The sequence below is a fragment of the Marivita cryptomonadis genome (genome assembly GCF_002115725.1).
GTDB classification, from domain to species: domain Bacteria; phylum Pseudomonadota; class Alphaproteobacteria; order Rhodobacterales; family Rhodobacteraceae; genus Marivita; species Marivita cryptomonadis.
Genome location: NZ_JFKD01000007.1, coordinates 1 through 55774, shown reverse-complemented (window position 1 = coordinate 55774; position 55774 = coordinate 1). Strand labels below are relative to the sequence as shown.

The following is a 55774-nucleotide window of genomic DNA, read 5'->3' as shown; positions in this document are numbered from 1 at the left end:
TTCAGTTGAGGCAAGGCAATCTGTCCCGCGTCGATGTCTCCGGCGGGCGCATCGGTGCGCCGCGCAACACGCAGCTTGGCCGATCGCGATCTTGGATTGACCGCCAATTCGTCATCATCGGGACCAACCGCCTTACGGGTCACGATCTTGAACGCGGGGGTTTCGGCTTCGATTTCAGGCGCATAGCGATTGGCCCGTCCCGATTGACCGCCGCGCGCCTGCAAGAACCGTTTGACCATCCGATCCTCGACCGAATGAAAGCTGACCACGGCCAGCAATCCGCCGGGCTTCAGCGCCCGTTCGGCAGCCATCAAGCCCTGCATCAACGCGCCATATTCATCGTTCACCGCAATCCGCAGCGCCTGAAAACTGCGCGTTGCCGGGTGGGACTGCCCTGGCTTGGGGCGCGGCAGGCAGGATTCGACGATCCGGGTCAGTTCCAACGTCCGCGTGATCGGCGCAACTTTCCGCGCCGCGACAATCGCCTTGGCGATCCGGCGCGAGGCGCGTTCTTCACCGTATGTATAAAGAATATCCGCAATATCGAACTCGTCCGCCGTATTCACGATATCCGCCGCCGAAGGTCCGTCCTGCCCCATCCGCATGTCCAACGGTCCGTCCTTCATGAAGGAAAACCCGCGCTCCGCCAAATCCAACTGCATCGACGACACACCAAGGTCCAACACAACCCCGTCCACACCATACGCGATCTCGTCCATCTCGGCAAAATTCGCGCGGTGCAATTCGATCCGGCCCTCAAATTCCGGCAACCAAGACGCGGCCATCTCATGCGCCAGCGGATCGCGATCAATGCCGATGACTTTGTCGGCCCCGGCCTCGATCAAACCGCGCGCATAGCCACCAGCGCCAAAGGTGCCATCAACCCAAACACCTGTGACCGGCGCCACCGCCCGCAAGAGCGGAGCAAGAAGGACGGGAATGTGTGGGTCAGTCGAAGGGGAAGCAGCGGCAGCAGACATATCCGATCAGCCCCCCGGCTGCTGGTCCAGGAAGATGAGCGGATCGACATCGTCGGGCAGCTCGTCCAGCCACTCGTCGGTTGCAGCCTGCTCCTCTGCCTCGAAGGTCTCGGGATCCCAGATCTGGAACGTGTCGCCTGCACCGATGAAGAACGCCTCGGAACTCAACCCGATCTTCTCGCGCAGCTTGGCCGGCAGCACCAGCCGCCCGGTCTCATCAACACTGGTCGCGTGGGATTGGCCGTTGAACAACCGTTGCAGCATCTTGCGCTCGACCGATCCCCGTGGGAGCGCTTCGATCTTTTCGTCCACCTCTTCGATGGCCTCGACCGTATAACATTCAAGATATTTGCGGCGCTTGTCGCCGTAGACAATAACCAGCTCGGGATTCAAACCATCCGTATACGCGGGATCGCCCGCCTCGAGGACACGACGAAACGAGGCCGGGATAGACACCCTGCCCTTGCCATCAACCTTGTGATGACTTTCGCCTCTGAACCTCAGTCTACGGGTCACTGCCCTACTGGTCCTTTCATGCCTCTTGTCCCTGGAAACGGAAACGGCGGGTTGATCTGCTGCCACTGATCAACCCGCCGTCCGTGTCCCGTCTCCGGGAAGTCCGACTGCGCGCGCCACCTGGGGGGATGTCTGCTCGCCCGCGCGCCGGATCTCTGTGTTCGATGAAAGCGGGTGCCTGTATGAAACCTGCTTTTTTTATTTATTTGGATACCGCGTCGAGGTCTGTGTTGCCTCGTTTGCTGTTCCTGCTCTCATCTCGTGCATTAGGGATGCCATGGGAAAGTATGGGTCGCAACAGTTTTTTATGGGAATTTGCATCCATATGCTGTTTGCGCGCCCTTCCAGAAACTGCATCTGGTGGATAAGTGATCGATTTTTGGCAAAATACGCCACAAGGCGCAGAAACAAATACTATATATAGACAAGTACGGCACGCAGGATTGTTGCCCATAATTTCCCACATCCGCAACAAACAAACCAAGAACATCACCAAATCGCAATGGCTGGAAACTCCAAATCCAACGATTTTTCCCGAATTTCCACCCGAATCAACCCAATGATTCGACTTGTCGCACAAGGCCCTGGCAATCCGTCCCATCTTTTCCCATGCCCAATCCCACCTATTCCCATGCCCGCCCCACACGCGACCCATACGCACCCGAAGTTCACCAAAGCTTGCAATGCAAACAGCCCGGTTGTACGCCAAAGAGGTCATGGTCCGGGCAACCCCCGGTGAAAAGGGAACGTGGTGAAATCCCACGACTGCCCCCGCAACTGTAAACGGCGAGCGTGTTCGGCATATGCCACTGGGAAACCGGGAAGGCCCGATACACGCCCCGACCCGCAAGTCAGGAGACCTGCCGTGACAGATCACCCTACACTCGCGCGGGGTGCGCGGGCTGTGACGGTACTCCGGTGTGGTGACAGTCACCGCCTTTGGGCATGTCCCGAAGGCTTGATATGTTCGATGCGCGGGAGGCAGAGCGGTGAAGCTCTTTAGTGCGCTGATGGTTTTGACAGTGGCGATGTTCCTCGCATCGCTCTTTGTCGGCTATGCGGCGATCTCTGTTCCCGAAGGCCTGTCAGCGCTGTTTGGCAGGGGCAACCCGCTTTACGTGACGATCATGCAGGACATCCGCCTGCCGCGCGCGCTGCTGGCGGCAATGGTTGGCGTGTCGCTCGGCCTTGCTGGTGCCGCGATGCAGGGGTTCTTGCGTAACCCTTTGGCCGAACCCGGTTTGATCGGCGTGTCCGGCTCGGCCGCCCTGGGGGCGGTGATCGCTCTGCAAACCGGGCTGGCCGCCACCTTTGCGCTGGCGCTGCCGATCACGGCACTCAGCTTTGCCGCGTTGGCCGTTGGCCTGATCCTGCTGCTGGCGGGTCCGCGCGGGTCGTCGTTAACCCTGATCCTTGCAGGCATCGCCGTGTCGGCCTTTGCCGCCGCCCTGACATCCCTGACGCTGAACCTCTCCCCCAACCCCTATGCCGCGTCCGAGATCATGTTCTGGATGATGGGCTCGGTCGCCAACCGTGCCATGAGCCATGTCTGGCTGGCGCTGCCGATCATGACGCTGGGCTGGATCGCACTGGCCGGACTGGGCCGCGGCCTTGACGCACTGACATTGGGCGAAGACGCTGCCGAAGCCTTGGGCATCTCGCTCTCTCGCCTGCGCCTGCAACTGCTGTTCGGCACCGCTGCCGCCGTGGGTGCAGCAACTGCAATGGCCGGAGCGGTGGGGTTTGTCGGTCTGGTCGTGCCGCACATCCTGCGCCGCTTTGCCCATGGTCGTCCCTCGACCCTGCTCTGGGCCTCAGCGCTTGGTGGGGCCGCGATGGTGCTGGCCTCCGACCTGACAACACGGCTTGTTCTGCCGGACCGCGACCTGAAACTCGGCGTCGTCATGGCCCTGATCGGCGCACCGCTGTTTCTGCACCTTATATATAAGACACGGAGGGAAATCGCATGACCCTCCTGTCCGTGCAGAACCTCACCGTCCGGCGCGGCGAATGCCCGGTGGTCGATGCCGCATCTCTGGTCATAGGTCCCGGAGAATGTGTCGGCCTGATCGGCCCCAATGGCGCGGGCAAAACCTCGCTTCTGCGCGGTGCGCTGGGTCTCTTGACGTATGAGGGCACCAGCAGCCTGGCCGCTCTCTCGCCAAAGCAGCGCGCCGCCCAAGCCGCATGGCTGCCCCAGACACGCGAAATCGCGTGGCCAATGAGCGTGGAGCGGATCGTGGCCCTTGGTCGCCTGCCCTATCTCGCGCGTGGCGCACGGCTCAGCCCAACCGACCAAACCGCCGTCGATGCCGCCCTGACCCGCATGGGCCTGCAAAACTACCGCACCCGTCTGGCCACCGCTCTGTCCGGCGGCGAACAGGCCCGCGTGTTGATCGCGCGGACACTGGCACAGGACACGCCACTGCTGATGGCCGATGAACCCATCGCCGGGCTGGACCCAGCCGCACAGATTGCCACGCTTCAGGTGTTCAAGACATTGGCCCAAGAGGGGCGCGCCGTGCTCACGTCTTTACACGACCTGTCGCTTGCGGGACGTTATTGCACCCGTCTCATTCTGCTCGGCGCGGGCCGCATTATTGCCGACGGCGCGCCGCGCGATGTGCTGACGCCTGCCCTTCTGGCAGAGGTGTTTCGCCTTGAGGCAGAGGTGATCGACACACCACAAGGCCCAATCGTCCAGCCACTGGGGGTGCTGACATGACAGACATCATCGCGTTTCTGAACGTCGGCGGACCCGCGCTTTGGGTAATCACGGGCCTCAGCGTCATCACCCTTGGCCTGATCCTGTGGAAGTTGTGGCGGTTGTCGCTCATGGGCGCATGGCGGCGTGACGCAACCGAAGCCGCTGTTGACCAATGGCAACGCGGCCAGCACGACAGCGCCCTGTCCAGCCTGCGCCAGCGCACCGGCCTGCGCGCCCGCGTCGTCAAAGCAGCCATGCAAGCCAGCCAGACACTGCCCCCCGAAGACGCCCGCGACGAGACCACCCGCGTCGCCCGTGGCGCGCTGATGGATGCAGGCAGCGGCCTGCGCGCGCTGGACCTCATTGCAACCATTGCGCCGCTGGTGGGCCTACTGGGCACCGTTCTGGGCATGATCGACGCGTTCCAAGCCTTGCAAGACAGCGGCGCCCGCGCCGACCCCTCGGCCCTAGCCGGCGGTATCTGGGAGGCGCTTTTGACCACCGCTGCCGGCATGGCCGTGGCGATCCCCGCGTCAATGGCGCTCAGCTGGTTCGACAGTATCAATGACCGCCTCGCCCATGATTTCGATGATCTGGCGACCCGCATTCTGACCAAAGGCAAACAGGGCTGACATGTTGAACCTTGCGCATCAGACACGCCGCCGCCGCATCGGGTTGACCCCGATGATCGACGTCGTGTTTCTGCTGCTGGTGTTCTTCATGCTGGCTGCCCGGTTCGGCGTGACCGATGCCATCCCGGTCACGCTATCGGGTGGTGCAGCACAGCCCTATGACGGCCCGCCGCGCCTGATCACCGTACTGCCCGATGCGCTGCGCGTAAATGGTATCGACACCACCGATCCGGTCGCCAGCCTGACGCCCCTCATGGGCACGCAGACCGACATCATCCTGCTCCGCGCCCGCGACGGCGCCTCGGTCCAGCATCTGCTGGATGTCATGGGCACCCTGCGCCGCGCAGGCTGGACAAACCTTGTGGTGTTGGAATGAGACGCGCACCGCTCATTGCCCCGCGCCCAAGGCGCGCCTCGCGCGAACCGGTCGTGCCGATGATCAACGTGGTCTTTCTGCTGCTCATCTTTTTTCTGATGACCGCGCAGATCGTGCCACCCGCACCCTTTGACCTGACCCTGCCGAACGCCAGCGGCGACGAAGACACGGGCCAGACCGCACTCTATATCAACGCGACGGGCGAAATCGCGTTTGCCACTGCGCGTGGCGATGCTGCTTTGGCGCGGGCGGTTGCTGCGACACAGGACACGCCGCTGCGCCTTTACGCCGACGCACGCCTTCCTGCCGCCACTCTGGCACAGGTGCTGACGCAGCTTGCACAACTTGGTGCCGAGCGGGTCGAGATCGTGACGGAGGGCGGCTGATGCGGATCATGGAGCTCACCGCCTTCATCGCCCTTTCAGGCGCATTGCACGCCGCAACTCTGGTCGTCGCCCCCTTCCCCGGTGGCGGCAGCAGCGGCGGCCAAGGCGGCACGGCCGATGTCACCCTACAAGCCGCAACCCCGACGCTGGCCGCGATGGTACAAGACTGGGACCGGGTGCCCGAGGTGAGCGACGCGCCAGCTTTGGCCGTACCGGACGCGACAACACCGCCGGTCCGCCCAGCGCAGGACATGGCCCCGGCTCCGCGCCCTCAGATCGCCGCCCTTGCGGCCCCAAACACAGCACGTGATGTGCCACGGATCGACACCCGCTTGCCCGCACCACCAGTGCCGTTCGCGGCCCCCGCCCCCGATGCACTGCCTTTGCCCAAGGCAAACGCAACAGCCATGCCGAACACTCCTCGCGCCGAAAGCGATGTGCGCCCATCAGCGCCGGTGCAGCCGCGCGTCACCGACAGCGCGCCCACCATGCCAAAGGTGGACAGCACCCCCGCCGCCCCGCGCATTGCGCCGCTGGCCTCACTGCGTCCAGAAAGCCGCCCCGAACGCCGGGTCGCTGCACCAAGCGCCGCGCGTCCGGCCCAAACGGCCAAAGGCAACGGCGCAAAACCCGTCACCGCCGCGGCACCAGCACGCGCGGCACCGGTGGCAAAAGGCCCGTCGGCTGCGCAACTCGCGCGTTTGGAACAGCAATGGGGTGCACAGATCACATCGGCGCTCCGGCGCGCGCACAGGCCACCGCGCGGGGTCGCGGGAACGGTGAAACTGGTGATTGCCATAACGCCTGCAGGGCACGTAGCTGGCGTGTCTCTTGCTGGGTCTTCAGGCAACACTCGTCTGGATCAGGCCGCTTTGGCTGCGGTCAAACGCGCACGGTTTCCGCGGGCTCCCGAGGGTTTGAATAAATCCAGCTACCGGTTCAGCCAACGTCTGACCGTCTCGCGGTGACGCTGCGTCGACGCAGCGCGCCCCGGCTCAGGCCATGCCGCCCTTGATCAACCCGTCGGCCAGCTTGGCATAGGCCTCGGCCATCGGCCCTTCTCCTGCCGCAACCGGCACACCGCCATCTCCGGCCAGCCGTGTGTCCAGATCCAGAGGCAATTGCGCCAGCAAAGGCACACCCCGCGCCGAGGCCTCGGCAACCGTGCCGCCCGATCCAAAGATGTGGCTTTGCCCACCGCAATGCGGGCACGTGAAAACGGCCATGTTCTCGATCAGGCCCAGCACCGGGGTTTTCAACGTATCGAACATGTCGAGCGCCTTACGGGCATCCAGCAGCGCCACATCCTGTGGGGTCGAGACCACGATGGCCCCGGACACCTGCGCCTTTTGGCACAGGGTCATTGCCACGTCGCCCGTGCCGGGCGGCAAATCGACCAGCAAAACATCGAGTTCGCCCCAAGCCACTTGGCTCAGCATCTGCTGTAGCGCGCCCATCAACATCGGCCCGCGCCAGACCACCGCCTTTTCCTCGGGCAGCATCAAACCAATAGACATGACGGTGACACCATGGGCGGTCAGCGGAATGATCGTCTGCCCATCCGGGCTGTGCGGCTTTTGCGACACGCCCATCATGCGCGGCTGGCTCGGGCCGTAGATATCGGCGTCAAGCAGCCCAACCCGGCGCCCCGCCCGCGCCAATGCCACGGCAAGGTTCGAGGACACGGTGGATTTGCCAACTCCCCCCTTCCCCGAGCCGATCGCCAAAATCCGCGCGACGCCCGACGGCTTCAAAGACCCCGCCTGCGGTTTCATGTGACCGCCGATCTTGAGCCCCGAGGGTGGTTTCGCAGCTGGACCATGCGCGGTCAGCGCCACTGTCACCTGTGAGACACCCGGCAATTCCGCGACAACGGCCTCGGCCGCCTTGCGCACGGGCTCCATCAGGCGGGCGATTTCGGGTGATGGGGCTTCGATGACAAAGCGGACGGCGGTCCCGTCGATCTGAATCGCCCGGACCAGATCAGCGGAAATCAGGTCTTTGCCATCTGGAATCGCGACACGGGCCAGCGCTGCGCGAATCTCTTCGGTCGTTACGGACATGCCCAACCTTTCATCTTTGTGTCACAGAGATGACAGTCTCATTGCGCAGCTTCAACCACCTGCATGGGAATTAGGCCTGTTAGCGCAAAACGCACAAATTTGAACCATTTGCCCTATGCAATTGCTGCATAGCAGCATTGAAGCAAATTCGTATTGTGCAACCGCAGCATTCGCCTATCTTTGTCTCAAGCGAACGGAAACACAGAAATTCGAACAGAGCAGACACATGGCATACGAAACAAACAGTCTCGGCGCGGTCGGCAATGGCATCATGGATCGGGTCAACACCCTGATCGCAGATTATCGCGCCAAAGCGGCACGCCGCAAGATCTACCGTGACACCCTGCGCGAACTGAGCGCGTTGTCGCATCGCGAATTGTGCGATCTTGGATTGAACCATTCCGAGATCAAGCGCGTTGCATATCAGGCAGCTTACGAAAGCTGAACGACATTCGGTGAGCATGGCCTTCGGGCCCCTTACCACACTGGCTCGGCATCCTCTCCTCCTCCCTGGATGTCGTGATCCCGACGGTGGCACCTCTCCTCCTCCCTGGTGCCACCGTCACAAGTTTCGGGCTAACGCCCACACTGGCTCGGCATCCTCTCCTCCTCCCTGGATGCCGTGAACTCGACGGTGGCACCTCTCCTCCTCCCTGGTGTCACCGTCACAAATTTCGGGCTGATGCCCACACAAGATCGGCGTCCTCTCCTCCTCCCTGGATGCCGTGAACTGGAAACGGTGGTGCCTCTCCTCCCTTGGCACCACCGTTTTTTTCGTTCTGGGGGACCGCCTTGCGAAACGTGGCGCCACGGGATTTCGAAATCCCATGCCCAAGGTCCTTCGAAGGACCTTTCCCGATCCCGCCATTTTCCCGCCTGCCTTGGGTTTTCCTTTCCCCGCCCATTCGCTAGATGAGGCGCAACGGAATTCATGCGGCCCCATCAGGGCTGCACAAAAGCGGGAACTGACCCCATGGCGATGGAAAAGACATTCGACGCGAGCGAGGCCGAGGCGCGGCTTTACAAGGCGTGGGAAGACAGCGGTGCCTTCCAGGCGGGCGCCAATGCCTCGCGCGAGGACACGTTCTGCGTGATGATCCCGCCGCCCAACGTGACCGGGTCGCTGCATATGGGCCACGCCTTCAACAACACGTTGCAGGATATCCTCGTCCGCTGGCACCGGATGCGCGGCTTCGACACGCTGTGGCAGCCGGGCACCGACCATGCGGGCATCGCCACGCAGATGGTCACCGAACGCGAGATGGCCGCCAATGGCGAACCAAGCCGTCGCGAGATGGGGCGCGAGGCGTTTCTGGACCGCGTCTGGCAGCAGAAGGTCAAATCACGCGGCACGATCATCGGGCAGCTCAAGCGCCTTGGCGCATCCGCCGACTGGTCGCGCGAGGCGTTCACCATGGGCGGTGCTGCCGGGGACCCGGATCGCGGCAATGGGCCGAACTTCCACGATGCCGTGATCAAAGTCTTTGTCGACATGTACAACAAGGGGCTGATCTATCGCGGCAAGCGGTTGGTCAACTGGGACCCGCATTTCGAGACCGCGATTTCGGATCTCGAGGTCGAGAATATCGAGAACCCCGGCCATATGTGGCACTTCAAATACCCGCTCGCGGGGGGCGCCACCTATACCTATATCGAAAAGGACGAGGACGGGACTATCGTGCTGGAGGAAGAGCGCGACTATATCTCCATCGCCACGACGCGCCCCGAAACCATGCTGGGCGACGGCGCTGTTGCGGTTCATCCGTCGGATGAGCGGTATGCGCCAATCGTCGGAAAGCTTTGCGAGATTCCGGTTGGACCCAAGGAACACCGCCGCCTGATCCCGATCATCACTGATGAATACCCCGACCCCACCTTTGGTTCGGGCGCGGTGAAGATCACCGGCGCGCATGACTTCAACGACTACGGTGTCGCCAAGCGCGGGAACATCCCCTGCTACCGCCTCATGGACACCAAAGCGCACATGCGTGACGACGGTGCGCCCTATGAAGAGGCGGCATTGGTCGCGGGTGCCGTGGCGCGCGGCGAACGCACGCTGACCGAGGCGGAAACCGACGCGCTGAACCTTGTGCCAGATCACCTGCGCGGATTGGACCGGTTCGAGGCGCGCAAGGCCGTGATCGACGAAATCACCGCCGAAGGTTTGGCGGTGATGGTCCCTGTCACCGATCCGCGTCTTGGCTCGCCCAAAGCGCCAGTCGCCCCCGAAGAGGGTGGCGAAGCCCGCGAAGATACGCTGGTGCCGCTGGTCGAAGCCAAGCCGATCATGCAGCCTTTCGGCGACCGCTCCAAGGTGGTGATCGAACCGATGCTCACCGACCAATGGTTCGTGGACGCCGATAAGATCGTCGGCCCCGCATTGGAGGCCGTGCGCTCGGGTGAGGTCAAGATCGTGCCGGAGTCGGGCGAAAAGACCTATTTCCATTGGCTTGAGAATATCGAACCGTGGTGCATCTCGCGCCAGCTTTGGTGGGGGCATCAGATCCCGGTTTGGTTCGACGCCGACGGTAACCAATACTGCGCGCCGACCGAGGCCGAAGCGCAGGCGATGGCGGGCGACGGTGTTGAATTGACCCGCGACCCCGACGTTCTGGACACGTGGTTCTCCTCCGGTCTCTGGCCGATCGGCACATTGGGTTGGCCCGAGCAAACACCGGAACTGACCAAGTATTTCCCGACCAGCGTTCTGGTGACCGGGCAGGACATCCTGTTCTTCTGGGTCGCGCGGATGATGATGATGCAGTTGGCCGTGGTCGACCAGATTCCGTTCAAGGATGTCTACCTGCACGGCCTCGTCCGCGACGCCAAGGGCAAGAAGATGTCCAAGTCACTGGGCAATGTGGTTGATCCGCTTGAGATCATTGACGAATACGGCGCGGACGCGCTGCGCTTTACCAATGCGGCGATGGCCTCGCTTGGGGGTGTGCTGAAACTCGATATGCAGCGGATCGCGGGCTACCGGAACTTCGGCACGAAGCTTTGGAATGCGACGCGCTTTGCCGAAATGAACGGTGTGTTCGAGAACCGGACCCCCAGCGCCGACATCCCCAAGGCCACCGCAACGGTGAACCAGTGGATCATTGGTGAAACCGCCCGCGTGCGTGCCGAGGTGGATGCAGCCCTTGATGCCTACCGCTTCGATGACGCTGCAGCAGCGCTCTACCGCTTCGTCTGGGGCAAGGTCTGCGACTGGTATGTGGAATTCTCCAAGCCGCTGCTGCTGGACGAAGGCCCGCAAACGGCGGAAACAAAGGCCACCATGGCGTGGGTCATCGACCAGTGTCTGATCCTGTTGCACCCGATCATGCCCTTCATGACCGAAGAGCTGTGGGCGGTCACTGGCGACCGGTCGAAGATGCTCGTCCATGCCGACTGGCCGACCTATGGCGCCGACCTGATCGACGCAGAAGCCGACCGCGAGATGAACTGGGTGATCGGTCTGATCGAGGGCATCCGGTCCGCACGGCAGCAGATGCACGTGCCAGTGGGCCTCTATCTGCCGCTGGTGGTCAAGGATATGGGCGATGCCGCAAAAGCCGCATGGGACCGCAACGAGGTGCTGATCAAGCGTCTGGCGCGGATCGACGAATTGACCGTAGTCGATGCCTTCCCCAAGGGCTGCGCCACCGTGCCAATGGACGGCGCGACGTTTGGTCTGCCGCTGGCGGATATCATCGACGTGGCCGAGGAAAAGGCCCGTTTGGAGAAGTCGCTGCAAAAGCTCGCCAAAGAGATCGGCGGCATGAAAGGGCGTTTGGGCAACCCGAAATTCGTTGAATCGGCCCCGGATGAGGTGGTCGAGGAAACCCGCGCCAACCTTGCAGCGCGTGAGGACGAAGCGGCCAAGTTGCAAGAGGCGATGGACCGGCTGGCCGAGTTGGGGTGATCCCACACACCACCCGATTCCAAACTTAAAAGGGTCGGACAGGACGCCATGCCCTGCCCGACCCACGCCGGACGCCCGGTCGGGCAAAACCCACCGGGAGCGTTCGGTCATGTGGGATACAACTGATCCCTGTTCAAGTGGAAGAAGCGGCGCCGCCCCGAAGGTCTGACATGCTTTTCTCTGTCGGACATCCGCCCGAACCCTGTGGCCCTGCCAAAAGCCCTATAGACCGGTCTTTCACGGGTGTCCTCTTTCGAGGCGTGAAAGCAATCGTCAGATTGGTGTCGCGGTGTGGGAGTGACCCTCTCCGCTCGATGCGCATCGTGCGGGGGGTTTTGGCGGTTGGACGTTAAAACTTCGGTAAGGGACCGCGCGGTGGAAGGGCTTTGCAAAGCCCTTAAAGCCCGTTCGAACGGGCTTGCCCATTCCTTCGAAGGAATGGATCAGCCTGCGATATCGGGCGTGATGCGAATAAGTGTGGGAGTGTCTGCCTTGAACGCGTCCAATACCGCCTGTTGCAGGTCTTGCAACGATCCCGGCTCAATCGCCCCCGCCCCATAGGCTTTTGCCAAAGCAAGGAAATCGGGGTTCCGTGCCACCACCGCATTGGGCGCGATCTGGGAGGCGATCATGCTGTCTTCGATCTCGCCCAGCTTGCCATTGTCCCAGACCAAAATGGGCAGCGGCAGGCCCAGCTCGACCGCCGTGCCCAGTTCCTGAATGGTGTATTGCAGCCCGTAATCGCCTGCCATGGCGAGTGTCGGTTGACCTTTACGGGCCACAGCGCCGCCAATTGCGGCAGGCAAAGCGTAGCCCAAAGTGCCAAAGCCGTAGGGGTGGTGCCAATGGCCGGGGCGCGGCATGTCCCAGATCTCTTTTGCGCCATAGGCGAATTGGGTCATGTCGGAATAGATCATCGTGTCATCGGGCAGCACGGCGCGCAGCGCATCACAGACCGCACCGATGCCCGGACGTTCGGCATCGACCTCGGCCCGCCACGCGGCGCGTTTGCGCGCGACTGTGGCAGCGTCCCATTTGGGCGGCTGATCTGCGGTGCGGGCGGGAATGGCGATCGTCATCGCTTTGAGGAACGCGCCCGCGTCGGCAAGGATGGCACGATCCTGCGGCCCCATTCCGGTGAACACCTCTGGGTCGATATCCACCCGGATCATCGGCGCGGTGTGGCCCAGCGTTGGGCGCCAGAGATCGACCTCGGACAGCGTGGTGCCGACGGCGATCACCAGATCGGCTTGGGCGGCGATTTCGGCGCTGTCGGGGCGCGCAAGGGTGCTGCCGAAATAAAGCGGTGTGTCTCCGGGCACGACGCCACGTGCAGCATAGGTCACGATAGAGGCCGCGCCGGTCTGGCGCAGCAGGTCGGGGATCGCCGCTGCGCCCGCAACAGACCCGCCGCCGAACACGAAAAGCGGCCTTTCGGCGGCAAGTACAGCGGCGACCACATCGTACACATCGTCATGTGATGCCGCTGGCAGGCCGGGACGTTTGGCGGGCGGTTGCGGTGCGGGGTCTGCCACCGCGCCCAGCGTGTCGATGGAAACCTGCATGTGGCACGGGCGCGCGCGGGCGCTGGCGAACTGGTCAAACGCGCGGTCGATCAAGGCATAGGCGGCGGAGGCTGTGCGGGCCTCTTCGGACCAGGCGCAGACAGTCTCGGCTGCCGCACGCTGGTCGCGCATCTGGTGAAGCTGACCCCGGCGGGCAGAAGTTTCGTCAAGGCAGGAGGAAATCGCGAGGATCGGCACCGAATCCGAATAGGCCTGCCCCAGTGGCGTCAGAATGTTGGTCAGTCCCGGCCCGGTGATCACATAGGCCACCCCCGGCTTGCCAGTCGCGCGGGCATAGCCGTCGGCCATGAACCCCGCGCCTTGTTCGTGACGTGCCAGCACATGCGTGATCCCGGCTTGTTCGATGCCGCGATAAAGCTCCACATTGTGCACACCGGGGATGCCGAAGATCGTATCAACGCCCCGGTCTTTGAGCATTTGCGAGATTTGCGCACCAAGCGGCTGGCGGGACATCAGGCTCTCCAGAAATTGACAGTGAAGATGGCGTAGACCGCCAACAGTTCGAGCCGACCCAGCAACATGCCGATGGCGAGCATCCATTTGGCAGTGTCATTGAGGCCCGCGTAATTGCCCGCTGGGCCGATCTCTGGCCCAAGACCGGGACCGATATTGGCCAGAGCAGCGGCCGCCCCCGACACCGACGTGATGAGGTCGAGCCCTGTCATCCCCAAGGCCACCGACAACACACCCATCGAAATCACGAAAAACACGAAGAACGAGATCACCGAGTTGAGCACGTCGTCGCCCACCGGGCGGCCGGCATAGCGCGGCATGAAGACCCCGTGCGGTGAGCGGATCTTGCGCAATTGCACCTTGATCGACGCAAAGAGCAGTTGATACCGGAAGATCTTGATCGAACAGGACGTCGATCCGGCGCACCCCCCAATCAGGCCGATAAAGAAGAAGACCGAGATCAGGAACGGCCCCCAGCCCATGTAATCGACGCTGGCATAACCCGTGCCGGTCATGATCGACACGATATTGAACAGCGCCTCGCGGAACGCCTGTTCAGGATGGTGCGGAAAGATCTGCGTCAGGGTGAAGGCCGCGATGAGCACCAGAACGGCAATCGTGGCCATGAACGCACGGATCTGGCTGTCTTTCCAGAACACTGTGTAATTGCCCTTGGTCATCTGGACAAAGCGCACGAAAGGCAGCGCAGCGCAGATCATGAAGATCGACGCCACGTATTCCGCTGGTCCCTGGAACGTGCCGAAGGACGCGTCGTAGTTGGAGAACCCTCCGGTGGACACGGTGGTCAGCGCGTGCACCGTGGCGTCAAAGAAGTTCATGCCGACGATGTAGTAACTGGTCGCGCAGGCGATGGTGATGGCGATGTAGATGGTCGAGATCGACGCCGAGATCTCGGTCGCACGGGGCAGGATTTTGCCCATTGTGTCAAAGGCTTCAGAGCGGAAAATCTGCATGCCGCCGACCCGCAGCTCAGGCAGGAAGACCATCGCCACAACAATGATGCCGATGCCGCCCAGCCATTGCAACAACCCGCGCCAGAGCAGAATGCCCTTGGGCAGGTCGTCCAACCCGGTGAGCACTGTCGATCCGGTGGTTGTCAGACCTGACATCGCCTCGAAAAACGCGTCCACAAACCGCGCGTCGGTTTCGCCCAAAACAAACGGGATCGCGCCAAAAATCGGCAGCGCCACCCAAACCCCCGTAGTGAGCAGGAAGGTCTGCTGGATCGACAGCCCTTCTTTCACGCCGTTGGACGAGGCCAGCGCGATCAGGCCGCCGGAAAACATGGTAAGCACCGAGCTTTGCAGGAAAACATGCCATTCGCCGCGTCCTTCGGCCAAATCGACCAGCATCGGCAGAAGCATTGTCGCCCCGAGAACAGCGACCAAAAGGCCGATCACATAGGCTACGGGACGGATGTCGAACATGGCGCAAAGCGTTGGACGCAGAGCAGCGGGGTGTCAAGCCATAGGCCGCTGCTTTGACCCCTCGGGATCAGCAAAACAATCCTCGAACACGAAGGGCAGAATGTCGTCCCGAGTAAGCCCGCACGCCGCCAAGTCTGCATCGCTCATGGCGTCGAGCCTGAGAATGCTGGGCAGCCGCGCCCGCACATAGCTGGCGGCGTTAAACCCTTGCCCCTTCTCGGCAAAGAAAAGGTCGATCCGGGCACGCAATCCGGGGCGCAGGAACTGAAGGTGAAGTGGTTCTATCGACATTGGAAACCTCGTTACGACAAAGGGTTTCCTCCCGGTGCTCAGTATAGCGCGCGCTTGATGGCGGTTTGTGAACAAGACCGTGTCCCAAGCGCTTCGCCGCTGACCTGTGGGTTTGCAACGACACCCCGTCGTGTGGCGTGCCTGATCGGCAGGCGAAACGGCGAGGAATTCATCATCCGGCGGATGCCTGAACGGCGGGTGTCACACTGGAAAACGGCGACCGAGGGGCCGCCGTTCTTTGACTTGATGTGCGATCAGCCTGCTTCAGCCCACGTGGAAGAGGGTCGAAAAGAGCTTGGGATCAAGGCTTTGCGCCGCGAAAAGATCGCCCTCGGTCAGGACGGACACAGCGTCATGGCTGTGCAGGCTTTCCTGGTGGCTGGCCAGCACGCGGTAATCACCGATGCGCGCGTCCGCCTGCAACTGCTCGGCAAACAAGCGCGCTGCGTCTTCGACAAAGATCGGGTTGGCCGCGTTGAGTTCCGCAAATGCCTGTTCATCCTCGCGCTTGACCATCACCTGCGTTTCCGTCGGCACGGCGCGGCGACACATGTCGATCAGATCTTCGAACCAAAGGCACTTGCCATCCTTCACCTCGACCGAAATCCGCGCGACCGAGCGCTGTGAGTGCGGCGTCGCCAATTGGCCGCGCTCGCGTCGGGCGTGTTCGCTAAGCTCAAGCGAACATGGGCAGGTCGAACTGTAGACGTAGTCGAGATGCATGATCTTGCGACGCACCCCGTCAATTTCCACCAGTTCAAGCGCGATGTCGTAATACTGGTAGCCCGACAGGCCCGACCGCAGGCTGTTTACCTTCATCGGGAAGGACAAGCGCATGTTGATGCGCGCATCAAAAGATTCGAGATCCGATTTGTAATCATCCAACGCCGCTTCGATCACGTTGAAGCTAAACGTCTTTTCCGCATGCACATAAAAAGACCGCATGATGCGGCTCATGTTGATGCCTTTTTTGTCGGCATCAAGGCTGACGGTGCCTGTCACGCTGGTCTCAAGCGTCAGATCGCCATTGTCGCGGGTGTGATAGCTGATCGGCAGACGGAAATTGGAAATGCCGACATGCTGGATGCCCCGGTTTGCCCCACGGATGAGCGCAGAGGGGCCGTTCTGCAAGTCAGGCAGCGTGTCCTTGTAAGCCGCATCCACGGAAAACCCCTTGGGGTACTCGCGCGACAAGACCGGGTACGTGTCTGTCTTGCCCTCAACCAAACGCCGCAGAACCGGATCGACCAAGTCGATTTCGGCATCATGGGATTTGCCAGCCCATTGCTTGAGCAAAGCCAAGGCGGCCTCTGCCTCTTCACGGCTGGGTTTGCGGTCAATCTCAGGTGTATGGATATTCATACGCAGGCCCCCTCGCCTGTTGGACATGCCCTAGAGATAGGCACCTGTCCGTTCATTTCCACTCACCTTATATACGGTGCGTCCCCGCAAACGGTTCAATCTTGCGGGGAATTTTCTGTGTCATTTCGCTGTCATACAGCATCAAGTGCCGTCAGAATATCGTCGATAAGATCGTCCGTATCCTCGATTCCGACCGAAAGTCGCACCAAACCGTCGGTTATGCCCAGGGTTTTTCGCTGTTCTACGCTCAAACGCTGATGTGTTGTGGTTGCGGGATGGGTGACGATACTTTTCGCATCACCAAGATTGTTGGAGATCACGATCACGTCAAGCGCGTTCAGAAAGGCAAAGGCCGCGGCTTTGCCACCTGCCAGTTCGATGGCGAGCATGGTGCCGCCCGACCCCATCTGCCTTTGAGCCAAGGCGGCCTGTTTGTGCGATGGCAGGCCGGGATAAATCACGTGCTTCAGCTTGGCATGACCCTCCAGCGCCTCGGCAATGGCCTGCCCCGATTGCGCCTGTGCACGGACGCGCAGATCAAGCGTTTCAAGACCCTTGAGCTGCACCCAAGCCGTGAATGGCGACATCGAACCGCCGGTATGCTTCATGTAGGGCTCGACCACCTTGCGGATATGATCGTGCGTGCCAAGGATCACACCACCCAACGTGCGGCCTTGCCCGTCGATATGCTTGGTCGAGGAGTAGATGATCACATCCGCACCTTGCCCCAGCGCGTCCGAGAACACGGGTGTGGAGAATACGTTGTCCACCACCACCAACGCGCCCTGTGCATGGGCGATTTCGGACACCGCCTGAATATCAACCAGTTCCAGCGTCGGGTTCGACATCGACTCAAAGAACACCGCCTTGGTGTCCGGGCGTACCGCCGCACGCCACTGGTCCAGATCGGCACCATCCACCAGCGTCACCTCAACGCCAAAACGCGGCAGGATATCCTCGACAATATAGAGACACGATCCGAACAACGCCCGCGCCGACACAAGATGGTCGCCCGCCTTGAGCATAGACATCAGCGCGCCATTGACCGCTGCCATCCCGCTGGCCGTAGCAAAGGCGTCCTCTGCCCCTTCGAGCATCGCGATGCGTTCTTCGAACATCGCCACTGTCGGGTTGCCATACCGCGCGTAGATGTATTCGTCGGGACCCGATTTGATGAACCGCTGTTCGGCCTGTTCGGCACTGTCATAGACAAAGCCCTGAGTAAGGAAGATCGCTTCGCTGACCTCGCCCCACTGGCTGCGTTTGGTGCCACCATGCACCAGTTTCGTACGTGGTTTCTTGTCTTTCATGTCTTCACCTGCGTGGGCCGCAGCCCATCAAAAAAGCCCCGTTCCGGCCAAGCGAAAGGGGCTTTCGGCTGACCTTTTAGCGGCATGTTTAACGTGGCCCGCAATCCGGTAACAAATCGCCACAAAGCCGCAGTAGACCCAACCACCCTAAAAATCAAGGCGCATGCAGGGACGAAACCCCACCCCTGCTTCTTCTTTTCAAAAATATGCAAATTGCAACCGCGCCACGGGTGAGGCCGCCAGCCTCCCTTATAAGCGTCGGCCAACAGCACCAGACTCCAGCCTCCGCAACAGCGCAGACTGTCAGGTTTAGAACGGCACGTCGTCCGCCGCACAGATGAACCGTGCAACCACTTTCTTCATCCCGGCTTTTTCGAACTCGATCTCAAGCTTGTCACCCTCGATGCCCACAACGGCGCCATAGCCGAACTTTTGGTGAAACACGCGCTCGCCCAGCGCGTAGGAACTGAGTGCAGTGGCGTCGATCACCGTATTGCGCGCCTCGGTGGGCTGACTGACAGGGCGCTGCTGGGACCGCGCCTGCAGGCGTCGCCATCCCGGCGAGTTATAGACGTTTGCATCCGCCGCCTTCTGGTGCAGGTCCGATCCGGCCATCATCTGCGTCGCGGGGGATGCCATGCCCGCCGCGCCATAGCCGCCGCCGTACAGCCCCGGCGGGGTCAGCACCTCGACATGCTCCTCGGGTAGCTCATCTATGAACCGTGAGGGCAGCGCCGATTGCCACTGACCGAAGACGCGGCGATTGGCGGCAAAGGAAATCGTGCAAATCTCTTCGGCGCGGGTGATGCCGACATAAGCCAGACGGCGTTCCTCTTCCAAACCCTTGAGGCCGCTTTCGTCCATCGACCGCTGCGACGGGAACAAACCATCTTCCCAGCCCGGCAGGAACACGGCCGGAAACTCAAGACCTTTGGCCGCGTGCAGCGTCATGATAGACACTTTCTCGCCATCGCCACCTTTGTCATTGTCCATGATCAGGCTGACATGCTCCAGGAACCCTTGCAGGTTCTCGAATTCTTCCAGTGCCTTGACCAGTTCCTTGAGGTTTTCGAGCCGCCCCGGCGCTTCTGGCGTTTTGTCGTTCTGCCACATGGTTGTGTAGCCGCTTTCGTCCAGCACGATGCCCGCAAGTTCCGAATGATCGGTGTCTTCAGCCATGCGGCCCCAGCGGTCCAGATCGCGGACAAGCTGGCCCAGTTCGGACCCGCCCTTGCCCTTGATCAGCCCCTGTTCCACCGCCAGCCGCGCGCCTTCGACAAGGCTCACACCATTGGCGCGGGCGACGGTCTGGATCGTCTGCTGGGCCTTGTCGCCCAAACCGCGTTTGGGGGTGTTCACGATCCGCTCGAACGCCAGATCGTCATCGGGGCTGGTCACGACGCGGAAATAGGCCATGGCATCGCGGATCTCCATCCGCTCGTAAAAGCGCGGGCCGCCGATCACGCGGTAGGGCAGACCGATGGTCAGAAAACGGTCCTCGAACGCGCGCATCTGGTGCGAGGCACGCACGAGGATCGCCATATGATCGAGTGAGACCGGCGCCATGCCACGGGTGCCGCGCTGCATCGCCTCGACCTCTTCACCGATCCAGCGGGCTTCTTCTTCGCCATCCCAGTGGCCGATCAGGCGCACCTTTTCGCCGTCCTGCGCGTCGGTCCAAAGGGTCTTGCCCAGACGCCCTTGGTTTCCGGCGATCACGCCCGAGGCGGCGGCAAGGATATGCGGCGTGGAGCGGTAGTTCTGTTCAAGCCGCACCACATGCGCGCCTTCGAAATCTTTCTCGAACCGCAGGATGTTGCCCACCTCGGCACCACGCCAGCCATAGATCGACTGGTCATCGTCGCCGACGCAGCAGATGTTCTTATGGCCAGACGCCAGGAGGCGCAGCCAGAGATACTGCGCGACGTTGGTATCCTGATACTCGTCGACAAGGATGTATTTGAACCAGCGCTGATACTGGTTCAGCACATCCGGGTGCGCCTGAAAGATCGTAACCACATGCAGGAGCAGATCACCAAAATCGACCGCGTTCAGCTCCTTGAGCCGCGCCTGATAGAGCGCGTAGAGTTTTGGCCCCTGATGGTTATACGCGCCTGCATCGGCGGCGGGCACCTTGTCGGGTGTAATTGCGCGGTTCTTCCAGCCGTCGATGATCCCGGCCAATTGCCGCGCGGGCCAGCGTTTGTCGTCGATCCCGGCGGCGGACACGAGTTGCTTCAAGAGCCGCAACTGGTCGTCGGTGTCCAGAATCGTGAAGTTCGACTTCAACCCCACCAGTTCGGCATGACGGCGCAGCAGTTTCACGCAGATGGAATGGAAGGTGCCAAGCCACGGCATGCCTTCGACAGTCTGGCCCAGAAGTCGCCCCACCCGTTCTTTCATCTCGCGCGCGGCCTTGTTCGTGAAAGTCACGGCGAGGATCTCGTTCGGACGGGCGCGGCCCGTGTTCAGCAGATGCACAATCCGGGTGGTCAGCGCCTTGGTCTTGCCGGTGCCTGCACCTGCAAGCATGAGCACAGGACCATCCATCGTCTCAACTGCCTGGCGCTGCGCCGGGTTGAGATCATCCAGATAGGGCTGCGGGCGCGCGGCCATCGCGCGGGCGGACAGCGAGGCGTTTTCGAACGCCTCCATTTCATCGAAACTGCTCATGCCGGCCAAGATAGCGCCAGAGACACCAGAGATAAAGATGTTCTGATAATGTTCACATCGCCACGGGCGGATTTCCTTCGAAGGAAATCATCGGATTTTTCGAAAAATCCGCTTCTGGACAAATCCCGGGATCTGTCCACAAATGCGCATCTATGGATCATCACGCAAAATACCCCGCCATTTCAGACCTCAAGGCGCGTGCGCGTCGGCGCATCCCCAAATTCGTCTGGGAATACCTTGATTCCGCCACCGGAAAAGAGGCGACGTTGCACCGCAATCGCGCGGCCCTTGACCGGGTGTTGTTCACACCGTCGATTCTGCATGGCGAGCTGCCGGTTGACCTGAGCACATCGCTCCGCGGTCGCGACTATCCCCTGCCCTTTGGCATCAGCCCCGTGGGCATGTCCGGTCTGATCTGGCCCGATGCCGAACGCAAGCTGGCCCGCGCCGCGACCAAGGCGGGCATTCCCTACAGCATCTCCACCGTCGCGACCCGCACGCCGGAAGAGGTGGCCCCCCGCCTGGACGGCAATGGTTGGTTCCAGATGTACCCACCCCGCGACGAGGGTATTCGCACGGATATGTTGAAACGGGCCAAGGATGCCGGGTTCACCACGCTGATCCTGACCGTTGATGTGCCCGTGCCCTCGCGCCGCGAACGGCAGGTGCGGTCGGGTCTGACCACACCACCGAAGCTGACGCCGCGCCTGCTGGCGCAGGTTGCAATGTGTCCGACATGGGCGATGGCGACAGCGCAACTGGGGATGCCGCGCATGCGGTTGATTGATGATTACGCGGGCAAGGTGACGGGTCTCAGCTCGACTCAGCACGCAGGCTACCTTCTGCGCACGTCGCCCGATTGGGCCTATGTCGACTGGTTGCGCAATGCATGGGACGGGGCATTCTTTGTCAAAGGCGTGCTTAACCCAGACGACGCGCCACGATTGGAACAGGCCGGAGTTGATGCGATTTGGCTGTCGAACCATGCGGGCCGTCAATTCGACGCCTCCCCTGCACCGATCGAGGTTTTGCCCAAATTCCGGGCAGCCACCAAATTGCCGCTCATTTTCGACAGCGGCATCGAAGGGGGTCTCGATATCCTGCGGGCCATCGCGCTGGGCGCGGATTTCGTGATGTTGGGTCGGGCATGGCACTATGCGCTTGGGGCGCTGGACACCGACGGCCCTGCGCATCTGGTTGAAATCCTGCAAAAAGACATGGCCGCGAATTTGGGACAATTGGGTGCGATCAAACCCACGGATCTGCGCGGTAAAGCGTGGTTCGATGGGGTCACTCGGTAGGGTGCGCTGTTTCTAACGGTTGAGAATGTAACGAATTCTTACTAAGCCTCGCGCAACGTCAAAACGTCAGGACTGCTGCCATGTCAGATTTCAAGAAAATCCTCGTCGCCAACCGCGGCGAAATCGCCATCCGCATCATGCGGGCCGCCAACGAGATGGGCAAGGCGACAGTCGCTGTCTATGCGGAAGAGGACAAGCTGGGCCTGCACCGGTTCAAGGCTGACGAAGCCTACCGGATCGGCGAAGGCATGGGTCCGGTTGCGGCCTATCTAAGCATTGACGAGATCATCCGCGTGGCCAAGCAATCGGGCGCAGACGCAATCCATCCGGGCTACGGTCTTTTGTCCGAAAACCCCAATCTGGTGGATGCCTGCGTTGCCAACGGCATCACCTTCATCGGGCCGCGCGCCGAAACCATGCGCGCCTTGGGTGACAAGGCCAGCGCGCGGCGGGTCGCGGTCGAGGCAGGCGTTCCGGTGATCCCGGCGACCGAAGTGCTGGGCGACGATTGGGACGCCATCAAGACAGAGGCTGAAACCATTGGCTATCCGCTGATGCTCAAGGCAAGCTGGGGTGGCGGCGGTCGGGGCATGCGCCCCGTGAACAACAGCAAAGAGCTTAAGGAAAAGGTGCTTGAAGGTCGCCGCGAGGCGGAAGCCGCATTTGGCAATGGCGAAGGTTATCTGGAAAAGATGATCATCCGCGCCCGCCACGTCGAGGTGCAGATCCTTGGCGACAAGCAGGGCAACATCTACCACCTCTACGAACGCGATTGCTCGGTCCAGCGCCGCAACCAGAAAGTGGTCGAACGCGCCCCTGCCCCGTACCTGTCCGAGGCACAACGCGAAGAGCTGTGCGAGCTGGGCCGCAAGATCTGCGCCCATGTGAATTACGAATGTGCGGGCACCGTCGAATTCCTGATGGATATGGATGACGGCAAGTTTTACTTCATTGAAGTGAACCCCCGCGTGCAGGTTGAACACACTGTCACCGAAGAAGTGACCGGTATCGACATTGTTCAGGCGCAGATCATGATCGCCGAGGGCAAGTCGCTGTCTGAGGCGACCGGCAAGGCGTCGCAATACGATATCCGCCTGAATGGCCATGCGCTCCAGACCCGCGTGACGACTGAAGACCCGCAGAACAACTTTATTCCCGATTACGGCCGCATCACCGCGTATCGCTCGGCCACCGGCATGGGCATCCGTCTGGATGGCGGCACAGCGTATGCGGGCGGCGTGATCACGCGCTATTACGACTCTCTGTTGACCAAAGTCACCGCTTGGGCGCCGACGCCGGAAAAGGCCATCGCCCGCATGGACCGTGCACTGCGTGAATTCCGCGTGCGCGGTGTGTCCACCAACATCGCGTTTGTGGAGAACCTGCTCAAGCACCCGACCTTCCTGAACAACCAGTACACCACCAAGTTCATCGACGAGACGCCCGAGCTGTTCCAGTTCCGCAAGCGCCGCGACCGGGGCACCAAGGTGCTGACGTATATCGCGGATATCACCGTAAACGGGCACCCCGAGGTGCAGGGCCGCGCGATGCCGCATCCCGATCTGAAGCCCGCCAAAGCACCAAAAACGCGGGTCGACACACCCCCCGCAGGCACCAAGACTCTGCTGGACCAAAAAGGCCCGCAGGCTGTGGCCGACTGGATGGCGGCGCAGAAAGAGGTGCTGATCACCGACACCACAATGCGCGACGGGCACCAGTCCTTGCTTGCCACGCGGATGCGGTCAATCGACATGATCACCGTGGCCCCTGCCTATGCCGCCAACCTGCCGCAACTGTTCAGTGTCGAATGCTGGGGTGGTGCGACCTTTGATGTGGCCTACCGCTTCCTGCAGGAATGCCCGTGGCAGCGCCTGCGCGACCTGCGCGCGCGGATGCCCAACATCATGACCCAAATGCTGCTGCGCGGGGCCAATGGCGTGGGCTACACCAACTACCCCGACAACGTGGTGCAGTTCTTTGTCAAACAGGCGGCTGAGACCGGCGTTGACGTGTTCCGCGTGTTCGACAGCCTCAACTGGGTCGAGAACATGCGCGTCGCGATGGATGCGGTGCTGGAGACGAACCGCGTTCTGGAAGGCACGATCTGCTACACCGGCGATCTGAACGATCCGGCGCGGTCCAAGTACGACCTCAAGTACTATGTCGCGATGGGCAAAGAGCTGAAGGCCGCCGGGTCGCATATTCTGGGCCTCAAGGACATGGCGGGGCTGCTGAAGCCCGCTGCGGCTGGCCCGCTGGTCAAGGCGCTGAAGGAAGAGGTTGGCCTGCCCGTCCACTTCCACACGCATGACACGTCCGGTGCTGGCATCGCCACGATCATGGCCGCCGCTGCGGCGGGCGTCGATGCAGTTGATGCGGCGATGGATGCGCTGTCGGGGAACACCTCGCAGCCCACATTGGGATCGGTGGTCGAGGCGCTGCGCCATACCGAACGGGAAACCGGGCTGGACATCAGCGCAATCCGCGAGATTTCCAACTACTGGGAAGCGGTGCGCGGGCAATACGCAGCGTTCGAGACCGGCCAGCAGGCCCCCGCCTCCGAGGTCTATCTACATGAAATGCCCGGCGGGCAGTTCACCAACCTCAAGGCGCAGGCGCGCAGCCTTGGGCTTGAGGAACGCTGGCACGAGGTGGCGCAGACCTATGCGGATGTGAACCAGATGTTCGGCGATATCGTCAAGGTCACGCCGTCCTCCAAGGTGGTGGGCGACATGGCGCTGATGATGGTGTCGCAGGGTCTGACCCGCGCGGATGTGGAGAACCCGGACACCGATGTGTCCTTCCCCGACAGCGTGATCGACATGATGCGCGGCTCATTGGGGCAGCCTCCGGGGGGGTGGCCTGCGGCGATCCAGAAGAAGATCCTCAAGGGTGAGGCAGCCTTTACCGACCGCCCCGGCAAACACGCGGCCCCGGTGGATATCGAAGAAACCCGCGCCAAGGTGATCAAAGAACTCGAAGGCAAGGCGATCGATGACGAGGATCTGAACGGATATCTCATGTATCCCAAGGTCTTCCTTGATTACATGGGCCGCCACCGGACATATGGCCCGGTGCGGGTGCTGCCGACGCAGACGTTCTTTTATGGCATGGAACAGGGCGACCAGATCAGCGCCGAGATCGACCCCGGCAAGACGCTTGAAATCCGTCTGATCGCGGTGGGCGAGACGCAGGACGATGGCGAGGTGCGGGTGTTCTTTGAACTCAACGGCCAGCCGCGCACGATCCGTGTGCCCGACCGCAAGGCCAAAGCCACCACGGCGGCACGGCCCAAGGCGGAGGTCGGCAACCCGAACCACATCGGCGCGCCGATGCCGGGCGTCGTCGCCTCTATCGCGGTTCAGGCGGGATCGAAGATCAAAGAGGGCGACCTCCTGCTGACCATCGAAGCGATGAAGATGGAGACGGGTCTACACGCCGAGCGCGATGCCGTGGTGAAGGCGGTGCATGTGTCCCCTGCGGCGCAGATCGACGCGAAGGATCTGTTGATCGAGTTGGAGTGAGGCGGGATTGGCGTGGGACGGGCCTTTGGGCCTGTCCGTCTATTTGACGAAATTTGGCCCTAGCGCGGACCTACGTCACAGGTCCACTCCGGCCCCATCGCAGGCGATCCTGTAGCAGCCCACGATCTTGGTATCCTGCGGCTCTATGATCCATCGAAAGCCCTTAAGGCAGGACGCCGGGGCAAGCGCAAATTCAACCGGGCATGGGCCCAATTGTTCGAACCGACCAGCCGCCTCAGGAACGTCGCGGTTAATTCCGATCGCGGGCGCGCCACCGAGAAATAGATGCTCGGGTCCGGGTGTTTGCCTCTTCCACAAAGCTGTTTCCAAGAGTCCTGCGTGGCCATGAGCTGGCTAGCTTAGGCACCAAAGAACCACGGAAAAAATTTTGGCCACGCCTCTAAAACGTGGTGCTGTCAGCCGTTGCAAGGATTGAAGTGATATACTCTTCAAGCCCGAAAGCACACAGAAAGCTACAGAAATGCCGACCACAGAAATGTTGCATCAGATCGTTTATGTCAGCAAGCCGACCCGTTCCATGGCACTGAGCGAAGTACGCGAATTGCTTATCAAGGCGCAGATCAACAATCATTTCAAGGACGTGACCGGGATGCTCCTGTTTGACGGAGACACCTTTCTGCAGGTTCTCGAAGGGCCCGAGGATACCGTGATGACTCTCTTCGAAAAGATCGAGCGTGATCCGCGCCACACGCAGTTCACCTCTTTGGTGCAGAGAAAGATCCCGCAACGCGATTTCGGCGATTGGTCGATGGGGCTCGCTCATATCGAAAGCAAGCACATGAGGAGCCTTCCCGGTCTCATGGACATCCAAAGCGCCCGCAGCATGCTGTCGAAAAGCGGAGCGGCTGAAAGCCTCGTGTCGTTGATCAAGTTCCGCTATGGCGACAGTGACAAGGATGCCGAGGTCGCCTAACCCGTCTGCCCACTCTTCCAGCGCAGTTTGATCTGGCTGAAGGTCGTTCACGTGTCCCCCGCGGCGCAGATCGACGCGAAGGATCTGTTGATCAAGGTGGAGTGAGGTGGAGTTGGTTTGGGGCGGGCCTTGGGCCCTGCCCTATAGATTTTCTATCCCATCAGCCTCAGCATCGCTTTCGAGAGCATCTACTGATACATCTTCTGCTGAACTTCGGTCAGCTCTAATCTTCGGAGCAGATTTCCTCCATTCTTGCAAATTTTGACCAATTTCTCGATAAAATTCGGGCACGGCATCCTCCAGTTCTTTGATGAAGTTCGTTTGCTGTGTGAATTTTGCTCCCAACCTACGCGCGATAAAGATGTGGAAACGTGAGACCTGAAGCCCATTTTTGTCCTTTTCACAAACCGAAGGATCAGCAATAAGATCCGACAACTGAAATTGCGTACTTTCACTTCGTCCTGGCCATGTCATGCGCACAAAAACTTCATCGATTTTCTCAGTTTTGATTTGACGCAACAACCAATTGACGCGGGCTTTTGACGAAACTTTGTCTTCAGGAGCGCGCAAAGTCATTCCAATATCTATGGTTCGACGAGCGATATCGGCAGTTATTTCGACTGGCGCAGCTGCATCAGGTATTTCAAGGATCGAAACAAGTCGAGCCTCATCCCGTAGTACTTGCAGTTCATCTTTCCGGCGCTGCAAAGGATCGGAGCGATACTTTTTTGGTAATTTTTCTTGGACAACAGTCTCAGTTTGTCGGCTCAGTATTAAAGACAAATCACGCGTTTCTTGATGCCACGCATCAAGCACAATCAACGCCTCGTTAGACTTTGCTGGAATTTTTCCACCAGCAGATACCAAGCGGTTTATTTCCGCCCACTCCGCTGGCATGCGATCAAAACCTTTAACGCCAGCACTTTCATGGGTCAAAAATCTTCGAAGTTCGTTGAGCAATAACATTTGATCTTCATCGGCAACAGCATCTTGATTCAGCAGAATGTCTGTGGTTGTGAGAATTGACATCCAAGACCAGTGGAATACTGGTATCTTTGATCTACTTTTCCGAACCTCCTCCACTGGATGATGCTCTGGAAGAGTTGCAAATTGATTAGAAATAGTAATTACACAATCGAGACCTTGCTCTTTAGCGATCTCCCTGTATTTTTCGACTTGGTCTGCAGCTATTTCAGCGTTACCAACTTTTGCCTCAACAAGCGCCCGCCATTCATTTGAACCAGACCGCAAAATAATGAGGCCATCAGGTCGATCTTTTACTTGTATTTTTTCATTCTTAAAAACAATTTCAGTATACGTTTCAATTTTCGACCGCTTGCCGACACGTTTCCCAACAGTGCTTAGAAGTTCGGCACCAAACTCTTCAATTTTTGAAATGCAAGCCAAAACAATTGAAGTTGTTCGTCCTTCTTTAGAAGTTGTTGCCAAGACAGGGAAGAGTCTCGCGACTTCACCTTGAATAAGGTAATCAGGGCGGTGCATTCAGTCATCTCCGTTGAACAATTTTTTCAACCTTAGGTTAATGACATAAGTTTACGCAACCTACCGCAGAAGCAAAGCCGCAATCTTTTGAAATGACGAACTAATATTGATCTGAAAGCAGTGAACGCTACCCCTTCCAAACCTCCGGCGTCACATAGACCATGCCCTCGTCCACGCTGACCATGACGTCACCGTCTTGAATGTTGACCTGCATCTTCATGGCACGGCTGGCCAAAGCCGCCAGCGCCGTGGTCTCGGGTTCGGGCAGGCCGACGACGGACAGGTTGTCGAACCGGGTGGTGCTGCCCTTGACCTTGTCCCACCAAATCTCGGCCGGGCGGCCGCCATAGGCGTAGACGATGACCTTGCCCGCCTTGGCGCTGGATTGGCGCAGCACTTTCTCGGACGGCAGGCCAAGGGCGATCCAGACGTCGAGCTCTCCGCTCAGGCTTTTCTGCCAGATGTCCGGCTCATCATCGGTGGACAGACCCTTGGTCATCTCCAGATGCTCGTCCGCGTTCAGCGCAAAGGCCACGAGGCGCACCATCAGGCGTTCATCGGTCTCGGACGGGTGTTTGGCCACGGTCAGCTTGTGGGTCTCGTAATAGTGACGATCCATGTCCGACACGGTGAGTTCGACTTTATAAATGGTGGCATTTTGCGCCATGACGGGCCCCAGACCTTGAAAGATTGGGATGCCTACTGCGTCTGGAGGCTGCGGGAAAGCAGATAGACCGGATGTTGCGCGCAAAGGTGTCGGACGCGGTGACGAAAAAGGCGGGGCACGGGGCCTCATTTTCCTCTTGCACCCCGCTGCGACACGCACTAAATCCCCGCCTACCAGATTGGCAGCGCGGGCGTAGCTCAGGGGTAGAGCATAACCTTGCCAAGGTTAGGGTCGGGCGTTCGAATCGCCTCGCCCGCTCCAATCCGGTCACATCGATGGCAGCGCGGGCGTAGCTCAGGGGTAGAGCATAACCTTGCCAAGGTTAGGGTCGGGCGTTCGAATCGCCTCGCCCGCTCCATCGGTCTCCCTTCCAAACATGTGCAATCACACCCCCACTTGGCGGGGCGCGTTGGCGCGCCTATAAGGCCGCGACACCATGAAGGAGAGGCGATATGCGCAGCGCCAAAGTGACCCGCACCACAGCCGAGACCAAGATCACCGTCGACGTGACTCTTGACGGCACCGGGCAATACGACAACCAGACCGGGATCGGGTTCTTCGACCACATGCTGGACCAGCTTGCGCGCCATTCGCTGATCGACATGAAAGTGCGTTGCGACGGCGACCTGCATATCGACGATCACCACTCGGTCGAGGATGTGGGCATCGCTTTGGGTCAGGCCTTGACCCAAGCCATGGGCGACAAGCGCGGGATCGTGCGCTACGGGTCGTGCCTTTTGCCGATGGACGACGCGCTGGTGCGCGCAGCTCTCGACCTGTCAGCGCGGCCCTTCCTTGTGTGGAACGTCGATCTGCCGACAGCCAAGATCGGCACCTTTGACACGGAACTTGTGCGCGAGTTCTTTCAGGCGTTCAGCACCCATGGCGGCATCACCCTGCATGTCGACATGCTGCACGGTGTGAACAGCCACCACATCGCCGAAGCCGCGTTCAAGGCCGTGGCCCGCGCGTTGCGCGACGCGTTGGAGGTCGATCCCCGCAAGGCGGATGCGATCCCGTCCACCAAAGGGGCGCTGTAACCCGTGCTGACAGCCATCATCGACTACGAAAGCGGCAACCTGCATTCCGCCGAAAAGGCGTTCCAACGCATGGCGCGCGAAGTCGGCGCGGGTGATGTCGTGGTAACCTCCGACCCTGACGTGATCGCGGGCGCAGACCGGCTCGTCCTGCCCGGCGATGGCGCCTTCCCGGCCTGCGCCGCGGCATTGCGCGCCTCTGGGGCGTTTGCGGCTATGGTCGAGGCGGTCGAGATCAAGGCGCGGCCGTTTCTGGGCATTTGTGTCGGCATGCAACTCATGGCGCGCGAAGGGCTGGAATATACGCCCACCGACGGTTTGGGCTGGATCGACGGCGTGGTCGAACGGATCGTGCCCGCTGACGCCCACATGAAAGTGCCGCATATGGGCTGGAACGATCTGGTGATCGACACCGCCCACCCGGTGCTTGCAGGGGTTGAGACAAGCGAACACGCCTATTTCGTGCATTCCTATCAGATGCGCGTCAACACCGCGTCGCAGCGCGTGGCGCATGTCGAATACGGCGGCGACGTGACTGCTATCGTGGCGCGCGACAACATGGTGGGCTTCCAGTTTCACCCGGAAAAAAGCGCCGCCACCGGCCTGCGCATGATCGCCAACTTCCTGCGTTGGACGCCCTGAGCTGACCAAAGCGCAAGAACCGGGTCGTTTGCGGCCCGGCCAAACGGCAGGGTGATGTCCTGTAACCGGGACATCACCATGACCGAAACCATCGTCGCCCTGCTGATCTTTCTCTTCCCGTTGGCCTACAGTCCCGGCCCCGGCAATATGCTCTTTGCCGCCAATGGCGCACTGTTCGGCTTTCGGGCCACGCTGCCAGCCTCAGCGGGCTATCACCTGGCCACGTGGTTGATGACATTGGGCGTAGGTTTGGGGCTGACGGGCCTGTTCGAGACATGGCCCCTGTTGTTCCCGGTTCTTAAGACGGCAGGCGCGATCTATGTGCTCTGGTTGGCTCTCAAGCTCTCTCGCGCAGGGGCGACCACAACCACGCAAACAGCGCGCCCGGCTTCCTTCACCGATGGCGCGGTGTTGCTGCTTCTCAATCCCAAGGCCTATGTCATCATCGCGTTGATGTTTTCACAGTTCCTCTCCCCAACGGAGCCGCATGTTTTGGCCGCCGTCATGGTGATCACAACCGTGTTCACACTGAACAACCTGCTGGCCTTTTCGACTTGGACGCTGATCGGAGACAGGCTCGCCCGCGCGTTTCGTGAGGATCGCAGCGCGATCTGGCTGAACAGGGGGTTCGCCGCTGTGTTGGCCGGCGTCGCCGTTTGGATTTTGCTGGCGTGAGGACCGGAATAACCGACTTTGCCCAGAAGCAAGACCGCCCATGGTCTCTTCGGGCTTCAAGTACCTTGGGGGGACTGGGGGGCAAAGCCCCCCAGCGGATCGCGGAGGCGCAGCCTCCGCGACACACAGATCACTTCACACGCGTCCAGGTCTGGCCACGACAAATGCCCAGTACGCAACCTTCGACCTTCAACTGGTTGCCGCTCAACATCATCTTGGAGTTATACGTCTTGTCCCGGTCCGGGGCCCAGATCTTGCCGCCCTTGTAGGCACCATCACCGGCGGGCTTCATACCCCAGATCATCTGCTTGCCGATATTGGGCGACGCGATCTTCTTGCCGCTGGCGTCATAGCCCTGCCCCAACACGCCGCAGATGTCCGCGCCGCAGGTGCTGATGGTGACCAACCCGTAATTGCCGTCATCGCCCGGCTGGGTCTTCCACGTGCCTTCCACCGGATCGGCAAAGGCGGCGCTGGCGGCCAGCACAAGGCCTGCGGCGAGTGTCATCAATTTCATCTCTGTCTCCTCCCTCAGAGTGGTACAAAAACTCTGACCCGAGCTTGCAAATCCGATCAAGATTGACGCTGGGTCGCGTTGCATGTGCCGTTCCGTCATGTCAAAGCGCGGGGGAATTCTGACCGGAGACTGCGCCATGATCCTCTATCCCGCCATCGACCTCAAAGACGGACAGGCCGTGCGCCTGCTGCGCGGCGACATGGATAAATCCACCGTGTTCAACGACGACCCCGCCACACAGGCGATGGAGTTTGTCGAGGCGGGCTGCGAATGGCTGCATCTGGTCGATCTGAACGGTGCCTTCGCAGGTGAACCGGTGAATGCGGCGGCGGTCGAGGCAATTCTTGATCGCTGCAAAGTGCCCGCGCAATTGGGCGGCGGGATTCGCGATATGGCGACGATCGAGCGCTGGCTCGACAAGGGATTGCAGCGCGTGATCCTCGGCACGATCGCGGTCGAGAACCCCGATCTGGTCCGCGAAGCGGCAAAGGCCTTTCCGGGCCATGTGGCCGTGGGCATCGACGCGCGCAACGGGCGTGTGGCGACCAAGGGCTGGGCCGAAGAAACCGACGTGATGGTCACTGACCTTGCCCGCTCGTTCGAAGACGCAGGGGTCGCCGCGATCATCTACACCGACATCAACCGCGACGGTGCGATGCAAGGTCCGAACGTGGAAGCCACCGCAGATCTGGCCCGCGCGGTGTCGATCCCTGTCATCGCTTCCGGTGGCGTGTCGTCCCTTGACGACCTGATCGCATTGCGGGATTGCGGCGCCGGGCTCAACGGCGCGATTTCGGGCCGCGCGCTTTATGACGGCGCCCTTGACCTGGCAGAGGCTTTGGCGGTGTTGCGCGCCTAGTTGCTGGCTGCATCGGTGAATTTCGCCAAGGCACCCGCCATCGTCTTGAGATATGCCGCATCCTCGGACACACCGCCGAGCTTGCCCAGAATCGCCACAGGCTCTTCATAAACGATCTTGGTGCCGCCCATCGCGTCTTCATAGACCAAGACCTTGAGCGGCAGGTAAAGCCCTGCTGCCGGATCATCCTTGATTGCAGGAGTGCCGACCTTTGGGTTGCCGAAGATGAGCAGTTGCGATGCGCCGATATCTTCTCCGATGGACGCGGCCCCTGCCCCGTGATCGACGCGGGCAAAGACTGTTATTCCGGCCCCTTCCATCGCGGTGACCATCGCATCCACGGTTTCGGTCACACCCAGCGCGCTGTCCTTGCGCATAAGCCCATTGTCACCTGCGCTGGCAGTTGTGGCTGCCAAGGCCAGACCGGCGGCGAATAGTAGGTGTTTCATCTGTGTCCCCTTTGGCTGTTGACGTCGAAGGTCGGCCAAAAGGGGATCACTTAATATGCACGTTGGCGTGACCGGCGCGGGACCGCTCAGATCGACCCGGCTTCGACCATGTAATTGTTGGCCGTACACATCGCCGCATCATCCGAGGCAAGGAACAGCACCATCCGGGCAAGATACACGGGCTCAATCAGGTCTGGCAGACACTGGCGATCGCGGTGCTTTTCCAACGCCTCCGGTTTGGCCCACAGATCTTTCTGCCGCTCGGTCATGACCCAACCGGGAACCACGGTATTGACTCGGATGCGGTGCCCGCCCAGATCGCGCGCCATGGTGCGGGTCAGGCCATGCACGGCAGCCTTGGCGGTGGTGTAGGCGGGCATGTTCCCTCCCGCTTCCCACCAGCTGTTGGACCCCATGTTGATGATCGACCCGCCGCCTGCGTCGATCATGTCGGGAGCGACGGCCTGAATCGCAAAGAACATGTGCCGCAGGTTGGTGGCCTGACGTTCGTCCCAATATTCGGGCGTCACCTCGCGCCAATCGTGGCGGTCATCGCGTGCTGCGTTGTTCACCAACACCTGCGCCGGGCCAAGCGTGGTCTTCAGCCTGCCAAACGCCTCTTGCAACGCCGCGATGTCGCGCAGATCGGCCTGTTCCCACGCCACCGTGCCTTCGGTCGCATCCGTCAGCGCCTGTGCGCCGTCTGCGTCCAGATCGACAAATCCAACCTTCGCGCCCTGCGCCGCAAACGCCTTGACGATCTCAGCCCCGATGCCCGACGCACCGCCGGTGATGAACACGGTTTTGCCACTCAGGCTCGGATAACGTGCGAATTGATCAGACATGGGACCCTCCTCTTTCCTTGGCTCAAGGCATAATGCGCAACGCGCAGGCTTCACAAGCGGCGATCTTCGGGGTACGCGATGGCGCATGTTGAAGACCCGCATCATTCCCTGTCTCGATGTCGCCGATGGCCGTGTGGTCAAAGGCGTCAATTTCGTCGATCTGCGCGACGCCGGTGACCCGGTGGACGCCGCCCGCGCCTATGACGCGGCGGGGGCAGACGAGATCTGTTTCCTCGACATCCATGCAACCCATGAAAACCGCGGCACGATGTTCGACGTGGTGACGCGCACGGCCGAGCAATGCTTCATCCCGCTGACCGTGGGCGGCGGGGTGCGCACGGTGGCCGATGTGCGCGCGCTGTTGCTGGCGGGGGCCGACAAGGTGTCTTTCAATTCCGCCGCTGTCGCCAACCCGGATGTGGTCGCCCAAGCGGCGGATCAGTTCGGCAGCCAGTGCATTGTGGTCGCGATCGACGCAAAGACGGTCAGCCCCGGCAAATGGGAAATATTCACTCATGGCGGCCGCAAACCCACCGGCATCGATGCGGTGGAGTTCGCCAAGACGGTTGTCGCCAAAGGTGCTGGGGAAATCCTGCTCACCTCGATGGATCGCGATGGCACCAAGGCAGGCTTCAACCTACCCCTCACCCGCGCGATTTCCGATGCGGTCGATGTCCCGGTGATCGCAAGCGGCGGCGTCGGCACGCTGGATCACCTTGTCGAAGGTGTGACGATGGGTGGCGCGAGCGCGGTGCTGGCCGCGTCAATCTTCCACTTCGGCGAATACACGATTGGCGAGGCCAAGGACCATATGGCCGCCGCAGGCATCCCGGTGAGGCTGACATGACACTTGAAGAGCTGGAACAGATCGTCGCGACCCGCGCAGCTGCCTCCACGGACGAAAGCTGGACCGCCAAACTGCTGGCCAAAGGGCCGGAAAAATGTGCCGAGAAATTCGGCGAAGAATCCATCGAAGCCATCATCGAAGCCATCAAGGGCGACCGAGACCGGCTGACCTCGGAAGCGGCCGATGTGCTGTTCCACCTGCTGGTGATGCTGAAATCCCGCGATGTGGCGCTCGCCGATGTGATGGCGGAACTCGCCCGTCGTCAGGGACAGTCTGGACTGCAGGAAAAAGCCAACCGTTAAAGGTTTCTTTGGGCTGCAAATACCTCGGGGTTTGGGGCGTCGTCCATTGGGCTTGAACCAATGGCGCACCAACGGACGACCCCAAGCGTTTCCGTCCACGCAAAAGCACGATGCGGTGACGCATCGTCCGCCCGGCATCACAGCTTGGACGAAATGATCCCTGTGTTGAACCCACCCATGCGCAGCTCTCCGAACAGCCGTTGATATTCGATCTTGGGGCAGCGGTTCATCACCACGTCCACCCCCCGCGCCTCGGCCTTGGCGGCGGCCTCGGCATGCTCGACCCCGATTTGCATCCAGATGGTCTGCAAGTCCGGGAATTGTTCCAACGCCTCGTCCACGATAGGCGGCACCGCGTCCGAGCGGCGGAAGATGTCCACCATGTCCACCTTGGCGTCGATCTCGGACAAGGACGCCTTCACCTCGGCCCCGAACAACCGTTTGCCGGCGTGGCCGGGATTGACCGGGATGACAGTGAACCCCTTAAGAGACATGTAGCGCGCAACATAGTAGGACGGGCGCACCGGGTTAAGGGACACGCCCACCACGGCGACGGTTTTGGTCCGCTTCAGGACCGTGCGCAGGAAATCATCGGAATAGCTCATACGCTCTGTCTAGCCTGTCGCGCGGCAAAGAAAAAGCGCCCAAGGAGACCTTGGGCGCAAGTGTTGGAACGAGGGACAGTGTAGGTGCAGCGGGTGTTCCACTCCCGTGCTCCTTGGAATTGAGGTAGGCACGATTCTCGCGGTTTAAAGGGAGAAACCAAGGGTTTTGGTCACATATTCGTCAGAAGTCAGGGGACCAGCGGCTCGGACACAACCTGTGGCTGCGTAACGTGCAGCGTTTCGTGTATCCGTTCCGAAGGATCATCCCCGACACGGCGCGGGCGGCGGTAGAGAAACAGCTTGCCCCAGCCCTTCCAATTGCCCGAAGACGGCGCGTGCACATTCTGCGGAAACCGCTGACGCCACCCGTCAGGTAAGGGCAAGCCCACCGTTTGGGCCCGATCGAGCATCCAGACCAAGGGGATGTTCGCCAACGGGCGCGCCTCTTCGTGACCGCGCAACTGCCCACCAATGTCCCCGTGCACCCCCTTGAACCAGACCTGTTCGACATGTCCGCTCCAGCCCGGAGGACAGGACCACAAGACCGGTTCATAGGCCATGCGGCGTTCGTGATAGGCCAGCGCCTGAAACCCGTGCTGAATCGATGGGCCAAGCTGGTCGTTGTGGAACGCGTGTTTGTCATTGGTGAATCGCCACAGCACCGGCAGGCGCATCCCCAGCGCCTTGACCGTGTCCCAGACGCCCAGCACCGAAATCACCGGTGCGTCATGGCAAAAGCGCTGCACAAAGGCGCGCACCGTGTCCCGGTCGGCGGGATAGCGATAGAGGCGATAGGCCTGCCGGACATTGCGTTCAGTGGCATGTTCGGCGCGCAACAAGCCGATCGTGTCGATGGCTCCGGCAAGCGACCGCACGGCATAGGCGCCACGGGAATACCCGAAGAAAAAGATCCGGTCCCCGGGTTGATACCGCGACGCAAGAAAGCCGTAGGCGCGGCAGATCTGGCGGTTGATGCCGCGACCGACGGCGATGTCGGAGGCGCTGCGCCAGTCGGACCATTGGAGGCCGGATTCGTAGTAGATCGACAGATCGCCCCCGACCTCTTGCAGAAGGCGGTACAGGCACCCGGCATTGGTCTCGTAGCCCGGCTCGAGCGATGACAACGTGCCATCCAGAATGACAACATGATCCCGGGCACCTCGACGTGCCGAAACCTTGGACTGGCCCGTGGCAACCGTGCCACGGAACCAGCCGATTATCCTGTCACTCAGCCGCGATGCGCGCATCCTGCAACATGCCCCAGACCCGTTGCGGCGTGAACGGCATGTCGGCCTGCCGCACGCCGCGCTGCCACATCGCGTCCTGCACTGCGTTGGCAACGGCCGCCAATGCGCCGACGGTGCCCGCCTCGCCGCAGCCTTTCATGCCCATCGGGTTGGTGACCGACGGCGTCGCTTCTGTGGTGAATCCAATCATGGGAATATCATCGGCGCGCGGCATCGCGTAGTCCATGAACGTTGCCGTGAGCAGCTGCCCGTCCTCGTCATAGACCACCCGCTCGGTCAACGCCTGACCCAGCCCTTGCGCCACCCCGCCATGTACCTGACCTTCGGCCAGCATCGGGTTGATGAGGTTGCCGAAATCGTCAACGACGGTGTAGCGGTCGACGGTCACATGGCCCGTGTCCGGGTCGATCTCGACCTCGGCCACATGCGCGCCATTAGGGAAGCTGCGGGCGTCCAGAGTGATCGTGGCATCAAAGGTCAGAAGGTCCGTACGACCCGCCTCACGCGCCATCTGCGCCACTTCGAGAATGGTCGGCGTGACGTTCGATGTGCCAACGCGGAACTGTTCGTCGTCAAAGCTGATATCGCCCTCGTCGACCCCCTGCTGATCGGCAAGGAACGCGGTGAAGGCGGTGACGATCTTTTCGACCGCCGCCAGCGTCGCGGTGTTCTGGATCGTGACCGAGCGCGAACCACCTGTGCCGCCGCCGCGTGCGATCAAATCGCTGTCGCCCTGCACAAAGCGGATCATGTCCGCCGGGATCCCCGTCTGATCAGACAGGAACTGCGTGAACACGGTCTCGTGCCCCTGCCCGTTGGATTGCGTGCCGACATAGATCGACGCGCCGCCATCGTCGTCAAACGTGACCTTCACGTCCTCGACAGGCGCGCCAAGGATGCTTTCGATGTAGTAGCACAAACCAAGGCCGCGCAGCTTGCCGTCGGCCTCGGATGCGGCGCGGCGGGCGTCGAACCCGGCACGGTCGGCAAAGCCTTCGGCGCGGCACAGAACGCGGTCGAAATCGCCCACGTCATAGGTTTCGCCCGTGGTGGTCTTGTAGGGAAACTGGTGCGGCTTGATAAAGTTGATGCGGCGCATTTCCCACGGATCAAGGCCCAGTTCGCGCGCCGCACGGTCCATGACACGTTCCAGCAGGTAGATCGCTTCGGGGCGCCCCGCGCCACGATAGGCATCGACCGGCGTCGTGTTGGTATAAACGCCTTCGACCTGCAACCAAGAGGTTTGCACGTCGTAAACGCCCATCAGAACCTTGGAGAACAAGCTGGTCTGGATGGCCTGAGCAAAGTGCGAGTTATAGGCACCCATATTGGCCACCGTCTGCACCCGGTAGGCGGTGATGCGGTTGTTTTCGTCAAAGGCCAGTTCAGCGGTGTGGCGCAGATCGCGGCCCGCATTGTCGGACAGCATCGCCTCGGTGCGTTCGGACATCCAGCGCACCGGTTGGCCCAGCATTTTGCAGGCAATGGCAGTCAGGAAATTCTCGGGATGCGGCATGGCTTTCATGCCGAACCCACCACCCGTGTCAGGATTGGTGACGCGGATGTCCTCTTCGGTCATGTTGAGCACACGCGCCATTTGTTTCTTATGCTCCCAGACGCCCTGCGCATTGACGGCGAAATGCAAGCGGTCGCCCTCCATTTCGGCATAACAGCCGCGCGGCTCCATCGCGTTGACGATGATGCGGTTGTCCTCGACATCAAGGCTGACCGTACGGTGGGCGGTCTTGAACGCCTCTGCCGTCGCGGCCTCGTCCCCCATGCCCCAGTCGAAGGCGACGTTGCCCGGTGCCTCGGTGTGCAAAGCTTCCCCTCCCGAAGCGAGCCCCAGATGCACGGGTTTGTCGGTATAGTCGAATACGATGAGTTCGGCCGCATCGCGCGCCGCCTCAAGGCTATCGGCAACGATAAAGGCCAGCGCTTCGCCCACATATCGCACGGTGCCCGAAGCAAGGATGGGGCGGAATGGCGATGCGCCCATCGACCCGTCGCGATTGGGCACCGTTGTGCCCCACAGACCTTGGGTAAATCCCGCCTCGTCGAGGTCCGCAGCTGTCAGGACAAGATGCACACCCGGCACCTCGCGCGCGTCCGTTACGTCCAGCGTGTCGATATCCGCATGGGCGACAGACGACCGAAACACGTAGCCACGCAGCGCGCCTTCCGGGGCGATGTCATCGACATAGCGCCCTGTCCCATTGAGAAACCGCACATCCTCGACCCGTTTGACCGGTTGTGACTTGCCAAATTTATCCATGTTTCCCTCGCGCGTGTGACCTTGGTCTTTCGGCAGGGACACTAGCCTGCGGGACGGCACTGTCCAGCAGGTTCGGCCATGGAATCGAGGTTCAGCACCTCGCGCGTTCCGTATCCGTTGAACGGAGTGACCAGCGCAAGGCTGTAGGCGCCCGCCCCGGAGATCAGGATATAGTCGCCATCCGCGATCCCGGCGGGCAGCATCCACGGGTCCGGCACCCGGTCGAGACTGTCACATGTCGGGCCAAAGATAGTGAATGGCTGGGGCGTGCCCGTGACGGGGTGCCCCTGCTGGTTCAACGCGGTCTGGCGCGCGGGCACCGGCATATCGCGCCATTCACCCAGTGCGCCATACAGACCGTCATTCAGCGTCAGCACGCCATCGCCCCGCGCCTTGACGCGCAGCAAGAGCCACATCGCATCAGCCACCATCGCCCGCCCCGGTTCGCACCAAAGCTGCGGCGGCTGGTCCGGAAAATGCGCTTTGGTCGCTGATGCAATCGTTTCGAACAAGTGCTGCCGCAGGGTTCTGCCGCCGCGCGGAAAAGCCGGAAACCCGCCCCCGACATTCAGCGCCGCAAGCCGCACCCCCGCGCGTTGCGCCACTTCAGCGCAAGCGGCGATGTAATCGGCCCAACTGGTAGGATCAGTGCATTGCGTACCCGGATGAAAGGTCAGCGCCGGGATCATGCCCCGGGCCACAACAGCGCGCAGCAGGTCTGTTGCCACTTCGGGCGAGGCGCCGAACTTGCTGCCGAAATCATACGCGCCGCCGCCCCTTTTCAACGACAGGCGCACCGCCACTTGTGTGTTGGGGGTAAGCTGCCCCAGCTTGTCCAGCTCAGACATCCGGTCCACCGACCACGAGGCGATGCCCAGCGCCTTGGCTTGCGTGATCTCGGAGGCTGACCGCACCGGGTTGTGGTAATGCAGCCGCGCGTTAGGCAAGGCCTGACGTGCCGCATGCATCTCGGCGACAGAAGCCACGTCGAATGTGGTCACCCCGGCACCGACCAGAGTGCGCAGGATATCGGTCGCGGGATTGGCCTTGACCGCGTAGCTGACCTGACCGGGAAATCCGCGCAGAAAGCTGTGCGCCGTGCGCTGCAACACGTGCGGGCGCAGGATCGCCAGCGGATCGTCCGGCTGTCTGTCCGCAATCACTGCCGAGATACGCGCCCGGTCGAACCGCGCCTGTGTGATGTCTTGTGCCCCTGCAAACATGACTGCCTCATCTGGTTCTGTTTCTTTCAGTCTGCGTGCATTCCCCGTCGGTCCGTGTCGGCAGTTCTTGCAAAACAGACTCTTTTGCACTCAGACTGACGGAATGAGCATACAGATCGACGAAACAGACGCCGACTTGATCGCGCTCCTGCGCCGCGATGCGCGGATGCCGGTGGCGGAACTTGCCCGCAAGCTGGGATTGGCGCGCACCACGGTGCAGACGCGCATCGACCGGCTGCTGGAAAAGGGCGTGATCGCCGGGTTCACCCTGCGCAGCGGCGATGCGCTTGCCGCCCCGATCCGGGCCACGGCTCTTGTGTCAATTGCGCCGCGCACGGGGCCTGCGGTTCTGTCCCGGCTGCAGTCACTGCCGAATGTTGAGGCTGTGTTCACCGTGTCGGGCCGGGTCGATCTGGTGGTCGAGATCAGTGCCCAGACGACGCAAGATCTGGACCGTACGCTGGACGACATTGCCGAGGCGAAAGGCGTTCAAAGCTCAGAGAGCTTTATCCACCTGTCGACCAAGATCGACCGTCGGGGTTAGAATAGGCGGCGTAGCTATGAAGCAACGTGGCCCCTAGTCTTCCTCGGCGGTGCTGTATTTCTGGATGACCCCCGCTTGCGCGATAAAGAACACAAAGGTCGCGCCGGTCAGCACGAAGGTTTCGAAATAGACCCAGGTTTCCGTGCTTTGCGTGCGCCAGATGATTTCGTTCGAGATCGCGAGCAGGAAGAAAAACCCCGTCATCCGCTTTGTCAGGATCATCCAGCCCTCTTGCTCCATCGGCAAAAGTTCCCCCATGACCACACGCAGATAGCTTTGATTGCGCAAGAGGCCCACGGCAAGGATACCGCCAAGCAGCGAATAGACCATGGTGGGCTTCATCTTGATGAACCGGTCATCATTGAGCCAGACCGTCAACCCGCCGAACACCACCACCAGAACAGCAGTGACGATCTGCATGCGGCTGATATGACCCGTGAGCCACCACAAAAGCCCCATCGAGGCGAGGATCACCGGGATGAACACGGCGGTGGCAACGATGAACCCGTCATACTCGGTGCCGCCAAAGGTGAAGACCTCGTCCTTGACCCAGAGATAAGCCACGAAAAACCCGATCACTGGGCCCAGTTCCAATGCCGATTTCACCCATTGCGGGACGTGCCGTTGTGCCAAAACTCAGCCTCCGAATTCCACGATGACAGCCCCTAGCGCGATCAGGGCCATGAGCGCAATCCTTCGCGGACCCACGGTTTCCTTCAGGAACACCCAACCGATGATCGCGGCAAAGACTGTCGATGTTTCGCGCAGCACCGCCGCTTCGCCCACATTGTCGAGGCGTGTGGCAACCATGATGGAGCCGAAACTGAAAAAAGCCACCAACCCGCCGATCACACCTCTGACAGCCAGTGGGCCAAGTGCGGGTTTGTGGGTCATGTTGCGATAGCGCAGGGCGGCGATGATCGGCATGGCGATGCCATCGATCATGAAGAACCACGCCAGAAAGGTGAACGGGTTGGCTGTGGCGCGGATGCCGTAGGCGTCATAGGTCGTGTAAAGTGCTACGAAAAGGCCGGTGGCCACGGCCAGCATCAAGGCGATGGGAAGCGTGTCCCGCTCGGACACAAGGTAGATCAGGTTGTAGACCGCAAGCCCGAAGATGCCGGCAAGCAGCACCGCAAGGCCCAGCCATTGGGTGACGGAAAAGACCTCTCCGAAAATCAGATACGCGCCGATAACGGCAAAAAGCGGCCCTGTGCCGCGCACCACGGGGTATACAACGGTAAACGCACCTTTGGTGTAGGCTTGCGCCTGCAAAAGCTTGTAACCCAAGTGAATGATGAACGCGCCCGCAAAGATCGGCCACATATGCGGTTCCGGCCACGGCACCACGAAGAGCGCAAAGGGGGCCGCCATCAGACCGTAGCTGATGTCGATCGCCCCGCGTGACATCCACGGATCGTGTTTGCCTTTTTGCAACGCGCCGAACGCAGCATGCAGCACCGCCGCCAAAAGCGCCAGCCAGAGGGCAAGCTGCGATCCGGCCTCGGTGCCTTCGATGGAGACAATAAACTCGCTGATCATGGGCGGACGACGGATTTTGCAAAATCCGTCTGAGGGGCGCTGCCCCTCGGCGCTGCGCGCCTCACCCCGAGGTATTTGGGGCCCAAAGAAGTGCTCATTCGGTGGCAAGCCCCGTCAGGGCCGCTGCGAATTCCTCGGGATCGAAAGGTTGCAGATCATCGATCTGTTCGCCAACCCCGATGGCGTGGATCGGCAGACCGAACTTGTCAGCCAGTGCCACCAACACACCGCCTTTGGCGGTGCCGTCGAGCTTGGTCATCACGAGGCCGGTCACATCGGCCAGTTTCTGGAAGGTTTCCACCTGGCTCAATGCGTTCTGACCCGTGGTGGCGTCGAGCACCAGCAGCGTATTGTGCGGCGCGTCGGGGTCTTTCTTGCGAATGACGCGGACGATCTTGGCCAATTCTTCCATCAGGTCCTGACGGTTTTGCAGACGGCCTGCAGTGTCGATCATCAAGAGATCCGCCCCATCGGCTTGCGCCTTGGTCATGGCATCAAAGGCGAGGCTGGCGGGGTCTGACCCTTCGGGCGCGGTGAGAACCGGAACCCCGGCGCGGTCACCCCAGACCTGCAACTGTTCAACAGCGGCAGCGCGGAACGTGTCACCTGCGGCGATCACCACTTTCTTGCCCGCCGCGCGGAACTGGCTGGCGAGTTTGCCGATGGTCGTCGTCTTGCCCGAGCCGTTGACACCGACCACCAGCACCACCTGCGGTTTTGTCGGGTAGAGCGGCATCGGTTTGGCGACCGGCTCCATGATGCGGGCCACTTCGCCCGCGAGCAGTTCCTTGATCTCGCGTACGCTGAGTTTCTTGCCGTAGCGCCCTTCGGCGATGTTGGCGGTCACGCGCAGTGAGGTGTCGACGCCCATATCAGCCTGGATCAGCAGCTCTTCGAGCTGTTCGAGCATGTCATCGTCAAGTTCGCGCCGAATCTCAGTCGGGGCTGTGGTGCGACCCAGCAGGCGACCGAGGAAGCCGGGTTTGCGGGCCTCGGCAACCGGGGTCTCTTCGACAAGCCCGACGGGTTTCACTGGCACTTCAAGCGGTGCGGACGGCTGCACCTCGGTGGGAGGTGCCGGAATCGGATCGCTGGGCTGCGGGGCTTCCAAAGGTGCAGGCGGTGGGCTGACCGGGGTGGGTGCAGGCGCAGGCATATCCGGGCCGGGCGTCGGTGGTGTGTCCGGCGGCACGTCGGGCTGGGGAATTTCCTGCGGCGCTTCAGGCTCTGCCTCGGGCAGATCGGGCTGCGGCACCTCTGAAGGCGCGTCGGGTTCCGGCAGGTCAGGCTCTGGTACCTCTTCCGGGGTCGGCGGTGCCGGCACATCCGGCGGTGGCGTTTGCGGCGCAGGGGGGGACGGCGGGGTCGGGTCGCTGGGCGGCGGCGCTTCGGGGGTTGGAGTTTCCTCACCACCGTCCGAGACGATGGCGTCCAAGCCCTCGTCCAGCTTGGACGAGGATTTGAAGAGCTTTGATTTCAGCTTGCCGAAAAAGGACATGTGGGATCGTCCGTGTCTGGGTCGTTCCCCTTTCACCTAGTCCTTATCCGGGCAAGATGGAAGGCTCAGACCTCGTCCGGGAAATGCTTCATCGTCAGACGGATGGGGTTTGGTGCGGCCTGCCCCAGCCCACAGATCGACGCGTCGGCCATTGCGGTGCAAAGCTCCTCAAGCAGCGGCTGGTTCCAATGGTCGGCCTGCATCAGTTTGACCGCCTTTTCGCAGCCTACGCGGCAGGGCGTGCACTGGCCGCAGGATTCGTCCTCGAAGAAGCGCAGCATGTTGAGCGCGGCATCGCGGGCGCTGTCTTTGTCGGACAGGACCACAACGGCGGCGGAGCCGATGAAACTGCCCAAGGGTTGGAGCGTATCGAAATCGAGCGGCACATCATTGATGCTAGCGGGCAGGATGCCTGAGGACGGACCGCCGGGCTGGTAGGCCTTGAAGCTGTGGCCCTCGGCCATGCCACCTGCGGCCTCGATGATGTCGGTGATCGTGCTGCCTGCGGGAAGCAGGTAGACGCCCGGAGCGGCAACGCGCCCCGACACCGAATAGGAGCGCAGGCCTTTGCGGCCGTTCTTTTCGGTGCTGTTCAGGCATTCTGGCCCTTCGCGGCAGACGCGGGCGACCCAGTAGAGGGTTTCGACGTTGTGCACCAGCGTCGGGCGGTTGAAGATGCCAACCTGCGCCACGAAAGGCGGGCGGTGGCGGGGCATGCCGCGTTTGCCTTCGAAGGATTCGATCATCGCGGATTCTTCGCCGCAGATATAAGCCCCGGCGCCACGGCGCAGGTCAATATAGCCGGGCGCCACCATGCCTGTGGCCTCCAACGCTGCGATTTCGCGGCGCAGGATTTCGAGAACGGCGGGGTATTCGTCGCGCATGTAGATAAAGCAGGTCTTGGCTTCGACCGCCCAGGCGGCGATCAGCATGCCTTCGAGGAAGAGATGCGGCACGCGTTCGAGGTAGAAGCGGTCCTTGAACGTGCCCGGCTCGCCCTCGTCGCCGTTGACGGCCAGATAGCGGGGGCCGGGATTGGCGCGCACGAAGCCCCATTTCTTGCCAGACGGAAAACCCGCACCACCAAGGCCGCGCAGGCCTGAGGCGAGGACCTGTCCTTGCACGTCTTCCCAATTGCCATTGGCGCGCAGTTGGGTCAGCGCAGAATAGCCGCCGGTTTTGAGATAGGCGTTCAGGTCCTGATAGTCGGGGACGTGCGCATGGGTTTCGTCTGCCGCGATGGCGGCGTGCACCTTTTCCAGGGTGGCGTGGTCGATATGGTTGTGACCCAGTTCCAGCACCGGGGCGGTGTCGCAGCGGCCCATACACGGAGCCCGGACAACGCGAACCTCTGCCGGGTCAAGACCGTCTTCCAGCGCCTGTTGCAAGGCCTGCGCGCCTGCCAATTCACAGGACAGCGAATCGCAGACCCGGATGGTCAGTGCGGGCGGTGGGGTTTCGCCTTCCTTCACCACATCGAAATGGGCGTAGAACGTGGCGACCTCGTAGACCTCGGCCATGCTCAGGCGCATCTCTTCGGCCAAAGCGCGCAGATGGTCGGCGCTCAGATGGCCATATTCGTCTTGGATCAAGTGCAGGAATTCGATCAGCAGATCCCGGCGGCGCGGATGGTTGCCCAGCAGAGCCTGCACCTCGGCCAGAGCCTCGTCGGTGTATTGACGGCCCTTGGGCGTCTTGCGGCCCTTGCCGCGTCCGGATTTCCAAACACCTTTGCGTTCGTCCAATGCCATCGGGGTCGTCCTTTGTTCGCGTCTGGCGGCAAACTCGCACAGGCGCGCCATCGCCACGAGCCTGAAAACGACGCTAAACGCGGTCCAACCGCCCTGCCGCCTGCGCGCATGGGCAACCTATGTAGAATTTCGGAAATCTTACGCCGATGTCATTTGTGCACGCGACCGGTCTTGGCTAGGCTCATGCCATGAGACAAACACTCCGATCCGCCGCGTTCGTGGCCTTGCTGTCCACACCTTGTTTTGCCGCCGAACCGATGAACGGCGCGCAGTTCGAGGCCTATGTCGAGGGCAAAACGCTCTATTTCGGGCAGAATGGTCAGGCTTACGGGGTCGAGGAATATCTCGAGGACCGGCGCGTGCGATGGTCGTTTCTGGATGGTCAGTGCAAGGATGGGGTCTGGTACGAAGATCAGGGCATGATCTGCTTTGTCTACGAGGACAATCCGACGCCACAATGCTGGTCGTTTTTCAAAGAAGCAAACGGGTTGCGGGCGATTTTCGAGAATGATCCAAACGCGACAACCCTGTACGAGGCGCAGCAGAACGACGAGCCGATGATGTGCCTTGGGCCTGAAGTCGGGGTCTGACCCGATTGTGGTTGGTTGGGCTGTATTGAATAAACGGGCTGTCTTGATCAGCAGCCGAATGCTCTCAACTTAATTTAGATGTTTGGCCAGGAACGTCGTACGACGTTTGATCGGCATTCTGTTGGATGCAGCATGGCGCTTGCATTTTGTTTGCAACCTTGGGCCACAAAAAAGGCCGGTCACACGACCGGCCTTTTCTAACTTAAGTCGAAGGGTTTTATTCCTGTTGCCCCATAAACATGAGCAGAAACTGGAACATGTTGAGGAATGAAATGTAGAGGCTCAGCGCGCCGTCATAGGCCGCTTTGTCGAGCCATTCCTTATCCCCGTGCGCTGCGTGCGCGACGTAGGTGTTTTTGATTTCCTGCGTGTGGAACGCGGTCAGACCTGCGAAGATCAAGATACCGATGAAGCTGATCGCAAACATCATGGCCGGCGATTGCAGGAAGATGTTGATAACCATTGCGACAAGAAGGCCGATCACACCCATCATGAGGAAGGTGCCCATCGCGCTGAGATCTTTTTTCGTGGTGTACCCGTAAAGGCTCAGCCCACCGAACGCGATCGCAGTCACGAGAAACGTTTGTACAATCGAGAAACTCGTGAAGACGATGAAAATCGAACTCATCGAAAGACCGATCGCGGACGCAAACGCAAAGAAGCCCAGTTGAACGCCAGCAGCGTTTGCACGGCGCATCAGTGCCCCCCAGCCAAAGAAGATGAATGCAAGCGGTGCCAGCATAATCACCCACCGCAGCGGTGACAGATAGATTGCCGAACCAAGGGCGGTAAGCATCGTGCCGTTGGCCAGCTGTGCAGTCGCATTTGCGGGATCTGTTGTCGTAGCAAGTCCAGCAATGGCCCAAGCAGCAAGCGCCGTGATCAACATGCCTACGGACATCGTGCCGTAGACCTTATTCATGTGCGCGCGCAGACCCTCATCAATCTGGGCGGCTCGGGCGCCAGCAACGCCGGTCGTCCGGATTGTGTTATACTCAGCCATTCATCCCTCCGAAATAAAATGGATGCCCGCCGCACCTGCGGGGGCAGATGTTCAGAATATCGGGGCTTCGGGGGGATATTTCAAGCAGTCCGACACATTCTTACCGCCAAAAAATGCATGACATATACATTTTTAAGCAATCTTGCGTGCCGGACTGCCTGTGATCACTTCGTCCATGAAGCCGGCGCGTCCCAAAGGGGGCGGTTTGCCTCGGCTTCGGCTGTGCGACGATCCAGACCGATATCGTCCAGAAGATGCGCATCAAGCGACGCCAGACGGGCTCGGCTGCGGTGCAGCGCCATGGCGCTCGAGATACGGGCCATCAGGCTGCGGCGGGGGGCGGTCAGAGCGGCGTGGCCCAAACCGGTGTTCATCAAGCTTTGCATGTCTTTTACCTTTTGTTTCGTGATGATTGGGAGGCCAACCATCGTATTGCCTGATGTATATGGTCCTGCTATCGTCATTTGTGAAACGAATGTTATTGAACTCAATCATCATGGATTGTGATGCATGCGAAACCTCGACATCACGACGCTGCGCTCTTTCATTGCGGTGGCCGACGCGGGCGGCGTAACCCGGGCGGCATCTTTTCTGAACCTGACGCAATCGGCGGTGTCGATGCAGATCAAACGGCTTGAGGAAAGCCTTGATCTGACCCTGCTCGACCGACAGGGACGTGGTGTCGCGCTCACATCCGCGGGAGAGCAACTCTTGACCTATGCCCGGCGCATCGTCGATCTGAACGACGAGGTTTACGGCAAACTGACAAATACGGTCTGGGAAGGTGAAATCATCCTCGGGGTGCCGCATGACATCATCTACCCCGCCATTCCCAATGTGATGAAAGCGATGCAGCGTGATTTTCCCCGGGTGAAAGTGCAGTTGCACAGTTCTTATTCCAGCGACCTCAGGGAACGGTTCGCACGGGGAGAGGTGGATGTGATCCTGACCACCGAAACCAAGCCCGACGGTGCCGCCGAGATTCTGATGAAAGTTCCGCTGCGCTGGTATGGCGCACCTGGTGGGCAGGCTTGGAAAGTGTCCCCCCTGCCCGTTGCGTTCTGCAATCATTGTTCGTTCCGGCCCGTGGCGCTGAGCACACTGGAAAAAAGCGGTGAGAAATGGGATCTCGTGCTGTCCTCGGACAGCGACCGCGCCATCGACGTGGCGGTGAGCGCCGATCTGGCGGTGACTTCGGTGCTCGAAGGTCACGAGCCGCCGCAGTTCGAAGCGATCCCGGCCAGCGCGAATCTGCCGGATCTTGGATACCAATCGGTGGCGCTCTATCGCGGTACGGCCCGACCGCAGATCATTGAGCCGCTATGCGATCTTTTGCGGCGGGAATTCGCGGCGATTTCAGGCGTGGACCTGCGCGCGGCAGAGTAAGGCTTTTTGAAGGGCCTTGGACGCGGTCTCAAAACCGCGTTCAAGCGGTTTCAGGCGATGGTGACAACAACCTTGCCAGTGGACGCACGGCTGCGCAAAAGTTCAAGCCCTTCGTTGGCCGCATCAAGCGCGAGAACGTGGCTCACATGCGGCGTCAGCCGACCCGCACAATACCACTCCATCAAGGTCGCCAGGCTGTCGGTCACCACTTTGGGCCGGAATTGCAGATATCCGCCCCAATACACTCCCAGAACCGACAGGTTCTTGACGAGCAGGTGGTTGGACTTGATCTGTGGCACGTCTCCGCTGGCAAAACCAATCGGCAAAAGCCGCGCCTCTGGTTTGCAGGATCGGAAGGCCGCCATAAACTGTTCGCCCCCGACCGGATCATAAACCACGTCGGCACCGCCTAAGGTTTTCATTTCGGTTCGAATGTCCTGCGTCTCGGCGTCGATAAGGTGATCCGCCCCCGCCGCCTTGGCCGCGTCAAGCTTGGCCGCCCCGCGCGCGCAAGCCACGACCTTAGCTCCCATCAATTTGCCGATCTCGACCGCCGTCAACCCAACGCCCCCGGCAGCCCCCAGCACCAGCAAAGTCTCGCCCGGCTGCAACCGTGCCCGGTGGTCGAGCGCCACATGGCTGGTGCCATACGCGATTTGAAACGCCGCCGCATCGACCATAGACATCGCATCTGGCAGGTGCACCGCCCGGCGCGCGTCAAAACAGCCGAATTCAGCCAGCCCGCCCTGTCCCCCGAACACTGCGACACGGTCACCCAAAGCGAATCCCTCGACCTCTGCCCCCAGTGCATCGACGGTGCCAGACACCTCCATACCAAGCGTGAATGGCAACTCTGGCGTGTCCTGATAGGTGCCTTTGACCATCAGAAGATCGGCGAAATTCAACCCACAGGCGTGGATTCGTACCCGAATCTCACCTACTGCGGGTTCCGGCATGACCACATCGTGGATTTTCGGTGCGGCATCGTGACTGTGGACCTGAAACGCCTTCAAAGCGGGCTCCCAAATTAAATTTTCACGATATGACTTTGGCTTACGCGCACGTCACTGTCACGCGGGCATCAGAGTGTTTGCGTTAACACGACCACAAAAACCTGCGAGTTATTGAAATGCGTGAATGTTTTTCGGAAGACGCAGACCAATTTTCTTGCCCTCATACCTGTCATACTATAGCGTCCGGCCATCAATAAACGGATAGGTTGTTCTGCTTAAGCCTTGCGAAAGCACCTTTGCCTATCTTCCTGTCCGAAACAAAAAGACGAAGTAAAGTTTGGCGAAAGGGAGCAAGATGGCACATCCTGTTGACGTCCATGTGGGTAAGCGGGTTCGGCATCGGCGCTGGCTGGTCGGGATGACCCAGCAGCAACTGGCTGAAAAAGTCGGGATCAAATTCCAGCAGATCCAGAAATACGAAACCGGCGCAAATCGCGTCAGCGCGTCCCGCCTCTGGGATATTGCAGACGCCTTGGACGTGCCGGTTGCCTTCTTCTTCGAAGGCATCGAAGACGCCGAGAAGAAAGAGGCGCAGACAGTCGGCGCCGAGGCGATCCCGGCTGATCTCTTGGGTGACAAGGAAGCACTGGATCTGATCCGGTCTTACTATTCGATCCCCGAAAACCAACGTCGTCGCCTGTTCGAACTGGCGCGCGTGTTGTCAGACGTCGCTTGAGCAGCAAAGCCGCCTGAGGTAGCCCTTGTCGGGCTGCTTGCAGGAGGCACTTCATGACAAAATTCACTTCGGACGATGCCGCTGACCTTTGGTCAGTGGCCGAACGCATGGCAGATGCCGCCCGCGCGGCGATCTTGCCACATTTCCGTTCTGTTGGACTGACCGCCGACAACAAGCTGGCAGGCGGGTTCGATCCCGTCACCATCGCCGACCGCGCGGCGGAAACCGCAATGCGCGATGTGCTTGCCGATCTGCGCCCCGATGACGGCATTCTGGGTGAAGAACATGGCAGCGTCGCAGGCACAAGTGGCCTCACATGGGTGCTTGATCCAATCGATGGGACACGGTCTTTCATCAGTGGGACCCCAACATGGGGCGTGCTGATCGCGCTTTCCGATGACACCGGCCCAGTCATGGGCATGATCGACCAACCCTATGTCGGGGAACGGTTCATGGGCGGGCTTGGTCGCTGTAACTGGGCAGGTCCGGGGCGCAGCGACACACTTGGCACCAAATCGACCACCGATCTGTCCCAAGCCATCCTGTTCTCGACCTTTCCCGAGATTGGCACAGATGCCCAACGTCAGGCGTTCCAGCGCGTCACCCCCACGGTCAAGCTGACCCGCTATGGCTGCGATTGCTATGCCTATGCGCTTTTGGCGGCCGGGCAGATTGATCTGGTGATCGAAGCAGGGCTCAATGCCTATGATATTCAGGCGCCAATCGCCGTGATCGAAGCGGCAGGCGGCGTCGTCACACAATGGGACGGGTCTCCGGCACATGACGGCGGCACTGCGCTGGCAGCGGCCACGCCAGAGCTGCACGCAGCGGCCTTGGCGCTTCTCAATGGCTGACAAACGCGGCATTTCGCGTTACACCTGATCCCGCCTGGGCGAGTCCTTCCGCTCCTTTTCTGTCGCCCCGGCGGTTATCCACACCGAAAAGGGCACATTTTGTGTGGAGGGAACGGCATGGCCATCCTGATCAAAAACGCAACCACCGTCGTCACGATGGACGCCACCCTGTCGGAACTGGCGCAGGCGGACATTCGTGTCGAAAACGGTGTCATCACCGACATTGGCACAGGATTGACCGGTGCCGAGGATACAATCGACGCCACAGGCTGCGTTGTCACACCGGGGCTGGTGAACACACACCACCACCTCTACCAGACGCTGACCCGCGCGGTGCCCGGTGGGCAGGATGCACTGCTCTTTGGGTGGTTGCAGACGCTCTACCCGATCTGGTCGCGCTTTGGCCCCGACGAGATGTTCACCTCGGCCCAGATCGGGCTGGCCGAACTGGCGCTTTCAGGGTGTACGCTGACTTCGGATCACTTGTACCTCTATCCAAATGGCGCGCGGCTGGATGATACCATTGCCGCCGCTAACGAGATCGGGATGCGGTTTCACCCCACGCGCGGCGCGATGAGCATCGGCGAAAGCGATGGCGGTTTGCCGCCGGATGCTTTGGTCGAAGATGAGGCGGCGATCCTAGAAGACTGTATCCGTGTCATCGACGCCCATCACGACCCGCGCGAAGGCGCCATGGTGCGGGTGGGTGTTGCCCCCTGTTCGCCCTTTTCGGTCAGTCGTGACCTGATGCGCGACGCGGCCCTTCTGGCCCGCGACAAGGGGGTGATGCTGCACACCCATTTGGCCGAAAATGACGAGGACATCGCCTATTCCCTTGAAAAGTTCGGCTGCCGCCCCGGCCAATATGCCGAAGACCTTGGTTGGACAGGCCCCGATGTCTGGCACGCACATTGCGTGAAACTCGACGGGAAAGAAATCGACCTCTTCGCCAAATCCCGCACCGGGGTGGCGCATTGCCCCTGCTCTAACTGCCGCCTTGGATCCGGCATCGCGCCGGTCCGTGCCATGCGCGACGCAGGCGTGCCGGTGGGTCTAGGAGTCGACGGATCGGCCAGCAATGACGCGGGCAATCTGGTGGCAGAGGCACGACAGGCCATGTTGCTGCAACGGGTCGCCAATGGCGCAAACGCCATGAGCGCGCGGGAAGCGCTTTTCATCGCCACCCGTGGCGGGGCTGAGGTTCTGGGTCGCCCCGATTGTGGCCAGATCGCCCTTGGCAAACGTGCCGATATCGCCATCTGGGACGTGACCGGCGTTGAGAGCGCCGGAAGCTGGGATCCGGCAGCGCTTCTCATGGCGGGGCCGACACGGGTGAAGCACCTGTTGGTCGAAGGTCGCCAAATCGTGCAAGACGGTCATGTGACCAGCATCGATCTGCCGCGCGTGGTTGAACGGCAGAACGCATTGGCGCGCGCGCTGATGGGGTGAGCCGCCAAAGCTTTTCGAAAAGCTTTGGCAGATGCGTCATATCATCTGGCACACCGCGCATGATTTGTTAGTGTCGCTGCAAACCTATGCAGACCAAGGGGCCGCGCCGATGACACGCATCAAGACCACCCATGTCGGATCGCTGCCGCGCACGCAGAAGGTGGTGGATTTCATCTTCGCACGCGAAAACCGTCAGGACTATGACAGCACCGCGTTTGACGCAGCGATGACCGAGGCCGCCAGCAATACCGTGCGCAGGCAGGTCGAAGCAGGCATCGACGTGGTGTCGGACGGCGAGACATCCAAGATCAGCTACGCCACCTATGTCAAAGACCGCTACACCGGGTTTGACGGCGACAGCCCGCGCAATGCACCGGCGGATCTGAAGCTCTACCCGACTTTCCTTGAACGGCTGAAAGATGATGGCGGCACACCGAAATATGCGCGCCCCATGTGTGTGGGTGAGGTCAAATCAAAGGGTCAGGGCGAGTTGGAAACCGACATCTCTAACCTGAAGGCCGGGATGGCTGCGCATGGCGCGACTGAGGCGTTCATGAATGCCGCTTCCCCCGGTGTGATTTCGCTCTTTCTGCAGAATGATTTTTACCCGACCCGCGATGCTTATTTGGCTGCTTTGGCAGACGCGATGCGCGACGAATACCGCACCATTGTGGACAGCGGTCTGATGCTGCAACTCGACTGCCCCGATCTGGCGCTGTCGCGGCACATGATCTTCACCGATCTGACCGATGCCGAATTCGTCAAGATCGCCGATGCCCATGTCGAGGCGATGAACCACGCGCTGGACGGGATCGACCCCGCCCGCGTGCGTGTGCATATTTGCTGGGGCAACTACGAAGGCCCCCATGTCTGCGACATCGACATGGACACCGTGTTCCCAACCCTGATGAAGGTGCGCGCAGGACAAGTGCTTTTCGAGACGTCGAACCCCCGCCACGCCCATGAATGGACTGTGTTTCGCGACCGCAAGGCCGAGATCCCCGAGGACATGGTGCTGGTGCCCGGCGTGATCGATTCGACCACCAACTTCGTCGAGCACCCTGAAGTGGTAGCCCAGCGGATCGAACGTTTTGCCGAAATCGTCGGTGCGGACCGCGTGATCGCAGGCAGCGATTGCGGCTTCGGGACATTTGCGGGGTTTGGCGCGGTGGACCCCGAGATTGCTTATGCCAAGCTTGAAACATTGGCCAAGGGCGCCGCACTTGCGTCTGCGCGTCTCTGAGCCATGATAGAACCCGTCGTCTTTCTGCCCGGCATGATGTGCGACGCGCGGCTTTATGAGCCGCAAATCAGGGCGTTTTCCGCCACCCATCCGGTGATGGTCGCGCCGATCACCCATGGCCAGCGGATCGAGGAGATCGCGTCGGCCATCCTGCCGCTTTTGCCGACCAAATTCGCTCTGGCCGGTCTGAGCATGGGGGGCATTGTGGCGATGGAGATCCTGCGCCGGGCACCTGAACGGGTGACACGCGTGGCGCTCATGGACACCAATTGCCTTGCCGAAACGCCCCCCGTTGCCGCCAACCGCGAACCGCAGATCGTCAAGGTGAAATCGGGCAAGCTGACCGAGGTAATGCGCGACGAGCTGAAACCCAACTACCTTTCCCCCGGCCCCCGCCGCCCCGCAGTGCTGCAAACGGTGATGGACATGGCGCACACTTTGGGACCGGAAGTCTTTGTCCACCAATCGCGCGCGTTGCAACGCCGCCGCGACCAGCAATCGACGCTTCGCAAGATCCGCCAACCCGCGCTGGTGCTTTGCGGTGCGCATGATGCGCTGTGTCCCGTCAAGCGTCATACCTTTATGGCCGAACTGATCCCGCACGCACGGCTGGTGGTGCTCGAGGACGCCGGACACCTGCCGACGCTGGAAACCCCGGACGAGACCAATGACGCGCTCTGGGAATGGCTGCACCAGCCATACGTTCTGCGATAGAGCATCGGAACGGCACATACCGATCCGATGTATTGGGGGGCCAGCCCCCCAAACCCCCCGACATATTTCAGAAAAGAAGAAGAACGGACTGTGGCGCGGTCGCATGGTGATTGACCGCAACAGGCACTTGCCCTACCCCACGTCTCGCGCGGAGGGCCGGATGGCCGCCCCTATATGGGGGAGGAAAGTCCGGACTCCCTGAAGCAATGGTGCCGGGTAACGCCCGGGCAGGGCAACCTGACGGAAAGCGCCACAGAGAACAGACCGCCCCGATTTCGATCGGGGTAAGGGTGAAACGGTGGGGTAAGAGCCCACCGGGGGGCTGGCAACAGCCCCCGCATGGCAAGCCCCACCGGGAGCAATGCCGAATAGGGGGATCGCGCCGCGTGTCGGCAGGGTCGCTTCAGCCCAGATCCCCGGGTTGGCAGCACGAGGCCGATGGCAACATCGGTCCCAGAGGAATGGTCATCTATCCTTGGGGCAACCCAAGGGGGACAGAATCCGGCTTACAGGCCCTCCGCGCGTTTTTTGTGGCCGTTTTGACGACGAAGTCCCGCAAGAAGGGTTGACTCACCCGTGCGCGCGGGTAGAAGGCAGCCTTCATACTGGAATTCACGGGCATCCTTTGCCCGGTGCAGGAGACGACCCATGGCGAAGCCGACCACAATCAAAATCCGCCTGAACTCGTCTGCGGGAACGGGTCATTTCTATGTGACCAAGAAAAACGCGCGGACGATGACGGAAAAGATGTCTGTTCGGAAGTACGACCCCGTCGCGCGCAAGCACGTCGAGTACAAAGAAGGCAAAATCAAGTAAGCCTTCCGTTCACACGGACAGTGAAGAAAAGCCGCGCCGGGGCTACCCGGGCGCGGTTTTTTTATACCACTTGCTCTTGCTTCGAGTTTCGGCTGTGAGCCCATCGTCGTCATGGAAACTATAAGCAGATCATACTAACGTCGGAATGAAGGTAGTGCCGAGGAGGTATTTCGATGCTTGGTTTAAGGGACCTAACCTGCTGGTTCTCTGAGCGCTACTCAAAGAAAAATACCGGCAATAGATGGACTTCTGCAATTCAGCGGTTGTTCTTTGTAGTATTGTTTGGGTTCGGATTATTCGTCGCCTACCTACGGTTCACGCGAGGCCTGTAATTTTCCGTTCAAGACCTTTGCAATATTGCAGAGGACCGCTTCCATTGCTCAACTGCCCCTCACCCCAACCTCTCCCCCATTAACCAAACCCCTGACACCGCGCGGTCATCGCCCATCATGATCGTCGGGAACACCGCCTCCCAGATATCCGCCGCCCGTGAACTCCGCTGAGAAATCGCGGGCGTTGATCCCAGATCCAGAATGATGAAATCCGCCTCAGA

General features: G+C 60.8%; 51 protein-coding genes, 2 tRNA genes, 1 other RNA gene, 1 pseudogene and 2 riboswitches (1 of these 57 cut by a window edge). Of the genes and pseudogenes, 29 read left to right on the top strand and 26 right to left on the bottom strand.

Translation table 11 applies throughout. From position 1 onward, the window contains the following. Together rsmH and mraZ are read right to left on the bottom strand one after the other, a co-directional pair. Positions 1–980: the 5' portion of a 16S rRNA (cytosine(1402)-N(4))-methyltransferase RsmH gene (gene rsmH / locus MCRY_RS09385; protein WP_085629241.1), read on the bottom strand. 13 nt of this gene lie to the left of the window's left edge; only the first 980 of its 993 coding nucleotides appear in the window; the start codon lies at positions 978–980; its stop codon lies off the left edge, out of view. Positions 981–986: 6 nt separating this feature from the next. Then, positions 987–1496, bottom strand: a complete 510-nt coding sequence (gene mraZ, locus MCRY_RS09380) for a division/cell wall cluster transcriptional repressor MraZ (RefSeq protein ID WP_171046148.1) — start codon at positions 1494–1496, stop codon at positions 987–989. A gap of 700 nt (positions 1497–2196) precedes the next feature. Further along, positions 2197–2378: riboswitch (cobalamin riboswitch) on the top strand. Between the two features lie 107 nt (positions 2379–2485). Between mraZ and MCRY_RS09375 the strand changes: the two genes are divergently transcribed. Genes MCRY_RS09375 through MCRY_RS09350 form a run of 6 tightly spaced genes read left to right on the top strand, consistent with a single transcriptional unit; the run spans position 2486 to position 6565 of the window. Continuing rightward, positions 2486–3466 carry a FecCD family ABC transporter permease gene (locus tag MCRY_RS09375; RefSeq protein WP_409645151.1) on the top strand — a complete coding sequence of 327 codons (981 nt, stop codon included), beginning with the start codon at positions 2486–2488 and terminating at the stop codon, positions 3464–3466. Then, positions 3463–4221 (top strand): ABC transporter ATP-binding protein, encoded by a 759-nt coding sequence (locus MCRY_RS09370; RefSeq protein ID WP_085629238.1) that lies wholly within the window; start codon positions 3463–3465, stop codon positions 4219–4221. The genes MCRY_RS09375 and MCRY_RS09370 overlap by 4 nt, the downstream gene beginning before the upstream one ends. Beyond that, positions 4218–4835 (top strand): MotA/TolQ/ExbB proton channel family protein, encoded by a 618-nt coding sequence (locus tag MCRY_RS09365; protein ID WP_085629237.1) that lies wholly within the window; start codon positions 4218–4220, stop codon positions 4833–4835. Before MCRY_RS09370 ends, MCRY_RS09365 begins: the two co-directional genes overlap by 4 nt. 1 nt (position 4836) lies before the next feature. Then, positions 4837–5211: an ExbD/TolR family protein gene (locus MCRY_RS09360; RefSeq protein ID WP_085629236.1), complete on the top strand. Its 375-nt coding sequence runs from the start codon at positions 4837–4839 to the stop codon at positions 5209–5211. After that, complete coding sequence (locus MCRY_RS09355) at positions 5208–5597, top strand: ExbD/TolR family protein (protein ID WP_085629235.1); 390 nt, start codon at positions 5208–5210, stop codon at positions 5595–5597. Before MCRY_RS09360 ends, MCRY_RS09355 begins: the two co-directional genes overlap by 4 nt. Continuing rightward, positions 5597–6565, top strand: a complete 969-nt coding sequence (locus MCRY_RS09350) for an energy transducer TonB (protein ID WP_085629234.1) — start codon at positions 5597–5599, stop codon at positions 6563–6565. Before MCRY_RS09355 ends, MCRY_RS09350 begins: the two co-directional genes overlap by 1 nt. A gap of 27 nt (positions 6566–6592) precedes the next feature. On the opposite strand, the gene MCRY_RS09345 is transcribed toward MCRY_RS09350, so the two are convergent. Then, positions 6593–7660 carry an Mrp/NBP35 family ATP-binding protein gene (locus MCRY_RS09345; RefSeq protein ID WP_085629233.1) on the bottom strand — a complete coding sequence of 356 codons (1068 nt, stop codon included), beginning with the start codon at positions 7658–7660 and terminating at the stop codon, positions 6593–6595. Positions 7661–7886: 226 nt separating this feature from the next. On the opposite strand from MCRY_RS09345, the gene MCRY_RS09340 reads away from it, so the two are divergent. Continuing rightward, complete coding sequence (locus MCRY_RS09340) at positions 7887–8105, top strand: DUF1127 domain-containing protein (protein ID WP_085629436.1); 219 nt, start codon at positions 7887–7889, stop codon at positions 8103–8105. Between the two features lie 528 nt (positions 8106–8633). Next, entirely contained in the window at positions 8634–11567 is a 2934-nt protein-coding gene (locus MCRY_RS09330; protein ID WP_085629231.1) for a valine--tRNA ligase, read from the top strand. Positions 11568–12010: 443 nt separating this feature from the next. Here MCRY_RS09330 and MCRY_RS09325 read toward each other — a convergent pair whose 3' ends face one another. From MCRY_RS09325 to MCRY_RS09300, 6 genes are all read right to left on the bottom strand, one after another. Next, on the bottom strand, positions 12011–13606 hold the full coding sequence (locus tag MCRY_RS09325) for a 5-guanidino-2-oxopentanoate decarboxylase (RefSeq protein WP_085629230.1): 1596 nt from the start codon (positions 13604–13606) through the stop codon (positions 12011–12013). Next, positions 13606–15054 carry a TrkH family potassium uptake protein gene (locus MCRY_RS09320; protein WP_085629229.1) on the bottom strand — a complete coding sequence of 483 codons (1449 nt, stop codon included), beginning with the start codon at positions 15052–15054 and terminating at the stop codon, positions 13606–13608. Before MCRY_RS09320 ends, MCRY_RS09325 begins: the two co-directional genes overlap by 1 nt. 33 nt (positions 15055–15087) lie before the next feature. After that, entirely contained in the window at positions 15088–15345 is a 258-nt protein-coding gene (locus tag MCRY_RS09315) for a hypothetical protein (RefSeq protein WP_085629228.1), read from the bottom strand. Between the two features lie 264 nt (positions 15346–15609). Further along, positions 15610–16707 carry a GTP cyclohydrolase FolE2 gene (folE2, locus tag MCRY_RS09310; RefSeq protein ID WP_085629227.1) on the bottom strand — a complete coding sequence of 366 codons (1098 nt, stop codon included), beginning with the start codon at positions 16705–16707 and terminating at the stop codon, positions 15610–15612. Between the two features lie 131 nt (positions 16708–16838). Continuing rightward, on the bottom strand, positions 16839–18017 hold the full coding sequence (gene metZ, locus MCRY_RS09305; protein WP_085629226.1) for an O-succinylhomoserine sulfhydrylase: 1179 nt from the start codon (positions 18015–18017) through the stop codon (positions 16839–16841). 56 nt (positions 18018–18073) lie between these two features. Beyond that, a riboswitch (SAM riboswitch) is annotated at positions 18074–18150 on the bottom strand. Positions 18151–18326: 176 nt separating this feature from the next. Beyond that, on the bottom strand, positions 18327–20690 hold the full coding sequence (locus MCRY_RS09300) for an ATP-dependent helicase (protein ID WP_085629434.1): 2364 nt from the start codon (positions 20688–20690) through the stop codon (positions 18327–18329). A 152-nt stretch (positions 20691–20842) separates the two neighbouring features. Between MCRY_RS09300 and MCRY_RS09295 the strand changes: the two genes are divergently transcribed. The 3 genes from MCRY_RS09295 to MCRY_RS09280 all read left to right on the top strand — a co-directional run bounded on the left by MCRY_RS09295 (position 20843) and on the right by MCRY_RS09280 (position 26449). Then, positions 20843–21991 (top strand): alpha-hydroxy acid oxidase, encoded by a 1149-nt coding sequence (locus MCRY_RS09295; protein ID WP_085629225.1) that lies wholly within the window; start codon positions 20843–20845, stop codon positions 21989–21991. An 80-nt stretch (positions 21992–22071) separates the two neighbouring features. Continuing rightward, the gene (locus MCRY_RS09290) at positions 22072–25515 is read left to right on the top strand and encodes a pyruvate carboxylase (protein ID WP_085629224.1); all 3444 of its coding nucleotides are present in this window, start codon (positions 22072–22074) and stop codon (positions 25513–25515) included. A gap of 481 nt (positions 25516–25996) precedes the next feature. Next, positions 25997–26449, top strand: a complete 453-nt coding sequence (locus tag MCRY_RS09280; RefSeq protein ID WP_085629222.1) for a BLUF domain-containing protein — start codon at positions 25997–25999, stop codon at positions 26447–26449. A gap of 141 nt (positions 26450–26590) precedes the next feature. Here the strand turns inward: MCRY_RS09280 and MCRY_RS09275 are convergent, their stop codons facing one another. Further along, entirely contained in the window at positions 26591–27952 is a 1362-nt protein-coding gene (locus MCRY_RS09275) for a hypothetical protein (RefSeq protein WP_085629221.1), read from the bottom strand. 127 nt (positions 27953–28079) lie between these two features. Continuing rightward, entirely contained in the window at positions 28080–28619 is a 540-nt protein-coding gene (locus MCRY_RS09270) for a YaeQ family protein (RefSeq protein ID WP_085629220.1), read from the bottom strand. A gap of 186 nt (positions 28620–28805) precedes the next feature. On the opposite strand from MCRY_RS09270, the gene MCRY_RS09265 reads away from it, so the two are divergent. From MCRY_RS09265 to MCRY_RS09245, 5 genes are all read left to right on the top strand, one after another. Beyond that, a tRNA-Gly gene (locus MCRY_RS09265) sits at positions 28806–28880 on the top strand. A 22-nt stretch (positions 28881–28902) separates the two neighbouring features. After that, positions 28903–28977 (top strand) — tRNA-Gly (locus tag MCRY_RS09260). A 94-nt stretch (positions 28978–29071) separates the two neighbouring features. Next, positions 29072–29659 (top strand): imidazoleglycerol-phosphate dehydratase HisB, encoded by a 588-nt coding sequence (gene hisB / locus MCRY_RS09255; RefSeq protein WP_085629219.1) that lies wholly within the window; start codon positions 29072–29074, stop codon positions 29657–29659. Between the two features lie 3 nt (positions 29660–29662). Then, positions 29663–30298 carry an imidazole glycerol phosphate synthase subunit HisH gene (gene hisH / locus MCRY_RS09250; protein ID WP_085629218.1) on the top strand — a complete coding sequence of 212 codons (636 nt, stop codon included), beginning with the start codon at positions 29663–29665 and terminating at the stop codon, positions 30296–30298. A 78-nt stretch (positions 30299–30376) separates the two neighbouring features. After that, a complete protein-coding gene (locus MCRY_RS09245; RefSeq protein ID WP_085629217.1) occupies positions 30377–30973 on the top strand; it encodes a LysE family translocator in 597 nt (198 codons plus the stop codon). A gap of 130 nt (positions 30974–31103) precedes the next feature. On the opposite strand, the gene MCRY_RS09240 is transcribed toward MCRY_RS09245, so the two are convergent. Further along, complete coding sequence (locus MCRY_RS09240) at positions 31104–31490, bottom strand: DUF2147 domain-containing protein (RefSeq protein WP_085629216.1); 387 nt, start codon at positions 31488–31490, stop codon at positions 31104–31106. A 136-nt stretch (positions 31491–31626) separates the two neighbouring features. Between MCRY_RS09240 and hisA the strand changes: the two genes are divergently transcribed. After that, positions 31627–32349 carry a 1-(5-phosphoribosyl)-5-[(5-phosphoribosylamino)methylideneamino]imidazole-4-carboxamide isomerase gene (gene hisA / locus MCRY_RS09235; protein WP_085629215.1) on the top strand — a complete coding sequence of 241 codons (723 nt, stop codon included), beginning with the start codon at positions 31627–31629 and terminating at the stop codon, positions 32347–32349. Here hisA and MCRY_RS09230 read toward each other — a convergent pair. Both MCRY_RS09230 and MCRY_RS09225 read right to left on the bottom strand, forming a co-directional pair. Next, complete coding sequence (locus tag MCRY_RS09230) at positions 32346–32798, bottom strand: DUF302 domain-containing protein (protein ID WP_085629214.1); 453 nt, start codon at positions 32796–32798, stop codon at positions 32346–32348. The two genes, hisA and MCRY_RS09230, sit on opposite strands and share 4 nt — an antisense overlap. A gap of 86 nt (positions 32799–32884) precedes the next feature. After that, a complete protein-coding gene (locus tag MCRY_RS09225; RefSeq protein WP_085629213.1) occupies positions 32885–33643 on the bottom strand; it encodes an SDR family NAD(P)-dependent oxidoreductase in 759 nt (252 codons plus the stop codon). An 85-nt stretch (positions 33644–33728) separates the two neighbouring features. Here MCRY_RS09225 and hisF point away from each other — a divergent pair, with 85 nt between their 5' ends. Both hisF and MCRY_RS09215 read left to right on the top strand, forming a co-directional pair. Further along, positions 33729–34490 carry an imidazole glycerol phosphate synthase subunit HisF gene (hisF, locus tag MCRY_RS09220; protein WP_085629212.1) on the top strand — a complete coding sequence of 254 codons (762 nt, stop codon included), beginning with the start codon at positions 33729–33731 and terminating at the stop codon, positions 34488–34490. Beyond that, complete coding sequence (locus MCRY_RS09215) at positions 34487–34792, top strand: phosphoribosyl-ATP diphosphatase (protein ID WP_085629211.1); 306 nt, start codon at positions 34487–34489, stop codon at positions 34790–34792. The genes hisF and MCRY_RS09215 overlap by 4 nt, the downstream gene beginning before the upstream one ends. A 137-nt stretch (positions 34793–34929) precedes the next feature. Here the strand turns inward: MCRY_RS09215 and MCRY_RS09210 are convergent, their stop codons facing one another. The 4 genes from MCRY_RS09210 to MCRY_RS09195 form a co-directional block, all read right to left on the bottom strand. Beyond that, a complete protein-coding gene (locus tag MCRY_RS09210) occupies positions 34930–35397 on the bottom strand; it encodes a CoA-binding protein (RefSeq protein ID WP_085629210.1) in 468 nt (155 codons plus the stop codon). A gap of 188 nt (positions 35398–35585) precedes the next feature. After that, on the bottom strand, positions 35586–36644 hold the full coding sequence (locus MCRY_RS09205) for a DUF2235 domain-containing protein (RefSeq protein WP_085629432.1): 1059 nt from the start codon (positions 36642–36644) through the stop codon (positions 35586–35588). Beyond that, a complete protein-coding gene (locus MCRY_RS09200) occupies positions 36622–38919 on the bottom strand; it encodes a xanthine dehydrogenase family protein molybdopterin-binding subunit (protein WP_085629209.1) in 2298 nt (765 codons plus the stop codon). Before MCRY_RS09200 ends, MCRY_RS09205 begins: the two co-directional genes overlap by 23 nt. A 41-nt stretch (positions 38920–38960) precedes the next feature. Beyond that, positions 38961–40142, bottom strand: a complete 1182-nt coding sequence (locus tag MCRY_RS09195) for a type III PLP-dependent enzyme (RefSeq protein ID WP_085629208.1) — start codon at positions 40140–40142, stop codon at positions 38961–38963. 109 nt (positions 40143–40251) lie between these two features. Between MCRY_RS09195 and MCRY_RS09190 the strand changes: the two genes are divergently transcribed. Next, positions 40252–40686: an Lrp/AsnC family transcriptional regulator gene (locus MCRY_RS09190; protein ID WP_085629430.1), complete on the top strand. Its 435-nt coding sequence runs from the start codon at positions 40252–40254 to the stop codon at positions 40684–40686. A gap of 33 nt (positions 40687–40719) precedes the next feature. On the opposite strand, the gene MCRY_RS09185 is transcribed toward MCRY_RS09190, so the two are convergent. The 4 genes from MCRY_RS09185 to MCRY_RS09170 form a co-directional block, all read right to left on the bottom strand. After that, positions 40720–41319 (bottom strand): inner membrane-spanning protein YciB, encoded by a 600-nt coding sequence (locus MCRY_RS09185; protein ID WP_085629207.1) that lies wholly within the window; start codon positions 41317–41319, stop codon positions 40720–40722. A gap of 3 nt (positions 41320–41322) precedes the next feature. After that, positions 41323–42228, bottom strand: coding sequence for an EamA family transporter (locus tag MCRY_RS09180; protein ID WP_238939451.1), 906 nt, complete (start codon positions 42226–42228; stop codon positions 41323–41325). Positions 42229–42322: 94 nt separating this feature from the next. Further along, entirely contained in the window at positions 42323–43726 is a 1404-nt protein-coding gene (gene ftsY, locus MCRY_RS09175; protein ID WP_085629206.1) for a signal recognition particle-docking protein FtsY, read from the bottom strand. Between the two features lie 65 nt (positions 43727–43791). Next, a complete protein-coding gene (locus MCRY_RS09170) occupies positions 43792–45477 on the bottom strand; it encodes an NAD(P)H-dependent oxidoreductase subunit E (RefSeq protein WP_085629205.1) in 1686 nt (561 codons plus the stop codon). A gap of 188 nt (positions 45478–45665) precedes the next feature. Here MCRY_RS09170 and MCRY_RS09165 point away from each other — a divergent pair, with 188 nt between their 5' ends. Then, complete coding sequence (locus tag MCRY_RS09165) at positions 45666–46067, top strand: hypothetical protein (RefSeq protein ID WP_085629204.1); 402 nt, start codon at positions 45666–45668, stop codon at positions 46065–46067. A gap of 217 nt (positions 46068–46284) precedes the next feature. Here the strand turns inward: MCRY_RS09165 and MCRY_RS09160 are convergent, their stop codons facing one another. After that, positions 46285–47070, bottom strand: a complete 786-nt coding sequence (locus tag MCRY_RS09160; RefSeq protein ID WP_085629203.1) for a Bax inhibitor-1/YccA family protein — start codon at positions 47068–47070, stop codon at positions 46285–46287. 164 nt (positions 47071–47234) lie between these two features. Further along, on the bottom strand, positions 47235–47456 hold the full coding sequence (locus MCRY_RS09155; protein WP_085629426.1) for a DUF1127 domain-containing protein: 222 nt from the start codon (positions 47454–47456) through the stop codon (positions 47235–47237). A gap of 124 nt (positions 47457–47580) precedes the next feature. Between MCRY_RS09155 and MCRY_RS09150 the strand changes: the two genes are divergently transcribed. Next, positions 47581–48456 carry a LysR family transcriptional regulator gene (locus MCRY_RS09150; RefSeq protein ID WP_085629202.1) on the top strand — a complete coding sequence of 292 codons (876 nt, stop codon included), beginning with the start codon at positions 47581–47583 and terminating at the stop codon, positions 48454–48456. A 50-nt stretch (positions 48457–48506) separates the two neighbouring features. On the opposite strand, the gene MCRY_RS09145 is transcribed toward MCRY_RS09150, so the two are convergent. After that, the gene (locus MCRY_RS09145; RefSeq protein WP_085629201.1) at positions 48507–49469 is read right to left on the bottom strand and encodes an NADPH:quinone oxidoreductase family protein; all 963 of its coding nucleotides are present in this window, start codon (positions 49467–49469) and stop codon (positions 48507–48509) included. Between the two features lie 295 nt (positions 49470–49764). On the opposite strand from MCRY_RS09145, the gene MCRY_RS09140 reads away from it, so the two are divergent. The 7 genes from MCRY_RS09140 to rpmG all read left to right on the top strand — a co-directional run bounded on the left by MCRY_RS09140 (position 49765) and on the right by rpmG (position 55221). Next, a complete protein-coding gene (locus tag MCRY_RS09140) occupies positions 49765–50145 on the top strand; it encodes a helix-turn-helix domain-containing protein (RefSeq protein WP_085629200.1) in 381 nt (126 codons plus the stop codon). A gap of 53 nt (positions 50146–50198) precedes the next feature. Continuing rightward, a complete protein-coding gene (hisN, locus tag MCRY_RS09135; RefSeq protein WP_238939453.1) occupies positions 50199–50999 on the top strand; it encodes a histidinol-phosphatase in 801 nt (266 codons plus the stop codon). A gap of 117 nt (positions 51000–51116) precedes the next feature. After that, positions 51117–52448: an 8-oxoguanine deaminase gene (locus MCRY_RS09130; protein WP_085629199.1), complete on the top strand. Its 1332-nt coding sequence runs from the start codon at positions 51117–51119 to the stop codon at positions 52446–52448. Between the two features lie 109 nt (positions 52449–52557). Next, on the top strand, positions 52558–53691 hold the full coding sequence (locus MCRY_RS09125; protein ID WP_085629422.1) for a cobalamin-independent methionine synthase II family protein: 1134 nt from the start codon (positions 52558–52560) through the stop codon (positions 53689–53691). 3 nt (positions 53692–53694) lie between these two features. Beyond that, a complete protein-coding gene (locus MCRY_RS09120) occupies positions 53695–54405 on the top strand; it encodes an alpha/beta fold hydrolase (protein WP_085629198.1) in 711 nt (236 codons plus the stop codon). 148 nt (positions 54406–54553) lie between these two features. After that, positions 54554–54930: RNase P RNA component class A (gene rnpB, locus MCRY_RS09115), an RNA gene on the top strand. Between the two features lie 123 nt (positions 54931–55053). Next, positions 55054–55221: a 50S ribosomal protein L33 gene (gene rpmG / locus MCRY_RS09110; protein WP_028958297.1), complete on the top strand. Its 168-nt coding sequence runs from the start codon at positions 55054–55056 to the stop codon at positions 55219–55221. Between the two features lie 391 nt (positions 55222–55612). On the opposite strand, the pseudogene MCRY_RS23360 reads toward rpmG, so the two are convergent. Continuing rightward, positions 55613–55774 (bottom strand): annotated as a pseudogene (locus MCRY_RS23360) (guanine deaminase); the annotation flags it as partial.

Excerpts from the sequence above, each read along its gene's own strand:
- MCRY_RS09195 (WP_085629208.1), bottom strand. The coding sequence starts at position 40,142 with ATGTTTGCAGGGGCACAAGACATCACACAGGCGCGGTTCGACCGGGCG.
- hisN (WP_238939453.1), top strand. The coding sequence starts at position 50,199 with ATGACAAAATTCACTTCGGACGATGCCGCTGACCTTTGGTCAGTGGCC.
- MCRY_RS09240 (WP_085629216.1), bottom strand. The coding sequence starts at position 31,490 with ATGAAATTGATGACACTCGCCGCAGGCCTTGTGCTGGCCGCCAGCGCC.
- MCRY_RS09245 (WP_085629217.1), top strand. The coding sequence starts at position 30,377 with ATGACCGAAACCATCGTCGCCCTGCTGATCTTTCTCTTCCCGTTGGCC.
- MCRY_RS09290 (WP_085629224.1), top strand. The coding sequence starts at position 22,072 with ATGTCAGATTTCAAGAAAATCCTCGTCGCCAACCGCGGCGAAATCGCC.
- MCRY_RS09155 (WP_085629426.1), bottom strand. The coding sequence starts at position 47,456 with ATGCAAAGCTTGATGAACACCGGTTTGGGCCACGCCGCTCTGACCGCC.
- MCRY_RS09270 (WP_085629220.1), bottom strand. The coding sequence starts at position 28,619 with ATGGCGCAAAATGCCACCATTTATAAAGTCGAACTCACCGTGTCGGAC.
- MCRY_RS09160 (WP_085629203.1), bottom strand. The coding sequence starts at position 47,070 with ATGGCTGAGTATAACACAATCCGGACGACCGGCGTTGCTGGCGCCCGA.
- MCRY_RS09165 (WP_085629204.1), top strand. The coding sequence starts at position 45,666 with ATGAGACAAACACTCCGATCCGCCGCGTTCGTGGCCTTGCTGTCCACA.
- MCRY_RS09140 (WP_085629200.1), top strand. The coding sequence starts at position 49,765 with ATGGCACATCCTGTTGACGTCCATGTGGGTAAGCGGGTTCGGCATCGG.
- MCRY_RS09340 (WP_085629436.1), top strand. The coding sequence starts at position 7,887 with ATGGCATACGAAACAAACAGTCTCGGCGCGGTCGGCAATGGCATCATG.
- MCRY_RS09295 (WP_085629225.1), top strand. The coding sequence starts at position 20,843 with ATGGATCATCACGCAAAATACCCCGCCATTTCAGACCTCAAGGCGCGT.
- MCRY_RS09210 (WP_085629210.1), bottom strand. The coding sequence starts at position 35,397 with ATGAGCTATTCCGATGATTTCCTGCGCACGGTCCTGAAGCGGACCAAA.
- MCRY_RS09200 (WP_085629209.1), bottom strand. The coding sequence starts at position 38,919 with ATGGATAAATTTGGCAAGTCACAACCGGTCAAACGGGTCGAGGATGTG.
- MCRY_RS09280 (WP_085629222.1), top strand. The coding sequence starts at position 25,997 with ATGCCGACCACAGAAATGTTGCATCAGATCGTTTATGTCAGCAAGCCG.
- MCRY_RS09325 (WP_085629230.1), bottom strand. The coding sequence starts at position 13,606 with ATGTCCCGCCAGCCGCTTGGTGCGCAAATCTCGCAAATGCTCAAAGAC.
- MCRY_RS09345 (WP_085629233.1), bottom strand. The coding sequence starts at position 7,660 with ATGTCCGTAACGACCGAAGAGATTCGCGCAGCGCTGGCCCGTGTCGCG.
- MCRY_RS09225 (WP_085629213.1), bottom strand. The coding sequence starts at position 33,643 with ATGTCTGATCAATTCGCACGTTATCCGAGCCTGAGTGGCAAAACCGTG.
- MCRY_RS09300 (WP_085629434.1), bottom strand. The coding sequence starts at position 20,690 with ATGAGCAGTTTCGATGAAATGGAGGCGTTCGAAAACGCCTCGCTGTCC.
- MCRY_RS09320 (WP_085629229.1), bottom strand. The coding sequence starts at position 15,054 with ATGTTCGACATCCGTCCCGTAGCCTATGTGATCGGCCTTTTGGTCGCT.
- MCRY_RS09180 (WP_238939451.1), bottom strand. The coding sequence starts at position 42,228 with ATGATCAGCGAGTTTATTGTCTCCATCGAAGGCACCGAGGCCGGATCG.
- hisA (WP_085629215.1), top strand. The coding sequence starts at position 31,627 with ATGATCCTCTATCCCGCCATCGACCTCAAAGACGGACAGGCCGTGCGC.
- MCRY_RS09330 (WP_085629231.1), top strand. The coding sequence starts at position 8,634 with ATGGCGATGGAAAAGACATTCGACGCGAGCGAGGCCGAGGCGCGGCTT.
- hisF (WP_085629212.1), top strand. The coding sequence starts at position 33,729 with ATGTTGAAGACCCGCATCATTCCCTGTCTCGATGTCGCCGATGGCCGT.
- MCRY_RS09360 (WP_085629236.1), top strand. The coding sequence starts at position 4,837 with ATGTTGAACCTTGCGCATCAGACACGCCGCCGCCGCATCGGGTTGACC.
- ftsY (WP_085629206.1), bottom strand. The coding sequence starts at position 43,726 with ATGTCCTTTTTCGGCAAGCTGAAATCAAAGCTCTTCAAATCCTCGTCC.
- rpmG (WP_028958297.1), top strand. The coding sequence starts at position 55,054 with ATGGCGAAGCCGACCACAATCAAAATCCGCCTGAACTCGTCTGCGGGA.
- hisB (WP_085629219.1), top strand. The coding sequence starts at position 29,072 with ATGCGCAGCGCCAAAGTGACCCGCACCACAGCCGAGACCAAGATCACC.
- MCRY_RS09120 (WP_085629198.1), top strand. The coding sequence starts at position 53,695 with ATGATAGAACCCGTCGTCTTTCTGCCCGGCATGATGTGCGACGCGCGG.
- MCRY_RS09350 (WP_085629234.1), top strand. The coding sequence starts at position 5,597 with ATGCGGATCATGGAGCTCACCGCCTTCATCGCCCTTTCAGGCGCATTG.
- MCRY_RS09355 (WP_085629235.1), top strand. The coding sequence starts at position 5,208 with ATGAGACGCGCACCGCTCATTGCCCCGCGCCCAAGGCGCGCCTCGCGC.
- MCRY_RS09315 (WP_085629228.1), bottom strand. The coding sequence starts at position 15,345 with ATGTCGATAGAACCACTTCACCTTCAGTTCCTGCGCCCCGGATTGCGT.
- MCRY_RS09125 (WP_085629422.1), top strand. The coding sequence starts at position 52,558 with ATGACACGCATCAAGACCACCCATGTCGGATCGCTGCCGCGCACGCAG.
- MCRY_RS09230 (WP_085629214.1), bottom strand. The coding sequence starts at position 32,798 with ATGAAACACCTACTATTCGCCGCCGGTCTGGCCTTGGCAGCCACAACT.
- MCRY_RS09150 (WP_085629202.1), top strand. The coding sequence starts at position 47,581 with ATGCGAAACCTCGACATCACGACGCTGCGCTCTTTCATTGCGGTGGCC.
- metZ (WP_085629226.1), bottom strand. The coding sequence starts at position 18,017 with ATGAAAGACAAGAAACCACGTACGAAACTGGTGCATGGTGGCACCAAA.
- MCRY_RS09275 (WP_085629221.1), bottom strand. The coding sequence starts at position 27,952 with ATGCACCGCCCTGATTACCTTATTCAAGGTGAAGTCGCGAGACTCTTC.
- MCRY_RS09170 (WP_085629205.1), bottom strand. The coding sequence starts at position 45,477 with ATGGCATTGGACGAACGCAAAGGTGTTTGGAAATCCGGACGCGGCAAG.
- MCRY_RS09365 (WP_085629237.1), top strand. The coding sequence starts at position 4,218 with ATGACAGACATCATCGCGTTTCTGAACGTCGGCGGACCCGCGCTTTGG.
- MCRY_RS09370 (WP_085629238.1), top strand. The coding sequence starts at position 3,463 with ATGACCCTCCTGTCCGTGCAGAACCTCACCGTCCGGCGCGGCGAATGC.
- MCRY_RS09130 (WP_085629199.1), top strand. The coding sequence starts at position 51,117 with ATGGCCATCCTGATCAAAAACGCAACCACCGTCGTCACGATGGACGCC.
- MCRY_RS09205 (WP_085629432.1), bottom strand. The coding sequence starts at position 36,644 with ATGCGCGCATCGCGGCTGAGTGACAGGATAATCGGCTGGTTCCGTGGC.
- folE2 (WP_085629227.1), bottom strand. The coding sequence starts at position 16,707 with ATGAATATCCATACACCTGAGATTGACCGCAAACCCAGCCGTGAAGAG.
- MCRY_RS09215 (WP_085629211.1), top strand. The coding sequence starts at position 34,487 with ATGACACTTGAAGAGCTGGAACAGATCGTCGCGACCCGCGCAGCTGCC.